Genomic DNA, 57,671 nt, shown 5'->3' on the forward strand with positions numbered 1-57,671 from the left:
GATTTGAGAGAAGCACTGATTCCATCATTTACATCTCCAGAAGAGACTACGATAGGTGTGCTAGCTACACCAAACATGTTAGTGAATGCACCTGCTCCAAAGTTGACAGAAGTAAATCCAGTCAAGTCAGAAGCAACATTTGTGTTGATACCTGTACCAAGTCCGTTTTTAGTAACAACAGTTACGGTTGCGGTGCCATTTGGATTGTTTACATATGTTACATCTTGAGCAGTTGCAGCAGCGGAAAGGCCACCAGCATTAATTTTAAACTGAGTTGCATCAACTGCTTTTACCTGTTGTTTAAGTGTGATTTGGAATTTGTTGTTTGCAACAAAAGTAACATCGGAAATGTCATTATCTGTAATAGAACTGTCAGTGGAAGCACCGATTACTACTGGAGCACTAGCAAATCCACCGACTTTGTTTCCAATCGCATCATGCATTTCACCGTTTACAACAATTTTCTTAGAAACCAGTACAGTACCAATCGGGAAAGTAATATCTACTGCTTTGGAGCCAGAAGCAGCAACTACAGTTCCAGCAGGAAGTGCTTTATCGTCAAAGAGATAGTAAGCTTTGTTAACTAGGTCAGAGCTGTTCATATCTTTTGTAAATGTTACATGAACAGTAGTTCCAGTTGTAACATAGGCACTAGCCAGTTTAGGAGCCTCTGTATCAGCAACAACAAATTGTTTTGTTACAGGATCCATTGTATTTTTAACAACAGCCTGGTCTTTAACGTTTTTCACTTCAAGAGAGTAGTTACCTGCTTTCAAAGATCCAACAGGAAGCTCAACTTTCGAACCATTAACGACTGGAACTCCGATAGTAACAACTTGATTTAAGCTATTACGCAATACGTAGTTAGTAACTGTACCACCGGTTACTGTATCTACTTTTTCCGAGAAGTTTACAACTACTTTACCAGTTGTACTGTCGAAGTTAATAGTTGATACTTCTGGTTTAACAAGGTCTACAGTAGTAGTGATATCAAGTGTTGCAGATTGAAGCACGTTGCCAAATGCATCTTTAATTTTTGCTGTATCAGCAGTATTTGCAGTGTAGCTGATATAAAGCTTAGTCGTTCCAGGAGGGAACGGGTTAGCACCAAAGTCCACTTTATACTCTGAATCGGATACTTTAGTAACACTTGCGCTGCTACCAGCTACTTGATTCAAACCAGGATAAGTATGAGAGAACAGAGTAGTACCGGATTGCAGGTTGACTACGTTGCGGTCGAACTTCAAAGTAACGCTGTTTCCTGTAGCTTCTTTAACAGAAACAACTGGAGCATTTGCTGTTACTTCATATTTCAATACTTTATCTTGTTTGAGTACAGGTAGATCAGCATAATCAGCTCCACCTTCAATCGTTACTTTATTATCACCAACATTTAAAGCTGCAGCATTTACAGTGGCATAAGTGCCATCTTGAGACAACAAAGTAACGTTACTTACAGCACCATCGTTAACTTTTACAGTAGGAGCAGTTTTCAACGGCTCGCTAAATTTAATAACGAATTGGTTAGGTGCAGAAGTTTTCAACTCAGTAACTGTAGGTGTAGTTACATCAATTGCGGTAACAGTTTGTGAGAAGTTCTTAATTTCTTGACCAGCGTCAGTTTTTACACCGTTTACTCCAATTGTCAGAGCAGAATTTTGAACTACACCACCAAGGGTGATAGTTGCCGATTTATTATCATCAGCTAATGCAACAGTATATTTACCAGCACCACTTGGAAGGGCAAGATTTTCACCTGTATAACCAGCAACAACTACAGTCGCAGCGTTTACAGTTGTGGAATCAACTGCTTTGCTAAAGTTTACAGTAACAGTTCTAAGGTTATTAGCACTTACACTATCAACTTTCAAATCGCCTGTTGGTGGTGTTACAACATCACCAGGAACGTCTTTGTCAGTTTGTACATCGTAAGTTCCGTTTGGTTTCAAGTCGGAACCGATTTTAGTGTATGCTTTCGTAGAGAAGTCTGCTTTCTTTTCATCATGCAAAGCAGATCCAAGATCTTTCTTAGCAATCTCATTGAAATTAGCCACTTTACCTTTACCATCAACATAAAGCACTTGAGAGAAGTCTGTAATTTTCAATACTTGTCTTACAGCTTGATCCAAGTATGCTTCGTTAGTGAAGTAATCGAGGCTATACATTTCGTTAACGTTACCGCCGATATAGATACCAGCAGATGGCATAGCAAAAGCAGAAGCTGCCATGCTACTTACCAATGCAGTGGAAAGTACGGAAAGTACTAACTTCTTGTTTTTCACTTACTACCCCTCCAGAACTTAGATAGGATTCTATTTTTTGTATGGTTATAACTATGCTCGGTCTTATTATGTAAGGGAACCAGAGAGACAAGCTCTCTGATCCCTCGATAAGAATCCCAAGCCAATTAATTAAATTACCCAGAAGAGAGTGAATCTAATTATTTTGCAGGTGTAATGTTAACTGTTTTAGCATCCAATTCTTCATCGTTAACAGTTGCAGTTACTTTTGCAGTTTTAAGACCAGCTTTTTCACGGATTGTCACTTCGAAAGCACCAGTGGAATCAACGTCTACATCTTGATCAGTTCCGCCAATTGTAACAACTACAGAAGCTGTAGCGTTCTTAGGCAGGTTTTTCAAAGTACCTTTGATGGTGTAGTCGGAGATGAATCCAGGAACAAGAGCTTTCTCGGAACCACTACCAGATACAGTTACATCAGGTCCTGGATGCTCTCCTGTATCTTTTGTTGTCAAGAATCCGGACATATCCAATTGCATGTCTTTTACGAAGTCTTGATCAGTTACAATGATAGCGTAGTCTACTGCAGTACCGTCGTCATCTGTGTCGATGAGAACTGCATAATCGCCTTCGCTGAGTTCAGATACTTTCTCAGGTGCTTGATCATTGTAGTATACAGTGTTGGAAGTTGTGTAGTAATAGCGTTTTTTGCCATCTGCATCTTTGTAAGTGATCTTGTTACCATCGACTGCATCAACGCGGATTGGATCAGCATAGTTGATGTCTTTGGAATTAATGTTATCGGTGTCAACACGCACTAGATCTACATCGTCAGAGTTACCTTCAGTTTTCACTACACGGTAAGAGTTCTTCACTACCAACTCGTTGTCGGTGTTCAATTCATAACGAATTGCGTCAAAACGACCGAACTCACCATCAACAGTACCATCGAGTTTGTATTTTTGAACAGAACCGTCTTTAGTCAATACGTTGATGAAGTCATCGTTGCTGTTGTGAGAGAAGCTCACTACGATACCATACTCACCAGTAGAAGCGACAGACTTGTCACCATCAAGAACGTACATGTAGTCTGCTTCGCCGTCTTTCTCGTGAACCAATACATGGTAGTCGTCTTTAGCGATGTTTTTGAACTTAGCTGTTTTAACATCTTTCCACTCGTGGCGGCCATTTGTAGAAGGGTTAGAAGTCAAGTCAAATACTACCGCATCATCTTTAACTTTGAGAGATTCGCCGTTGTAGTTGATGAGGTTGTCATCTTCGTCAGCGGCTCTATTCCACTTATCTTTTGCAATATCGGTCAGTTCGTCGTTAATCAATTTAACTTCTTTAACTTTACCAGCAGAGTCTAATTGGTAACGAACGATAACTGGTTGATCTTTATCCACTTTGAATGCAGCTTTGATTTCTTCAGGAGTTGCATCTTTACCGGATTTTGTCAAACCTTTGAAGTATTTAGAATCAGTTACTTCAAGATTAGCTTTAGCGTTTTTCTCGTTGTATACAGTCAAGCTGTATACATCTTTCAACTCATCGTAGTATACGTCTTTAGTAACTACACCTGTAATTGCACGCTCTTTAATTGGAGTTGTAGTTTCGATGTGACGAACGCGTCCAGTTGAATCGAGGTACAATTTAACGTTAAGACCTTCAAGATCTAAGAACTTGTCAGCTTCGTTGTTGCCCCAAGTTTCGATTGTTTTGTTCTTGTCATCGGAGAAGGAAGCGTTACGGATACGGTATTTCTTATCGCCGATTTTCAAGAAGTTGTTGTTAGCTTTGTTGGTAGAACGATATTCAACGTCGTCTACTTTACCTTCTACTACTGTGCTGTTCGCAACGATGATTTTACGGTCTTTGTCGCCGTTAGAGTAGTATACAGAGTAAACATCCATATCTTTCAAGTCAGCCAATTTAGCTGGTTTACCGTTACGGATAACGAGGAAGTCTTTACCTTCATCTTTGTTTTTCAGATCAAGGTCTTTACCATCAAGAGTAGAGATTTTTTTCTTATCAACATCTACTTTTTTGGCAACTTCAGAACCGAATTTGAATTTAGAATCTTTGTCAGCAGTGATATCGTCAACTACGGACATGTATTGGATCTCACCGTTGTTGTTAAGAACTACTTTAGTGGAGTATGCATCAACGTTATCGTAGTCAATTGCGATATCTTTGAAAGCATCGTCCCAATGTTTGTCGTAATTCTTGTAGTTGTAAGTAATTTTGAAGTCGTCAGCGAATCTGTATGTTTTACCATTAGCCATTTTCACTTCGAACTTGTCAAGTTTAGGGTTTTTAGTTTTGTCATCAGACCAGAACTTGTCGTTCTTGATAACTACGTTGTCGTAGTAGAAAGTATCCAATTTGTCATTGATTACTTCTTCATCGTCGGATTGTTCCATCCAAACGATAGTATCATTACGATCGTCTTTTACCCAAACTTGTACGTGTTCACCAGCGAAGTCGTTAGGGTTGATGCCGTCAGCCACTTTAAGAGTTTTTCCGCTAAGAGCTGAACCGGATTGTTTTGCGAAAGCTACTTCGTTCGATTTGATATTTCCAAGAGCAGTAACTGGTACGTTGCTTACAAATGGAAGTACGTTATCTTTAGTTTTGTTGTTAGCCCAATCCATGTCATAAACACTAACATTGAGGTATTCAGTCAAAAGAGTTTTGTCTGTTTGAACTGTATACTTAGTGTCGTTACCGTATTGTTCAGCTTTCAACAAATCAATGGTCAAAGAGTTGTCGAGCATCATGAAGATGTCGCCACGAGTAGCTGGTTTGTTAGGATCAACTTTAACGCCTTTAGAAATTCCAAGCTCAGCAGCTTTGGAGATGTAGTTGTTTGGCCATGTACCTTTAAGAGCTCCATTTACATCATAACCAAGTGCACGAACCAGCATTGCTACTGCTTCAGCATATGTTACATTGTTGCTTGGTCCGAATGTGTTGTTAGGGTAACCTTTGATCAATTCTTGACCAGCAGCTACGTTAACCCAACCAGAGAACCAGTCAGCAGTTTTAACGTCAGCAAAACGCTGTACGTTTTGTGCGAGAGGCACACCAGATGCCAAACCACGAGCACGAACTACCAATGTAGCGAATTGGGAACGAGTGATGTTAGATCCGATCGCCATATCGCCGTTACCCATACCTTCTACCAAACCAAGAGCAGAAAGACGTTTAACTACTTTATCAAGAGCTGGATCGATTTGTGGAGCTGTAGTTGTTGCTGTTTCAGCACCTACTACCATAGGAGCTACTGTCAATGCAAGTGCACTTGCTAATACGCTGTTAACAACCTTTTTCATAACCTTAGGTTCTCCTCCTCTAGTATAACTTAATTGATCTTGGGGAAAATTATTTTTAGATGTATTTTTCTTTTTAAAGCCCGAATCCTGCAAGCGCGTTTCACCTCCCTTCGCAGGCTCACGGTTCTACATGTTTTGAGCAATTATTTCTACTAATACGTTATGTGTGTAAAATGCACAATCACTAGTGTACCATAGATTGCAAACTTCGTGAATGAATTTTTACACCATTCCCCGGTTTTGTTGTGACATTCTATTAAACGCTTCATTCCGTCAAAAGTTGCGGTGCCTAGAAAAAATTTTTTAAAAAATTTTTCCAAGAGTCGCATTCGTTGATATGATGCGCTTTTACGGCTCTTAAATCGTATTATAGAGTTAGGCTACAGATAAGTCATCGACAATCTTTTTCCAGTTGTCTAATTACCTAGAGCATTGTCGAATTTGATAGCCGCTAGATTGTAATTATGAAGGGCTTGCTGGTACTGATTCTCTTGAGTGGAGAGGTCTTCCTCTGCTGTAATTACTTCCAGTGCCGTCGCCAACCCATTCTCGTAGCGAAGATTTGTCAAACGATAGTTTTCGGTTGCCGCTTCTTTCGCCTTGCGGTAAGCCTCTATAGATGTTTTGGCAGCTTGCTGACTGTAGTAGGCTTGCGCTACCTCTACTTCAATCCCCTTTTTTTCGTCTTCCAAAGAGATTTTGGCTTTTTCCACACTGTTCACAGCCATTTCACCTTGATATGTTGCAATCGAGAGATATTTTTTAATCATCTCCACGTTAAGATCTGCGATTTTAATTTCTTCTTCTCTTTGCACAATCTCAGGGCGCTGTTTCAAAGCTGTATCAACCGCCTGATCCAATGATGGTTGGGAAGACTGAGTTTGACGATCATCGGTTTTAAGCGTCCACTTACTATTGATATCCACTCCAATGAACTGGTTCAAGAGCATACGATTGACTTCCACAGTGGATTGGGAAACGGCCAACTGCGCTTGAGCCCTAGCAAGTCCTGCTTCCGCTTGCAACACCTCGGTTTTAGCGCGCGTACCCACTTTAAAAGCGGATTGCGCCACTTTCAATTGTGTTTCGGCGCGTTTCAGGCTTTGCTGTTTGAGTTCCAAATCATTCTGTGCGTTCAATAGATCATAGTAAGCTTTCTCGGCCCCAAGCTTCACTCCGCTTTCAGTGGTTTTCAGGAAGAGCTGATTTACCTTTTTAGCAGAGTCGGCTTTGGCGCTGTTAACATACTTGGTGGTCGCCAGGTCCAGATTATCGATATAATCCGATGAAATATCTTTTACTTTCGCATAAACCAATCGAGAATTAAGATCGGCGGAGTTGATATCAATACGCAGTGAGCGAATACTGGAGTTTGTTTTAAGTGCTTGCTCAACTGCCTGGGACATTGTTAACTCCTGCGCTACAGAATTTGACGCAGTTGAACTTGGTTTTGTTACACTGGAATTTACTGGTTTCGCCGCATCCGCTACTGTTGCAGTTTTTGCTGGTTGAGGTTGAGTGGCAGAAGCCGCCCAGGCAGCGTTGGAAGAAGCTATTACTGCTGTCGCCAAAGCCAGGGATAGCATCGCCTTTTTGGAATATGGAAAATTCATTACATTCACTCCTTTATATAGAAAAAAGGTTTTTTATCAGGAGAATCTTACCATCCTCACTATAGCATAGGTTAAATCCGGGTTAAACACTTGTTTATCCTGTGATTGGAATTTTGAACGTTGGATAGCGATTCGCCTTACAGAAGAATTACGTATATTAGACGTTCCGGATTTCAGATCTGTTGCATCTTCGGAAAAAACTGGCTATGCTTTGACATGAGGTGATGCTCGGATGCTAGCGCAATATAAGACAGTTGCCGGATATGGTGAGCGGGAAATTATTATTGAACGCTCCCGATTCATCGGATACGTAAACCGTGCCACGACAGAAGAAGAAGCTGTCGCTTTCATTAACTCCATCAAAAAGAAGCATTGGGACGCAACCCATAACTGCTCCGCATTCGTAATTGGAGAAAATGATCAAATTCAACGCTCCAGTGACGACGGAGAGCCTAGCGGAACCGCAGGGAAGCCCATTCTCGAGTGTATAAAAAAAAATGGACTAAAGGATACCGTTTGTGTCGTTACGCGCTATTTTGGCGGGATTAAGCTAGGTGCAGGCGGACTGGTCCGCGCTTATACCCAAGGGACTGTAGCGGGTTTAAAAGGAGCAGGAATCGTCGCTCATATTCTCCATCAGGATGTGACGATTACGGTAGACTACCACTGGTGGGGGAAAGTCGAGAATGAGCTTCGCATCGGACATGAGCGTGTCGCTAATACGGTGTATACGGATAAGGTGGCCGTTACCGTGCAAATTTCCAACGGTGAAGAGGACGCCTTTATCGAGCGTATGACCGATTTGACGAACGGACAAGCCGAGATTGTACGCGGGGAGAAGAAGTATGTAGAGGTGCCGTTTGAGGCGGTTGGGGATGACGAGTAGAACAGTTTACTTGCATTATGTGTGCATTATGTGAAAAAGACTTCCGAGGAGTTTGAGCTCCAAGGAAGTCTTTTTTGGGTAAGATTAACGTACTGAATTAATTGGTGGTAAAGTCTTCAAATCTTTCATGATGTTAGCCATTATGATGGATGCATCTCCGCGCAACAAATATGCACTTGGTTCGAAAATGTAGCCTTTTTTCGGATCTTTCTCATCAACCGGCGAACCGTTTACATACTTCTTCTTCGCGATCGAAAGTACTGCTGATCTACTGTACGAAGAAACTAAATTGTAATCCTTAAACAACTTCTGTAAATCTTTAGTAACTTTTGCAGGATCGGTATCTTGTTTCAGTTGTAATGCTCGAGCCAAAATGACTGATGCATCTTCACGGGTAATTGGTTTTTCTGGTTCGAATATGCGTGGTGAAGATCCGCGTAATATACCCATGTTAGCTGCCGTCTCGATATAACGATAATCGTACAGGCTGTCGGATGTATACGCCAATGGTACATCATCGAAGTTCAAATGATCCGGATCGAAGTTCAGAGGAATTTGCAACGCACGTACAATCATGGCAGCAAATTCTCCACGGGTAATGTTTACATCAACCCCGAATTCATTATCTCCTTTTGGCTTTAAGATACCTTTTACATAAATTGCTTCGGTATGGTTACGTGCGTAGCTATGCTGTGAAATATCGTTAAATGAATTAGACAGCTTAGCTACTACATAATATCCAAATCGGTCAAAGTTAGCAATAACTTGTCCTTTCTTCGGATCTACTATACCTCCAATATCGGTCCATGTTTTCTCATCAGGATCGAAACGGAATACGGTAATCCACATAGACGCATCCGCTACAACGTTTTTGTCATAATTCATCTTGATCTTACCTCGTTGAGTCGGAACAACCATCAAATCATCTTGGCGCTTATTGAAGTTCGGCAAGTCTGAAGATGGAAGCTGGTGAGGCAAGAACCCTTCTTTTACGTCATCGTATGCTTCTGTATCTTCATTATCCGCTTGTCCGCCATCAATCCAGTACATTGGACTAATTTGGATGAAATGCTGTCGATCAAAGGAAGCTTGCAACAATTGCTTACCAAGTGCTACATCGGTTCGGAAGCTAGATGGTACTTGTTGATAATCATAACGGTCGACTACACCGTCTTCCGGATTCGCGATACCAAAGAGTAACGAATGGTCTGCGTAAACCTGAGTTTTGTACTTGTTCGGGCTCTTCGGATCCATCCGGCGCAGGTAGGTGTCTTTCGGGAAAGTGAGCTGAACTGCTCCATTAAAGACGTTGTGAGCGTTTTTCATCGGCTCCATCCATTGAGCACCAGGAATCAAATCTTGTGCATACATGATGTCAAACGAACCTGTTGTTTTCTCCGCACCTTTGGTAATCGTGAATTTAATGGTGTTTTTCTTATTCGGCTTCAGGTTCATTACAGTCGCTTTGAAGACGTCTTTGTATTCTTTGTCACCGTCATTATTCTCGTCGAAGTCAATTTGTTTCGCCTGTACCTTGTCAACTAGTACAGAGTCAGCTCCTTTGGCTTCAATTACAACTTCCACGTAGTTACGGTTGATGGAACCGGCCAACTCTTGCTTGGTTGGGCGCAAGATGGTATACGGCATTACCTTGGAAGAAATCTCAAGCGATTTCGCCGCATATGGACCAGATGTTCCGGCATTGTACACTCGGATGGAATATACAAGCTTCGTTCCATCCTTTGGCATTTCCTGATTGCTGATGACAAACTCAAAGTCTTGTGTACTTCTCACATAAGAAACGCTCAATCCAGAAGGTGTGATGTTAGACCCACTATTATAGGTCGTTCCTCCGTCATCCGAAAAACGCTTGGTTAAATCCCAAGTCCACGTAACCCCATCATTACGTTTAATCTCCAAGATGTAGTTAGAGGCTTGCGGAGTAGCTCCAGATTGAAGCGAAGCCAGTTTGCTTTCAATGATAGAACGGTTAGTTCCCAAGTCAATGAAATCGAATGCTCCATATACATTCAATTTCTTCTCTTCTGTTGTGTAAATTCCATCAGCACCTGGGAAGCGCTTCGTATCCTTCTTCGGCTGAGTGAACTCGATTGGGTAAGGATAAATATCTTTACCGTCAGCTGGAAGCTTAGGAATGTTGGTTGAACTTATGCGAATCGTTAATTCCTTCTTATAAATATCCTTATCCTGAGAGTTAGGACCATTAGATTTATACAAGAAGAGAATTTTGTTTTCTCCAGCCTTCAACTGATCATAAATAGTTGATAATGGAGTATCCGTCTCATCCACGATAAATCGATTGGGTTTGGCTGGACTCTCTTGCATAAGAGGTACCTCATAGTTATTTACATACAAGTAAAGCTTTTGTTTGGCGTCACCTTTTTTAAAGAGAGCTGTATCTTTAAGATCAACATTGCGGAGTTCCCCACGCAATTTACCCAAAGCCTTCACCATAATATTATTGACCAAAGTATTACGGTCTTCCGTCGTATCCCGGTTAATGACTTGTCCATCATACATCGTGTCGAAGTTCACATATGGACCGGAGACATAGTTCACTACTCGCTCAATTGTGTACGTACCTGAAGAACCATTGTTATTGTAAGTAAAGGTAAACTTAAGCGTTTGGGTTCCGCTAAAAGGAAGTTCCTTCAGCATAAGAACAATCCGTTTCACATCGTCTTTGCGATTATCACCCGTAACGTCTTTGGTCGAGTCATATTGGTCGTATGCTGCTTTCGCGTCACCATTCGCACCAAACGTTTGGTATGTTTCAAGATATTTATACACGTTTGATGAAGTAGATGCATTTGCATTATACGACGTTAAATCAACCGTATCCCCACTTAAACTTGTCGATGTGATTTGTACATCAAAGTTATTTGGCTTTGCCGGGTCTTGGGTATTGTTTTTAGAGACATCTGTATACAGATCACCTTGACCTGCAACCAAGTCATCCTTATTCGAATCGACAACCTGGAACTCAAGTGCAAACGGAGTATTATATATGGATGTATTATCCGTTAATCTTGAAAACTTACCAGATGCCGCTGCGGAGCCTAGATTCAATAAATCTGCTTGTGTAAGTGTACTGCTTACCTGTGGTTTCGCCAAGAAGTTAATGTCATTCAGGAATGGCTTGTTCGGCAATTCCAAGCTATAACTTAATTCGCCCTCTTGTGTTCCCTGATAGTCAGCAGGTGACAGAGTTGTATTAATGGCGCTTACTTCGACCAAATACTTGGTGTTGAAGTTTCTAGCGCTAGCAGGCAGGAATCCACCCGGTGCAGTGATATCAGGATTGTAAGATTCAAACTGGAACACATAGTAAGGATCCGATTCCTTATAGCTTTCCCCCTTAATTACACGAAGCTTCACATCAGTCATCGTAGTAATAACCGTTCTGGTTGCCGCATCTCGGAAGACGAGCTTCGCTTCATAATTGGGAACAACCCCATTATCATCAATTGCCACGAAATTCGGATCAAGGACTGAACCGATGAGGTTATTTACATCTGGTTTCGGTGAACGCGGATCCCCGTCAAACGTGTTACCCAACAGAACCATCGAGAAACGAGTATCCGTTGCCGCTAAAGATCCTGTTATCGGCAAGTTATTCACTGGCATTGACGCACCACTGGTTGTCATCGGATACGTACCGTTTAAAGAAAGGTAACCATAGTCATCGAAGAAGGAATCACCCTTGGTTTCGATTCGGACACGCATCATCGGGTTGTTACCAGGATTACCTGGCCAGTTAAGGCTTGTTTGTAATCCTAGTTCAGGAAGTGTGGCGCGATTACCATTTCCTGTACCGTATTTACCTTCCACAACGATATTACTGTTCACACTACTTGGTGAACGGCGTAGGTCTCCTTTAGGGTCTTGGAAATAAACCTCAATGGTCTCGCCCTCGTCTACTTTATAGGTTCCAGTAGTGTTCGGTACAATAGTTGCCTTGATAATGGAAGGCTTCGTACTGTCAAATGAACCGGCAACGAAGTATCCCAGGTTACCTGGCATAAAGCTTACATTACCAGTCGGTGTGTTTAAGCTTCCTGGAGCACCTAGACCTAGTTGGCCTTTTACGGTAACATTTTGTCCACTATTGTTTATGTTTGAGGTTGTTTCGGTAGTTATACGTTGAACTATTGCTCCATCAGGCAACAAGGCATTCGGTGGTGAGAGCAAATTCAACATCGTTGTCTTGTTGGTAACATCTTCAGTTGCCAATGCGTAGAACGTCTTACCGCCAGATGTGATTTTGATACGATCGTTTCTTTTTACACTGTTTGTATTCGTAAAGGTACCACCATTAATCTTTAACTTCACTTTACCGTCCATACCGACACGTTGATTGCCGTTAACGGTAATAGCTCCGAGACCAAAAGAATCTGAAGCAGTCGCTGTAACTTGTTGAATTACCGTATCATTGGATAGGACCTTTCCGGACAATCCCAAAACAGGTAACATCGACACAGATGTGTTAGAAGACCCGTCACCAAGTTGAGACTTGGTAACACCGTCAGCAGATGCGTACGGCAGTCCAGAAATTACATATTCGTTACCTATCTTCAAAAGATCTCCAGATGAAATCGTGTTTGGATCAAAACGAACAACATTACCTTCACTACCAACATTTAAAGAGAGTCGAGCATTTGCTTGGGTTACAGTTCCATTAAACGTTGAGTTGATCTTCTGCTGTCCAATGGTACGACCAGTATCATCACCCAGAGATTCAGCGCCAGCTTTGGCAGCATAACTTATCTTAAACAAGTCATCTCCAGGATTAAAGGTGGTACCTAGAGGGGCATAGACCTTTAAAGAACTTCCTGTCGGTGCTGGAGTTTGGGCAACAATCGCATAAATTGATCCAAACTTCACGAGGTCACCAGCAACCAATCCAAGATCCGTTCCGATAGGCGCTCCATCTTGGCGACGCATAACGATTGTATATGAATTATCTGCATTAGGAGCAGTAGGAGGTACAGATATCTCTACCTGACTTGTAGCATCTACAACAGGGGTCGCTGTTTCAGTTGCCCATAATTTCGCATCTACAATGCGTGCATTTTCGTCGATTACCGTATCCGGCATACCAACTACATGAACCTGTTCTCGCTTGGTGCCTGGATTTAACGTTCCGGCTTCTCCATACAATACCCAGCGTTGCTTCGCATTGGCATCGTTGATAGCATTCGTTGCAGTCCCATCGTTTCTGTAACCAACTAGTAGAACGTCACCCTTGGTTAACGGTGATTCATCACTTCGAATAACTAGTTCATCATAGGCTGTCGGGTTCTGATCAATCGTAAGAGCTGCCCCAATTCCTGGCGACCCATCTTTTGCTGTAAGATTCTGCTTGAACAAGATAAACGGCTTCGTAACATCTGAACTACTAGGTGTTGCTGAAGTATTAGACCATGCGCTACGGAATTTCTGGACATCAGCTGAACCTAAAGTAATTGTAAATACGGTGTTGGTCGCATTCCAATCCCCAATTGTCTGGTTACTGTTAGAAGGGTCTCTGGTATCAAGTGCGGGAACCTCCAATACTTTCCCTGGAGTACCTGCTTTCTCACCTTTAACATAGTAGAAACGCATCAACTTGTTAATATCATCAGCCGTATACGTTCCACCATTGTTATCTACTGCTTTATTGAATTCAATAACAATTTGTTCTTTTTCATCAACGTCATTGGTAATTGTACCAGTAGGCAAGAAGTCCTTTGCTTTCATGTAAACGGCATTTACACGAAGAGGAACTTGGTCTGGAGTATAGCTGTTCGGAACGATTACTCGGCCTTGGAGCTTTACGTTGTCTCGGTTGTCTGTTGAGACACCTCCGATAAGTCCTTGGAAAACTGAGAATGGGGAGTAATTACGCAAGCTCTGGGATTTGGTTTCACCAGGATCAACTGATTTATCATCAATAATCCCATCTCCGTCTTTATCGTACATTAACGTCAACTCTTCATTATAGAACGTGACGTCCCCATTATAGTAAACCAAATCACGATACGTTTCTGCATACTGATCATCGTTTTGCAAAATAAACTGCAAGCGATTCTTCCCTTTAACTAAGTTTAATCCAGAAGTAATAAAGCTCGAATCAGTGGAAGAAACAGATACTGTAACACCCTTCTTCTGACCGGTTGTTACATCAATTACGTTAACAGTAACTTGCTTTACGTTAGGTGCGTTCCCTTTGATAAAGATCGTACCATTCGAAAGGTTGCTCACATACTCAGGTGTTACTACGGTGTCGGATTTGTCTTTGATACGAAGTTCTTTACCGCCAGAACCACCGAAAATAGATAAGTTCGTAATGTTAGGAGCATCGATATAGCTAATGTACACGGTTTGTGTAATAGTAGCCCCACCGCTATTCCCCGAAAATGTAACGCGGTTTAGTCCCGGAAAAAGCTTAAGTCCAACCACATTCATCTTGGACCCGTTGATCAGGATACCTGCCTTGGTACTTGTTGTCTTCTGATCAACACGTGGTGGATTCGTATTCGGATCAACGATTTGTTCAATCACGTAAGATACGCTTCCACCATCTACATTATTGAGGGTTGCGCTCAAATCGATTTTGGAGCTGTTGTTTTCGTAAGGATTTTTAATCCCAGTACTATTTAACTGAGAAATATCAAAGTCAATATAGTTCTCGGCATACGCTTTTCCCATTGGAAAAGATGTGACGAGAGTGCCTAGTACCATCACAAAGGATAGCAGCACCATAAACGCTTTCCTAACCATGTTTCCCCTCCTAAAATTTTTCTACGATTCATCTCACAATTCTATAGCTACTCTTTTCTGTATCGGCAAAAAGTAGGCTTCCTGTTAGCTTGTCTCGACTAGATGTGACAATTTTTTTGACGATGTTACTTCCGGCCTAAAAAAATAAAAAGCCACTCAACGGAGTGACTCATACACTAAAGGTTTAGATTATTGATTTGCGATCGCCTTTTTGATTAGTTTCACATCTGTTTCGAGTTGATCGACTCGACTAACGGTTTCGTGGGTGAGTACTTCTTGTTCCGTGTTATGTGCGACTTGAGCATAAATGATGTCCAGTTTCTTGTGAATGGAACTAATATCATCTTTGGTAGCCATTGTCTCTTTGATCACGGAGACATCCTGTTTCAGTTCGATAAGGTCGTGTTTAAGCCCGCCTACTTCACCTTGCAAATCACCGAGTTCCAGCTTAAGTCCACTTACTTCTTCTTTCAATCCACTAACGTCTTCCTTGAGCTTACCTACATCTTCTTTTAACCCACTGACGTCTTCCTTGAGCTTACCTACGTCTTCTTTTAACCCGCTGACGTCTTCCTTAAGCTTACCTACGTCTTCTTTTAACCCGCTGACGTCTTCCTTAAGCTTACCTACGTCTTCTTTTAACCCGCTGACGTCTTCCCTTATGTCCGTTACTTCTTCTTTTACAATCTGCCGTACGTCCGTTAATAATTCACTTTTAAAATTGTTCAGTAGTTCTTGGAGCAATTTTTCCATAATCCTTCGCTCCTTTACCATTGCATTTAGATAATCTTATCATCCCACAAGATAGTAGGGGAGTTCCAATTTTTCTTAATGTCCTAATAAAAAAGCCACTATCAGGTGAAACGACCTGATCAGTGGCTGTGTGTTTAGTAATCCAGTTCTTCAATTACTTCTTCTCGTCTCCGAACCCTTTGATACGTCGATAGGTGTTGATCACCGGACGATATTTACGTCCAATCAAGCCTATTACCTCGCTTACCATATGAATGGCGAAGATCATTACACCAAGGATAATCATCGAGTACCAGAAGGCTGGTTTGGCCTGCGTGAAGACGGTCGAAACCTTGGTCAGCAGGATTGCTGTACCCCCGAAGAAAATACTGATTCCGTAAATCACCATCACAGAAGCTCGGTGGGACAAGCCCATTTTGAGCATACAATGGTGGAGATGTCCTTTATCTGGTGCCGAAATCGGCTGTCTATTCACAATGCGGCGAATAATAGCAAAGAACGTATCCCAAAGCGGTACGCCAAGCACAACAATCGGAATGATAAAGGAAACAAACAACGCTTCTTTAAAGCCCATAATCGAAAGTGCCGCTAAATTAAAGCCTAAGAACAACGCTCCGGTATCGCCCATGAAGATGCGAGCCGGATGGAAGTTAAAGTACAAGAAGCCAAGAATAGCTCCCAAGAGCACAAAACAGTAAATGGCCACATTCGTATCTTCCATAATCAAGGCCATTACAGCCATAGTCGCTGTCGCAATTGCGGATACACCTGCCGATAAACCATCCAATCCATCGATCAGGTTGACCGCATTGGTTACACCTACAATCCAAAACATCGTGATTGGAATAGCCAATAAAGCCAGCCAGCCATCAGAGAAGTCAATACTATTATCTCCGAACGGCAAATGGACTACTCCTATTTTCAATCCGAATGGAATAACTACCACAGCCGTTCCAATTAACTGACCAAGCAGCTTCCACTTCGGAGACAATTGAAATTTATCATCTAACATTCCTGTTATCAAAACAATGGTTCCACCAAGAAAAATACCTAACATCTCAGTCTTGGTTTGATATGGCACGAACAAGAAAAACGACACAACATAACCCAAGTAGATCGCTAAACCACCCATACGCGGCATAATTCTCGTATGCACCTTACGATGGTCCGGGGAATCCACTGCTCCAACTTTTTCCGCCAGGCGCTTTACATAAGGTGTAGCAATAAAAGCGATTACTAACGAGGTTAAGAACCCCAGGATATTATCGACAACCATTTTGGTTCTCCTCTCTTATCACATCAATCGCTATCGTTTTTTGTCTTGTAACACTGCTAGTATAAAGCGAGGTATCGCTAACTGTCTTTTCCAACGGGACGGTTGCTTCATCAAACGATACAACCACTCGAGGTGAAGTTTTTGCCAAATCGATGGAGCGCGCTTCACTGTACCGGCCAGTACATCAAAACTGCCTCCAACTCCCATGGCCAGGGAGACTTGCAGTCGATCCCAATATTTCGAGATCCACACATCTTGTTTCGGTGCTCCGAGTGCCGTAAATAAGATATCTGCCTGACTCGCCGCTACTTCCGAAGCGATCTTCGCTTCTTCTTCCGGTGTAAAGTAGCCGTCTATCGCACCTACAATTCTTGCATTTGGATATTTATGAGCTAATTCTGTGGATGCGCGTTTGTTTACTTCAGGTGAAGCTCCAAGTAAAAATACCTTCCACTCATGTTTGTTGGCTTGTTCCATTAATCCTTCTAGTAGCTCAATCCCCGTGACCCGTTCTGTAATGGGGTAATCAAGGATCTTGGCCGCATAGACAATTCCTATACCATCAGGAACGACATAGGCTTGTTCTACGATCTGCCGGAACTGTTGATCTTCATTGGCAATCATCACAACTTCAGGGTTGGCCGTCACTACATGTGTGCGCTCCCTTGATTGGATTCGGGCGGTTAGATCTGCCACCGTCTCATTAAAGCCGTTTGTTTGAAACGGTACACCGAGAATTCTAACAACTTTCACGTTACCGATGCCTCCACCCTTCACTACGTATATGACGTTGTCACGAAATAAAAATGTTTCACCGTAGACATTCTACTCCAAAAGAAAAACACATTCAAGACAAATTCCTCATGTCGGCTCGAATCACCAACATTTTTCAGCTTGTCTGAATGTGTTTGATCTTATTGCAAAGCAAACATTAATTCGCCTTCTGCTACAATTTTACCCGCTACACGAGCTATACCGTGGCCTTTTCCAATGGAACCCCGCAATCGGGTAAGCTCTACCTCAAGCTCCAATGTATCGCCTGGTTTTACTTGTTCCTTGAAACGGAAACCGTCTACTCCCGCAAGCAGGCCGATTTTACCCTTATTTTCTTCAATACTTAGGACAGCAACCGCACCAACTTGAGCCAACGCTTCAACGATTAAAACACCCGGCATTACTGGATAGCTAGGAAAATGCCCTTGGAAAAACGGCTCATTAATCGTTACGTTCTTCAACCCAACAGCTCGTTTGCCCACTTCCAGTTCTATAATGCGGTCTACAAGCAGGAAAGGATAACGATGGGGAAGGATCTCCTGAATTTGCATGACGTCATAAACAGGGGTAAGGTTCAATTGTAACATCTCCTTTTATCTAAATAATGGCGTGTATGAGTTTATCCACTTCAACTTATGCTATGTGTAGTCCCCTCTCCAATTCCTTGGAGAACGGGGTTGAGATATAGGAGCACTTCTTCTCGGAAGTGCTCTTCTCTATATTTTCCATAAAAGTCTTACGAAACCATAATGCTTATAAAACGCGATTTAGCAACCTGAATTTTACCAGATAAATAGCGCTGGTCACAAATGATAACGCAATGACAATCCATAATACCAGTTCACCATCGTTCGAACGGAACATAAGCAGAGTAAAAGCAAGGTAAAACAAGACCGTCGTCAGCTTTCCAAACGCATTGGCGGGAACTGTTTTCTTACCGCGAAAGTGAAAGATCGCGGCGGTTATAATCATGCTAACGTCACGAACGAAAAAGAACAACGCTGCCCATAAGCTTATCCGATCGGTTAAAAAGAACGAGATAATGACAGTAAGCATCATCAGCTTATCCGCTAATGGATCCATCATCTTGCCAAAATCCGTAATCAACTTATAGGTACGAGCAATATAACCATCAACAATATCCGTGATGCCCGCAAAAATTAAGATGAAATAGGAGATCTCCAAATGATACGGTCGGTCAGAAAAGAAAATATATAAGTAGATAGGGATTAACATGATGCGGAAAACGGTAAGCGCATTCGGTACATTCACCATTTTATCCCTCCACAGTTCTGCCAATCAGGTTAGAAGTGATTTTTTTCCAGCAAAAAAACCGCTTTATGTATTATACTCTGTTATTTCAATAAGCATCAATAAAAGAATTCAACCTCAAACTATGGTGCCTATATAAAATAAGAAAGAGCTCTATGGAGCTTGTCTCCGCAAGAGCTCTTCAAACTACTTATTTCCCAGCAAAAATCAAATCATACATGTGCTTATACGTCTGCAGGCTCAAAACTTCAGAAACAGGTTGTTTCCCAATGACGCTATAACCTATCGCCAATCCTACGACCAACGAAAAAAGCAGGAGAAAGGGAACCAACATTAGCTTTGCTAGGACGCCAGCCCATGGTTTACGTCTTCTGTTAGCAGAATGCTTGTCGTCTCCCTGCTCTTCCGCAGAAAAGCGACGACCTTCACTTTGGACCATTCCAAATTTCCTCCGTATTGAGCTTCAAATTATCGACTGCGAATCGAATTCGCTATGCCCATCATCTGATCCGCAATATTGACCGCACGCGAGTTCATTTGATAGGCTCTCTGCGCGATGATCAATTGGGACATTTCTTGACTCATGTCGACGTTGGACATCTCCAATGCCCCTTGACGAATTTGTGGTTGAGTCTTGTTCGAATTGAATTCAGGTCGATTCGGGTCATTCAAGACACTCATGACATTCCCTGGGTTGGTTTCCCCATTCGGCAGCTTAATCGCGTATTCATTATTGCCAACTGAAACATACTGATCCGGATTCGGAACTTCCCACAAAGGAATGCGAAGTCCACTCGCGCGATCACCATTTAGCGAAATAACACCGTTAGGTTCCACCTTATACTGCTTGCTCTTAGGAATCTCAATGGCAATACCACGGTCATCCACCAGAACATCCCCAGATGAGGTTACAAGGTTGTACGAACCTGTGGGATCCGCTTCAGAATTCACCTCATGAAACGCACCATCACGCGTTAAACGATATTCTTCCCGCTGCAGAACGCCATTGCCATCTAAAATGCGATGACTAACGAGAAAATATCCGTCTCCCTGGATCATTAAATCGGATGGAATATCCGTAATTTTAGCAGACCCTTGCGTAGTGTCCAGTTTCGTAAGCCCTACTTTTATTCCGCTTCCTATACGAAGGCCCGCTGGAGAAGTACGATTTTTATCCGTATAGGGTTGTTCTTTCAAGTTATCGACCAACAACTCCGAAAAAGTAACTCCTCTACGCTTATAGCCAATCGTGTCAACATTCGCAAGGTTATTCGAGCTATTGTCAATCGCTTGCTGAACACTGCGAAGTGCCGCAGTAGAAATGTTAAGGGATTGCATCGTCGTTTACCTCTCCTCTCTACCCACTAACACGGCCGATTTCATTTGCCGCCTTTTCCAGAGTCCCATCAATTGTTGTAAGTACACGCTGATTGGCTTCATAGGCGCGAAGCACTGTCATCATATCGGTCATCGTCCGGTTAGGGTCAACATTCGCCCGCTCAACCCAGCCTTGGCGAACCGCATAATAACCGTCGTAAGCAGGGTTGTCGTCAGCATTGGTCGGCTGCCCGTCCCCCGCCCAACGAAAGACGTTGTTTCCTTCTTTTACAAGCTGATAAGGATTGTTCACCACTTTGAGTCCAATGCGGGCTGGAGTTCCATCCAGTTCCTTTAGTTGCATTAAAGGCTCGCCAGGAGAGTTTGGATCAGGTGCATAGATCGCGCCAGTTTCCGTAATCTTTAGGGTGCTGCCAAAATTGACCTTTGTCCCGTTACCCTGAAAATCAATATTGTTGACGGCAATAGGCACACCGTGTCGGTCCAATACGTTGTATCCATCCGGCGTTACCAAATATCCTTGTGGATTGACAGAAAAGCTTCCATTCCGCGTATAGCGAATATTGGCCGGATCTACTGGTTGAAGCGGGTTATCCGTTTTGGCCACAGCAAAAAAGAGACGAGGCTGAACTTCCTTGCCATTCACCACGAGTTTATTATTCGGATCAACCGGTAAATTATCGGTTAACGCCAAATCGTAAGGCTGTTTAGTTTCTTCAATATCCCCTTGCGTAAAAATCGGCAGCGCTTCAGGCATAAAAGCTCCCGTATGCAATTTGCCAATTGGCACAGGTTGTCCTGGAAGTGTAGGCCATCCTTGTACATCCGGCCCTTCTTTGTCCCGGATACGAGAGAGCAGTTGTTCAGGAAACGCACGAATGACTCCCTCTTCTTCCTTGTAGCCGGGAGTATTAATATTCGCGAGATTATTAGATAGTGCTTCCTGACGACGCTGCAAAGCAAGCATACCAGATGCCGCTGTGTACAACCCTCTAATCATTCGTTTCCCCCCTGCTCATTCTCAAAAAAAGCCTTATCTTTTATTATCGGGAAAAGAACTTGCTTTTTTTATAGGAAGGTACGCGATCAAGGTATTCCAGCATCATGCCTGTACCCTTCGCCACACACATCATTGGATCTTCCGCTACTAAAACAGGGACTTTAAGCTCGTCCGCCAACAGGTTGTCCAGACCATGCAAAAGAGCACCTCCACCTGTAATAAACACGCCTTTATCAATGATATCGGCAGATAATTCAGGAGGTGTGCGTTCCAAAACAGATTTGGCAGCTTGTACAATCGCACTCGCAGACTCAGCCAGGGCTTCCTGGATTTCTGCGGAATGAACCGTAATGGTTAGTGGCAATCCTGTCACCATATCTCTACCGCGAATATCCATTTCATCCTGGCGTCCACTAGAAACTGTTCCAATGTTCATCTTAATATCTTCTGCAGTACGTTCACCAATTAATAGTTTGTACTTGCTTTTTATGTACCGCATGATGGCGAGGTCAAATTTGTCGCCGGCGATTTTAATGGAAGAGGAGGTGACGATATCTCCCATCGATAGTACAGCCACGTCTGTTGTACCCCCACCAATATCAACGACCATGTTGCCAGATGGTTGGAAAATGTCCAGGCCCGCTCCAACTGCCGCCACTTTAGGCTCTTCTTCAATATATACTTCACGCGCTCCTCCGCTTCGCTCTGCTGCTTCACGAATGGCTTTTTGCTCTACTGATGTAATGTTCGTCGGGCAGCAAATCAAGATGCGTGGGCGAGCAAACATGCTTTTCGCGCCAATTTTGATAAGAAAATGCTTAAGCATTGCTTCCGTAATCTCGAAATCAGCGATGACTCCATCACGCAATGGTCGAATCGCGACAATGTTCCCCGGCGTACGACCGACCATGCGGTGTGCCTCATGTCCTACAGCCAGAACCTTTTTTGTTTGATTATCTATAGCCACTACAGACGGTTCGTCAAGAACGATTCCTTTCCCTTTGACGTAGACTAATACGTTCGCTGTTCCTAAATCGATACCGATATCTTTACTAAACATAAGGGCCTCCCTGTACCATTAACATTGCTACATCTAATAATAGGATGATTTTCGTGGCAGGACAAGGAAATCCTTTAGAAAGATAAGACAATTTGACTATACACTTTCTTCTTGCTCCACCCTCACTTTTTTGCTTTTCCGCTTGTACTTGATTTTGGTCGCTTCTCCTCCCCGTAAATGTCGAATGGCTTTGTGGTATTCAAGAATCTCTTTTACCTGGTTCGCTAGTTCAGGGTTAATCTCTGGCAACCGCTCGGTCAAATCCTTGTGCACTGTGCTTTTGGAAACACCGAACTCTTTGGCGATCATGCGAACCGTATTGCGTGTCTCTACAATGTATCTCCCTATCTTGATGGTTCGCTCTTTGATGTAATCGTGCACACCCCTCGCCTCCCTTATCGGAATTGTCTGTTACAATATATGGGTAGGGGCGGACACATATTCTACGTTTCCAAGCCTGACAAGCTGACAACTCCAATTCTTTTTTAAAAAGGCGTGTACAACTCGCTTTAGCATTGAAAAAATTGAACGAAAAGGTGCGCACTGATCGAATAAAAGAAAGATACCTGCCGTTACGACAGGTATCTTTGCATGTATTATCGAGTTTGGGTAGGTTCTTGCGAAAGGAATTGAGTTGGGTTCACCGGATTGTTGTCTACACGAACTTCAAAATGCAGATGGTATCCAAGTGATTTCTCAAATACGTTACGGCCTGCTGTACCGATTTTCTGATCGGCAGTTACTTGATCGCCCACTTTGACAGAGACTTTCTCCAGGCTTTGGTAAACCGTAACCATTTTGTTCGCGTGTTCAATTTCCACAATATTTCCGACGAGTGGATCTGGATCGACTTTTGTCACTTTTCCGGCTAATGAGGCTGTAACATCAAAGGACTTGCCATCTGTGGACTTGATATCGATCCCTGTGTGCGGAATATAGGAGTCATCGTACTTCACGAGTGCGGAAGCTTGTTTCTCCTTGCTTTCCTGATCATCAAAGAAACTCATGCCTAATTCATACTTCACGTTCTTGGCAACTGGCCAAGAAATTGGTTGAGTTGTACCGCTTACAGGTACTGCCTCTGGATTCTTGTCGGTTAGAGCTTCATGGTCAGTTGTCTGTGGAGTGGTTTGCGACACACCGTTAAACAATTGAGACTTCTCGAGAATTTGGTTCGTCGCATTTCCTTGATACCACATCACAATAGCGAGAATGATTGCTGCAGAACCGATGTAGATTGCTGGAAAAGCCCACTTCTTACCCAGGAATGTCTTCCATGCTGATGCTTTCTTAAAAGGAATTGGTTGATTTGGATTTTTTTGATCTTCCATTTATTATCACCTCATCCCTCAGTATCGCCAGAATTGTGACGTATAAACCTGAGAAACAAGGGAAAATTAAAAAAATGTATTTTTGGGGTTATCCTTTTAAGACATTCTGATAGTTTTGCAGAGAGATTCCCTGGTAGAAGTACTTGACGATCTGCTCCGCTTTTTTCCCTAATTTGGCCATGCCATTCGCTCCCCACTGGCTCATCCCCACACCGTGTCCATAGCCGTGAGTCGTCACCCAAATCTGATTGCCGTCCCGCTCCAAAGTAAACGAGGCGGAATTCAGTCCCAATCGTTCCCTCGTCTCCTTGCCGGTAAACTCCTTATTTCCAATTCGTATCTTCGCAATTCGGTTGCCTGTTGTTCTCTCCAGAACCGTATACCAGCTTTGCCCAGTGCTTGCTGCTTGGTCCAGACGAACTCCCATTTTCTGTTCAAAGTCTTGGATCGATAAACTTATTTTTTCCTGATATCTAGGCGATTCACGATCCCACGGGCTTGCTACACTCCGCAGATACGGAATGGCTTGATTCCAGTACTCCTCCGCATTCTCGGTAAAACCATTACTGGTGGAAAAAAAGGTCGCGTCAATAGGTTCCCCCTTGTAAGTCAGAACCACTCCGGAGGTTTCCTTCACCGCTTCGGCAACTCGTTCTTTTTTCCATTGATACAGATTGCCCCATCTCTCCTTCAGCTGTTGATCATCGAGATAGGCCTGATGCTTGATCGTATCTACGACTTGGGCCCCTTGTGGAGCGTCGTCGATTTTTCCTTCCTTCAATCGGCGGATGATATAGGTTCTTGCTGCCAGAGCTTGGGCTTTCAGCGCTTCAAGTTCGAACTCGGCTGGCATCTCCGCTGAAACAACGCCTTCAATATACCTTTCTAAAGGGAGCGACTCAATCTGTTTTTTCTCGGTTCGGTAGACGGCCACCTTAATGGGATGATTGTCTAGTGTATGCGTCGGAGGGTTCTTCTTAACTCCCGGAGTTGGGCTCTCATTGGGAGAAAAATAGAAAACGAGGGAGGCAGGCATGATCACAAGGAGAATCGGAAGTATGATGACAAGAAATAGAATGCTTCGTTTCATAAAAAAATCATCCTCCTAAACGTTACTGGACAAACTGACCATTACAGTCTATGTAACCGTTTAGGAGGATAGAACGTAACAAGAGTTAGGAGAGTCGAGAAACGAAGCGGCCGATTCGTTCCATGGCTTTATCCAGCTGTTCTAGTGAAGTCGCGTAAGAACAACGAATATGTCCAACGCCGCTCTCGCCAAAAACATCTCCAGGCACAACTGCCACTTTTTCCTCTAGCAGCAATTTTTCCGCAAAATCATTGGCGGATAAACCCGTTGATTGAATAGATGGAAAAGCGTAGAAGGCTCCTTCAGGCTCATGGCAGGCGAGACCGATCTGGCGGAATGAATCTACCACGAAGTTGCGTCTCTGTTTATAGCTCTCAACCATTCTCTCTACGTCATGCTGACCATGGCGAAGGGCTTCGAGTGCCCCCATCTGTGCCATCACAGGAGCACACAGCATGGTGTATTGATGGATTTTTAACATTCCAGCCAAAAGGTCAGGAGGCGAACATATATAGCCGAGTCTCCAGCCAGTCATAGCGAAAGCTTTGGAGAAACCGGAGATTAAGATCGTTCTCTCTTTCATTCCTGGCAAGGAAGCGATGCTCTGATGCGATTGATCGTACGATAACTCGGCATAGATCTCATCGGAGAGAACGAGTAAATCATACTTCTCGATAATCGACAACAGAGGCTTCCACTCTTCATGACTCATCGTGCTGCCTGTTGGATTATTAGGGTAACAGAAGATAATCGCTTTGGTCCGGCTCGTGATCTTGGCTTCCAGCTCTTCCGCTGTTAACTTAAAGTTATGTTTAGCTGAAGTACGCAGAAAAACAGGTACACCGCCAGCCAAGCGGATTACAGGCTCATAGGAAACATAGCATGGCTCAACAATGAGAACTTCATCACCGGGATCGATAATCGTGCGAAGCGCAATATCAATCGCCTCACTTGCCCCTACCGTCACAATCACTTCTGTCTCCGGGTGATAAGAAGTGCCAAATCGTTCTTCCTGATAACGACAGATTTCTCTGCGCAGCTCAATCATCCCAGCATTAGAGGTATAGGCTGTATATCCGCGCTCAAGTGATGAGATACATGCTTCTCTCACTCTCCAAGGTGTCACAAAATCGGGCTCACCCACTCCCAATGAAATGACACCTTCCATCGAAGCGGCAAGGTCAAAAAATCTGCGAATTCCCGAAGGCTTCAATTCCGATACTGTCTGAGACAATCGGCTTTTGATAGACTGTTGCTTACTCATGGAGAAACCACCATTCTTCTGTCATCATCCCGATCTTCCAGAATAATGCCATCATGTTTGTATCGTTTCAAGATAAACGAAGTAGCTGTAGATACTACAGATTCCAATGTGGCCAGCTTCTGTGAGACGAAGTTCGCCACTTCAATCATCGTTTTGCCTTCAATAATGACCGACAAATCATAGCTCGCGCCTGACATGAGATAAACCGCTTTTACTTCAGGAAAACGACTAATTCTTTGGGCTACCTCATCAAAACCAACGTCACGCTTAGGGGTCACTTTTACATCAATCATCGCTGTAACGAACGGATTATCGTCAACCTTCTCCCAGTTAACAATCGCCGGATATTTGACAATGACTTTCTCTTCCGTCAACGCTTGGATTGTACGTTCTATCTCCTCAGGAGTAGTGGCTAACAATCGAGACATTTGCTCAACTGAGAGTCGACTGTCCTCTTCCAATAGACGAAGCAATTCTCTTTGTTTCTGTTTGTCCATTCTCTCACTCCATCCTGATCAATATCTAATAGACATCGTACAAATTTTACTGCTGAACGTCAGAAGATTCTAGTAAAAAACATTTTACAGGGAAAAGAGCTTCGTCCCCTGTTTCGCTCTGTGGAAGCTCGCAGGGGACGAAGCTCTTTTCTTGTGGGCTGGCGCGAATAGAAGAAAAAAGTAAACTCCTTTACCTAAAGTAAAGAAGTTTACTTTTTCCTAAATCCAATAGACAAATAAAATAGAAAAGGACTTCCACCATGGGAAGTCCTCACCTTATCGTTTTACGCAAAATTAGGAGATAAATTCACTTTCACTGCTTGTGTTTTGGTTTCACGTACTTCGGCGGCAGGTTGCTCTACGATTTTGACACGCTCAATGTTGGCGCCCAGCGCTTGGAACTTGCCGGTAATGTCCACATATCCACGGTCAACATGATGCAAGCCGCCTACTTCTGTTTCTCCGTCTGCAATCAAGGCAGCCAGAATCAAGGAAGCTCCTGCCCTCAAATCAGTCGCGCATACCTTGCTGCCTGTCAGCTTGATGCCACCCTCAATAATAGCACTTCTGCCTTCGATCTTGATATTCGCGCTCATACGGCGGAATTCTTCCACATGCATGAAGCGATTCTCAAACACGGTTTCAGTGACGATGCTTGTGCCTTCAGATGCCAAGAGCAAGGCCATCATCTGTGACTGCATATCAGTCGGGAATCCAGGATACGGTAAAGTTTTGACGTCCACTGCTTTCAGTGGGCCGTTGCGATATACGCGAACCCCGTTTTCTTGTTCCTCTACAGTTACGCCCATCTCTCGCAATTTGGCCGTGATTGGCTTAAGGTGATCACAGATTGCGCCTTCAACAAAAATGTCTCCACCTGTAATTGCGGCAGCTACCATGAAGGTTCCTGCCTCAATTCGGTCAGGGATCACGCAATGTGTGCAGCCTTTCAGACGTTCTACCCCTTCAATTCGGATAGAACCTGTTCCAGCGCCACGAATCTTCGCACCCATACTATTTAAGAAATTTGCCAAATCAACAATCTCTGGCTCTTCTGCAGCATTCTCAATCACTGTGATGCCTTCCGCAAGAGATGCGGCCATCATGATATTCTCAGTTGCCCCCACACTGGCAATATCCAAATAGATTTTGACCCCTTTTAGGCGGCCATCTACTTGAGCTTCAATAAAGCCTTGACCAATTTCAATCTTAGCCCCCATGGCTTCAAAACCTTTAAGATGCTGGTCAATAGGCCTTGTACCAATTGCGCAACCACCTGGCAACGCGATGCGAGCTTTTCCTTTCCGGGCAAGAAGCGGGCCCATTACGAGGAAGGAGGCTCTCATTTTTCTGACTAGATCATAGGAAGCTTCAATACTGTTAAGCTTCGTAGCATCAATTGTCAACGTTTCGTTCTCGTATGTAACGTCAACCTGCAATGTCCGTAGCAGCTCGCAAATCGTATAAACATCATCCAGCGCTGGTACTTCATGAATTACACTAATTCCGTCTTCCGCTAAAATGGATGCTGCAATAATCGGAAGTACGGCGTTTTTCGCGCCTGAAATTTTTACATTTCCCGCTAATGCCTTACCGCCGCGGACAACGATTTTTTCCAAAGTAGATCCCTCCGCGTAGCTTTAGTATTCCGCTGTGATGATCGGTGTCCCTACCGTGATCCGTGTAATGGAATCAAGTGAATCCAGATGAGTTGCCACCTGAAGATTCATCTTGTGTTGGCCTGTTGTGATCGCGGGGTTCCATAGCTCAGTATATGCAGAGATACTAAGTACTGTCTCATCTTGAAGACGCTCAATTTCATTCGCTTGCAAAGCAGCAAGGACCTCATGAATCTTGTCCTCCTGCTGATCAACACTCAGTTTATCACTGTATATTCCGCGAATACAAGTGCTAAATTGCGGAATCCTTGAAGCCTTTTTGAAGAGTGCAGTAATCTGGTCACGGAATTTTTCCATATCTTGTGCATGAATCCGTTTTCCTTTTAACCCTACTACTACATATGTATGAAATTTGTCGTTTTGTGGTACCCCAATCAAGCGCAAAACGCAAGTAATTCCGCCCATATTTTCCTCTGTTACATAAATATAGCGACTATCTTCCATCATGAGCTTGGGTTTCTCCGAAAAATTCAATCGTTTACTCCAACTGATCTCGGCCTCCGTTAGGTCTTTGGTCGTGTCAACCATCCCTAAATCTACTGTCGTTCTCATTTCAATGACAGTCGGTTCGGCCCCAGTTTGTTCTATAGCTTGGATCATTTGGGTAATGGTTTGATTTTCTGTAGCATGGGCAAATACAGGCATGCTTGCGAGCAAATAAATCATCACAAGGATGACAGGTGGTACCCAATACGAATACTTTTTCAACATCTTAACTCCCCCACTTTTCCCTACTATCTCTACAACTAGTTTGTACGGAAAAATGGTGGCTTATACCAATTAATCAAGAGAACAAAGATTTAAGCATCATCGACCAGCCCAAATACTCCATAAAAAAGCTAGCTACCCCATGACCGATAAAAATGGACAGAATGATGTGAAGCAGCTTGGATTGGCCACTCTCAGGATGTTTCACAAATAAATCAAACCGGAAAGCCTGTAAAGCCCACCAGCTGAACCCAATACAAAGAATGGAGACAATAATGTTGGTTACAGCAGAAACCGCAAAAGAATTCATGGAATTCACTCCTCGCTTTAGTCGTAATGACGATTATCATAAAAGCTATCTCCTAATTGGGCAAAAAGAAAAGGGGGCGGCGACTATGCCGTTCCCCCTTTGATTATACACGATTATTTACTTGGAACTACCATGTTTCCAAAGTCAAAATGCGCATTAAATGTGGTATGCAAGTAATTAGTCGCTACTTCCGGAACAATACCGAAAGCCAGCGTTGCGATTAAAGTAATCCCCACCACGAACACAACGCCCATCGGAGCCTTGAGTGGAGCTTCCGTTTGTCCTGGACGCATGTACATCTGACGAATAATCCCGAAATAGTAGTAGTAAGAGACTACGCTCGTTGCAATCATAACAGCTGATAGCCAGTAATGCTTCAAAGCCACTGAACTCAAGAAGATGTAGAACTTCCCGAAGAAACCAGCCGAAATTGGAATACCAGCCAACGAGAGCAAGAAGATCGTCATTGCAATCGCCAAGAATGGAGCTCGGTGATAGAGCCCAGAAAAAGACTTCAATTCTTCTGACCCTTGATCACGCGTAACGACCATAATAATCGCAAACGCACCAAAGCTCATCAGCAAGTAAGCGAACAGATAGAAAGTTACTTGTTCAAAGAAGAAATACGTAACCGATATAAATGGAACAAGCAAGTAACCAGCTTGTGCGATACCGGAATAAGCCATCATCCGTTTCACGTTTGTCTGACGAATCGCCATCGTGTTACCGATGATCATTGACAATCCTGCAACGAAGGAAAGACAAAGCGTCACGTTTTCGTTTTGTGCAATGACACCATAGAAGGCGATGAGCAACAAACGGAATACCAATGCAAATCCAGCCGCCTTAGAGACAACGGCCAAGAATGCAGTAACTGGAGTTGGTGCTCCTTGGTACACATCTGGAGCCCACATGTGATTAGGAACTGTCGCAATTTTGAAGCCCAATCCAACCAACATCATCGCAAACGACAAGATCACTAGGAAGCTGAAGCCGTTCATATAGGCCGCCGCAATTCGCTCTGTCATTTCATAGAGGTTGGTGGTTCCGGTCATTCCGTAAAGATAGGACATCCCGAACAATGTGACAGCTGTAGCAATTCCTCCAGAGACCACATACTTAAATGATGCCTCATTGGAACGCAAGTTGGTTTTACGCAAACCTACCAGCACGTAAGAAGAGATAGACAACAACTCAAGTCCCACGAACAGTGTAATTAGATCTGCGGAGGAGGCCATCACCATCGCACCAAGTAAGCCTGTCAACAGCAGGTAGTAGTACTCGCCTTGATGTGTGATATCTCCTTTTTTCAAATAAGACTGTGACAGAATCAAGGTAAACGCCACGCCGCTCAAGAAAAGCAGCTTGAAGACATTCCCATAATCATCGATGCGCAGCATATCCGCCATAAAGGTATATGGCTTATCAAGTGCATTGACATTGGAGATAACGAAGAATCCCGCTAATACCACTCCAACCACTGCGAGCCAACCAAGAACTGCACGGCTTGTTCTCTTTCCCATAAATAAATCGATCAAGGAAAGAAGTGTCGCAAATGCAAGAATCGTAATTTCCGGCAGAAGGTAGCTCCAATGGTACTGTCCCATAATATTTGTCGTCATGGTTGCTTACCCCCCTATCCCCGGAACAATTGGTACTATATTTTTTAACGTTTCTTGCAATGGATCACTGAGTACAGCCGGATAGATACCGATCAAGATGATAAAGCCTAACAAGATAACCATCGGGATAACCTCAATTGGTTGTGCATCCGCCAATTGCATGTATCTATCTGGTGTAGGACCGAATGTTGTACGCAGAATTGCGCGAAGCAGGTAGGCCGCTGTGAAAATCAATCCAAGCGCACCTACTGCCGCAATAGCTGGCATTACGCCGAACAGACCAAGGTATGACAAGAATTCACTGATGAAGCCGGACATACCTGGCAAACCAAGAGAAGCCATTGCCGCTGTTAAAAGAATTCCGCTCACGAACGGCATAGATTTCGCTAAACCGCCCAATTCCGTAATATCGGAAGTTCCGACTCTCTCCCAAATCACTCCGATCAGGAAGAACATGAGCGCGGAGATGAAACCGTGAGATACAACCTGGAAGATCGCACCTTGGAAACCAACTGTATTCATCGCTGCAAATCCGAAGAGGACTACCCCCATATGGCTGATACTGGAGTACGCCATAACCATCTTGAGGTCCTTTTGTACAAAAGCGAGAATCGCACCGTACAAGATGTTAATCAGACCGAGAATCGCCATCCATTTGGCAAAGCCATACGCTTGCTCTGGGAAGAATCCAATTCCCATGCGAAGCAAACCATACGCACCCATCTTGAGCAAGATACCAGAGTGGATCATAACGATCGAAGGAGGCGCTTGTACGTGAACTTTGAGCATCCATGTATGGAACGGGAAAATCGGCAGTTTGATACCGAAAGCAATAAACAGAGCCAAAAACAATCCATATCGAAGCGTTTCACTTACATGACCTAGCATTGGATTGTTGGCTTGCGTCAAAGCAGTCGTGAGTTCACGGATATTCATGGTGAATTCACCGTTCGCGTTCGGCACGTTAATGAAGATCGTAATAAAAGCGATCAACATAATCGCGGAGCCGACACCGTTGTAAATCAAAAACTTATTCGCTGCTCGTTCTTTGTCCGAGTAACCCCAAATTCCAATTAGGAAGTACATTGGAACCAGCGTCATCTCAAAGAAGATGAAGAACAAGAACAGGTTCTGAGTAGCGAACACCCCTAACATCCCCATCAACAGGATATGAAAGAGAATGAAGTACTCTTTTAGACGTTTTTTCAATTGGGTCGAAGCGATCGCGGCCAATGTGCCGATAATGGCAGTCAAGACAATCAATGGCATTGACACACCATCTACACCCATATCGTAATTGATTTTCATAGAGACTAACTGTCCAGCTTGATCAAGAGTTACCGGGATAGTAATCCAATGAGCGCTCTCGACAAATTGCATGCCAGCATTGTGATAATCAAAATGAGAAAACATCATTAAGGACAACACAAGCGGTAGGAGGGTTCCAAGAATCCCAATTTGCTTAATCACGCGACCCTGATGTTTCGGAACAAATGCCAACACAAGAATAGCAAGAAGTGGTGAGAACGTGATTAGCGTAAGCAACATGCTATTTAACACCAGGGACACCTCCAAACGCTGTAAGTCCAATGATTAAGAGAACAAGACCAACGAATACCACAAAACCATATGTTTGTATTTGACCGTTCTGAATGCGAGCGTGGGCAGCACCGATTGCGTTGGTAATAACAGCAACCAAGGTAACCAAACCATCTATTACATAACGATCGAACAGATCCAATACCTTGCCAATCCCTTTTAACGATTGAACAAAGACAACATGGTAGATTTCATCGATGTAGTATTTATTAAACGAAAGCTTATACAACCAAGGCATCGGACGAGCAATCCAGTCCCTAGAAATCGACTGTTTCGCATACATGAGATAAGCGAGCAGGATACCAGCGACAGAAACAATGATCGCCATTGCTGTTACCCAAACGGCCGTATGCCCTTCTTCATGAGCAGCAGCCGCAATGAATTCACCAGTAGTACCTGAAGTCATCCAGTGATGGAAGATAGGGTTGAACGGTGTATTGATGAAACCGGCTACCACTGCCAAAACAGAGAGAATCAGTAATGGCAAAGTCATAACCTTTGGAGATTCATGTGCTTTGTCATGACCAGTTCCTCTTGGCTTCCCAACAAACGTGAGGAAAAACAGACGGAACATATAGAACGCTGTGAAGAAGGCGGCAATAATCGCCATCCACAACAAATCCATTCGACCAGAGAGATAAACAGAGCCCAAAATTTCTTCTTTGGACCAGAAGCCCGCAAACGGAGGAACCCCGGAAATCGCTAAGCAACCGATCAAGAAGGTCCAAGCTGTAATCGGCATCTTTTTCCAAAGACCGCCCATCTCATGAATATCTTGTGTGTGCACAGCATGGATCACACTACCTGCGCCCAAGAACAACAACGCTTTGAAAAACGCATGAGTCATCAGGTGGAACGTACTTGCTACGTATCCAGCTGCTCCAGCGGCACCCAATGCAAGCATCATGTAACCAAGCTGAGAAACTGTTGAGTAAGCGAGTACTCGTTTAATATCGCGTTGTGTCAAACCGATCGATGCCGCAAAGATCGCGGTAAATCCACCGATGTACGCTACAACATTAAGTGCAGTTGGTGAAGCGATAAACAGCGGATATGTTGCTGCTACCAAGTAAACACCGGCTGCTACCATCGTTGCTGCGTGGATTAATGCGGATACCGGCGTTGGACCTTCCATCGCATCCGGCAACCATGTGTGCAACGGGAACTGACCGGATTTACCGATCGCACCGATAAAGATGAGAATTGCAGACAACGTAATCATCCACGGTTCCAGACGACCTGCGGAGATTGCATTAAAGATCTCAGAGTAGTCGAAGCTTCCTGTCCACCAGAACAAGAGCGCGATCCCGATAAACAAGCCCACGTCCCCGATACGGGTAACGATGAAGGCCTTCTTCGCCGCTGCTTTCGCTTCTGGTTTGAAGAAGTAGAAACCAACGAGCAAGAAGGAACAAACCCCTACAAGCTCCCAGAAGATATACACTTGCAACAAGTTAGGAGAGATAACAAGTCCTAACATCGAGAAAGTAAAGAGCGACAAGTACTGATAGAAGACTGGGAAACGCTCGTCTCCATGCATGTAGCCCTTCGAGTAAATTTGTACCAACAAGCTGACGAACGTAACAATTACCAGCATGAGTGCATTCAATTGATTGACTTCATACCCCATGCGAACAACTGTATCGCCGATTTGCAACCAATCGACTGCAAATTTGAAATCTGTTGCCCCTTCTTTAAAACGCTCCAAGAAGGTCATCAATGCCATAACAAAGGAGATTCCGACTGCCAGACCTCCTACATAAACCGATCCCTCTTTCAACTGACGACCAAACGAGACAATCAGGATGAAAGCAAAGAGTGGAAAAAGAGGGATAAGCCAGGCGTATTGCATTATCGTATCCATATGTTCACCTATCCTTTTCCTTTTCTAGCGTTTCATCGTGTCCATATCGTCGACGTCAACCGTATCACGGTTACGATATAACGAAAGGAGAATCGCGATTCCAACGGCTACCTCTGCCGCAGCCACTGTCATTGTAAACAAAGTGAAGATCTGACCAGTGATCGAAGCGGCAATTCCGTATTTTGCAAAAGCGACGAGATTGATATTCACCGCATTCAACATTAACTCAATCGAGAGTAAGACGATAATGGCGCTTTTTTTCGTTAAAGCTCCATACAATCCTACGCAAAACAGAATCAGGGCGACCAATAAGTAAGAGGATAATGGTACACTCATTCTTTGTCCCCCTCCTTCTTCGCCATGATAATCGCACCGACTAAAGAGACCAGCAACAAAACAGAAACCAATTCAAATGGAATCACATATTTCGTGAAAACTTCCAGACCGATTTGTTTCACGTTACTTACAGCTGGATTCGCGATTGGTTGTACATCCCCCGGCCATACAGTGTTTTGAATTCCCATGAAAACGATGACGAAGAACGCAGCTACACCGATGAAGGTAAGAAATTTGTTTTGAGCGCGATTTTTTTCTACTTCTGCTGCGTCATGTTTGGTCAACATGATTCCGAAAAGCATCAAGATCGAGATCGCCCCTGAATAAACAAGGACTTGAGAAATCGCAACAAATTCTGCTCCCAACAGAACAAACAGGCCTGCGATGCTAATAAACGTCACCCCGATGGCAACCACCATATGTACAACGCGTGTGAAGCTGATCATGAAAACAGCTCCACCGATTGTCAACAGGGAAAGAATAAAGAACGCTACAAATGAAGCACTCATTGTTAGTTTTCCTCCCTGACATTTTGGTTGTTATCATCAAGCCACTTCAAGTTCTTGAACAGTTCATCTCTACTGTAGGTAGCTAACTCGAAGTTGTTGGACATGACAATTGCATTCGTTGGACAAACCTCTGTGCACAAATCACAGAGAATACAAATCTCAAAGTTAATATCATAGGTATCGATGATTTTACCCTTTTTCGTTGGATCTGGATGAGCTTTACCAGTTAAGGAGATACACTCCGTTGGGCAAATCCTTGCACATTGGTTACAAACAATGCATTTCTCAGGTGAGAAGTGCTGAATCCCACGAAAACGTGGCGGCATAGGATATGGCACGTCAGGATAAAAGTGCGTCACTTTTTTCTCCGTCAGCTGCTTTAAGATAAATCCCAGCCCTTTTGCAAAGCCTAGCATGGTGTTTCCCCCCTTACGATTTGAATGGCTTTAGCGGCTTACTGCCCCAACGAGCCGTTCTGAATAGAGATAACAACGGCAGTTAGCAGTATGTTGAACAGCGCGAGCGGCAGAAGCCCCTTCCATGCAAATGACATCAGTTGGTCAGCACGCAAGCGAGGCATCGTAGCGCGAATCCAGAATTGGAAGAAGACATACAGCGAAAACTTCAAAATAAACCATACGATCCCTGGAATAAAGTTAAGCGCTTGGCATGGTGGAAGCCATCCACCAAGGAACAAGATCGTGATCAATGAACCCATTCCGAACATATACACATACTCGGAAAGGAAGAACATCGCCATACGGAAGCCAGTGTACTCCGTATGATAACCAGATACCAACTCTGATTCAGCTTCTGGCAAGTCGAACGGCGTTCTGTTCAACTCAGCCTGTGCGGCGATAAGGAATACGATAAACCCAAGGAATTGAGGTACGATATTCCAAACATCGCGTTGGCCCTCAACGATATCAATCAAGTTCATGCTACCTGTCATCAAGAGAATCCCAACGACGGACATGACAAGCGGAACCTCATAACTGATCATTTGGGCAGCTGAACGCAGACCACCGATCAAGGAATACTTGTTGTTGGATGCCCATCCACCCATGATGATCCCGATAACAGTAATACCGGATACCGCCATGTAATAGAGCACACCGATTCCTAAATCTGCGAAATGTATTTTATCCGTAAAAGGAAGGACAGCAAGAACGGCAAAGGCAGGTGCATATGCCATTACAGGAGCCAATGTGAACAATACCTTATCCGCATTTTTAGGGCGAATGTCTTCTTTTAATAAAAGCTTGGATACGTCTGCTACGGTTTGAAGCAATCCAAGTGGTCCTACACGGTTTGGTCCAATACGAAGCTGCATCCAACCGATTACTTTACGCTCAAAATAAATTGCGTACGTAACAAAACCAAGAAGTACAGCAAGCATGACTACTCCAGCTAACAGAAAGAGCACGACATTCAAAAAGGAAGGAGCCTGATGCAAGAGTTCATTCATTATCCGTCAACCTCCCCTAATACAATGTCAATACTTCCTAAGATCGCAATCATATTGGCCATGTTCTCGCCTACTAGTAAGCTCGGCAGAATTTGAAGGTTATTAAAGGAAGGACGACGCAGCTTCAAGCGCCACGGCTTATCCTTACCTTGGCTGGAAATGTAGACCCCGATCTCTCCACGAGGTGCTTCAATCCGGACGTAAGTTTCACCAGCAGGTGGACGAAGAACTTTTGGTGCCTTGCCCATGATCTCTCCCTCTTCTGGGAATTGATCAAGCGCCTGCTCCAGGATGCGAAGCGATTGTTCCATCTCAGCCAAACGCAGTTGATAGCGAGACATACAGTCGCCTTCAGTCGCAGTTGGCACATCAAATTCAAAACGATTATAAATGCTATATGGCTCGTCTTTGCGAAGATCCCACTTCTCTCCTGTGCAGCGAAGCATGACGCCTGACAAAGAATGATTGAGAGCAGTCTCTCGATCGTACTTGCCAATGCCTGTAATACGATGAATAAAGATTTCGTTGCCACTTACAAGCTGATGATAGTTAGGCAATTCCTTTTTAAAATATTGTACGAATTCTTTCGCTTTCTCAATCCATCCTGCAGGAGCATCCCATTTCACTCCACCTACACGCATGTAGTTGTACGTCAAACGAGCACCGCACAATTCATTGAATAGACCAAGAATCATTTCACGGTCACGGAAAGCGAACAAGAAAGGGCTCATTGCACCAATATCAAGCAGATAAGTTCCCCACCAAACCATGTGGCTGGCAATCCGGTTCAATTCCATAACAATGACGCGAAGGAATTCCGCTTTCTCAGGTATCTCCAATCCCATCATCGTTTCTACCGCATGACAAAGCACATAGTTGTTCGTCATGGAAGAAAGGTAGTCAAGACGATCCGTATATGGAATGATTTGCGTATAGTTAAGGTTCTCGGCTAACTTCTCGGTTCCACGATGCAAGTAACCGATCACCGGGGTCGCCTCTTTAATCGTTTCACCGTCAATTTTTACAACCAGACGAAAAACACCGTGTGTACTTGGATGCTGAGGACCAACGTTCAACAGCATTTCCTCGGTACGGAGACCAGTATTAGGATTAGAATTATTTCCTAGTGTTGTGATATCAAGACTCATCTCCTACACCCCCTCATCAAACGGTACATAGTCTTTACGTAGCGGATGGCCTACCCAGTCATCAGACAGCATAATTCGACGCAAATCGTTATGTCCTGGGAAATTAATTCCTAACAAGTCATACGTTTCGCGCTCATTGTAATTGGCGCCTGCCCAGATATCCATTACGGATGCTACAGATGGTTTTTCGCGATTTGTTTTCACTTTCACCGCAATACTTTGACGATTTTTGTAAGAATAGAGATGGTAGTAGACCTCCATATGATTCTCATAATCTACCCCATGCAGGTTTGAAAGATATTCAAAATGAAGTTCGCTATCTTCTTTTAAAAGTTTTGCTACATCATGCAACTTCTCATTTTTAACGATGATCGTCGGAACTTCTTTCGCCAATTGATTGATATAGGAGTCTTCTAATACATCTGCACCAAACTTGGCGGTGATTACTTTCACATACTTATCTAAGTACGGCTGATATTTAGAAGGAGCTTTCGGAGTTTCTTCGGCAGCACCTGTGTCTGCGGCGCCTGTAGCTTTAGCCTTTGCTGCAGCTGCTGCGGCCGCTTTTGCTTTGGCGGCGGCTGCGGCCTTGGCCTTGGCGTCATCATCTCCGCCTGCTTCTCCTGTTGCTCCACCCTCAGCTTCACGCGCTGCCTTGGCTTTCGCTGCTGCTGCTGCGGCCGCTTTTGCTTTAGCGGCGGCTGCTGCTTTCGCCTTGGCGTCTGCATCATCTCCGCCTGCTTCTCCTGTTGCTCCACCTTCAGCTTCACGCGCTGCCTTGGCTTTCGCTGCTGCTGCAGCTGCTGCGGCCGCTTTTGCTTTGGCGGCGGCTGCGGCCTTTGCTTTTGCAATTTCGTCAGAGTTTGCAGAGGATTCTTCTGCCTGTTGTGGGGAAGCTTTTGTTTCTGGAGCAGCTGTTTGGGTACCAGCTTCAGTTGACTGTTCCTTCAAACGACGCATTTCTTCAGCTTTCGCCTTGGCTGCAGCTGCGGCGGCTGCTTTTTCTTCTGGAGTTGGCTTGCGTTTTTCTTCACTCATTGACTGGTCACCTTCTTCCCAGTCTTCGCTTCATAGCGGATCTTCTCTTGTAATTTATTGATACCATAAATAAGAGCAACGGGACTTGGAGGGCACCCAGGTATGTACACATCTACCGGAACAATCTGGTCTACTCCTTTTACAACGCTATAGGACTTGATGTAAGGTCCACCTGCAGTAGCACAGGAACCCATGGCGATTACCCATTTAGGTTCTGGCATTTGATCGTACAGTCTGCGCAAAAGTGGAGCCATTTTCTTCGTTACAGTACCAGCAACAATCATAACGTCAGAGTGACGAGGCGACGCGCGGAAGATAACACCAAAACGGTCAAGGTCAAAATTAGAACCACCTGATGCCATCATCTCGATCGCGCAACAAGCCAAACCGAAAGACAACGGCCAAAGCGAGTTGCTTCGAACCCAACCTTTGAGTGTCTCCATTGACGTCAACATGACGTTGCGTTTTATTTCTTCCTGAAGTTCAGGGGCGACATTCGTAAGATCTAGCTCCATTCAAGCACCTTCTTTCTCCAGGCATACACTAATCCAACGACTAAAAGGAGGATAAATATAACCATTTCAATTAACGCAAAAAGGCCTAGCTGATTATATGCTACTGCCCATGGATAGAGAAACAATGTTTCAACGTCAAAAATAACAAACAGCAGGGCGAAAATGTAATACTTAACATTAAAACGTACCCAACTGTCACCTACTGGAATGTTCCCGCTTTCATAAGTGGTCTGCTTTTCTGGGTTTGGTTTATGAGGTCGAACTAACCGTCCGACAATACTAACCGAACCAACTGGAAGCAGTACACCTAGGAAAATAAAGACAGCAACAATCAAATAATTATTTGCATAGATTGCACTCATCGCAATTCCCCTCCGTTGTACTGAGTACAAGAAAATACCTACATTATTATAGCAAATGCCCATTCTTGTGTCTAACAAAAGCCTTACTATTGTTAAAAGTTGTTAGCAAAAACCACTTGACATAAAATAGAAGAGGCTTAGAGATATTGTCCCTAAGCCTTTACACCATTAACCCTATTTTAATACTCATACCCAATATTTAAGGTTGGAATACGTTATGACTACTCCTTAGCAGGCAGAGTAACATCGAATTTAATAATCTTATTGATGCTTGAATCGTAAGCAGAAGCAATTTTCACTTTAAGAGTTACTTTTGTTTCTTTCGTTGGCAATTCAAGCAAGATACCATCTTTGCTAATGTAGTTCTTTTTAGAGCTGGATATCACTTCGTATGTGAGATTGTGAACGTGTGTAGGCAAAGACAGCACTGCGTCGCCAACTACTTTGGTATTGACACTGTTTGGCACGAAGTTCGCGGCAGCTTTCGCAACATCTTTCTTTAACTGATCCTTGTCTATCTTTACCGAACTATCCTTAATTGAAAATGTTTTGTAAGCAGTATAATAGTTTTCAGTTGTTTTCTTTTCTGGATCGTATACATATCCGGCAATCACCATTTGATACTCTCCATTTGCCAGATGCTTCACAATCTCTCTTCCGCGACTATCTTTTGAACCATCAACATAGGAACCATCAATACCTTCAAATTTGATATTGCCCGGCTTGATATTTTTCCAAGTTGGTTCGCCGGCTTCATCAAGATCCATGTATTCAGCGAGCGTTCCAATAAACTTGTCGTCGTATCCATACACTTCCAAGGTAACCAAGTTGATATCATCAGCCTGCAATACAGCAGTCACGTCGATCGAATCGTCTTTACCATCACCGTTCGGAGTAATGAATCCATTAGACAATTCGTACTCGTCAAAGCCCGTAGAATTATCTTCGCGCTTGTCGCCAACATGAACGACAAATGGCAGGTGCAAATCAGGATTGCCATCTTTGCTCTTCAACAGAACTTCACCTTCATAAATGCCATCTTTTGTATTTTTGGAAGGTGACAACTCCAGATGGAAAGAAGTTGCCTTGCCTCTGGAAGCTTTAACAATATCCTGATCTACATTAACCTTGATATCTTCCGCATCATCACCGTGCATGACCACTTCGGCTTCATATGTCACCTGGTCGTCAGAGGTGTTTTTGATCTGAAGCTCTTTGGTGACTGGCTTGCTTCCAGCGGCCATCAATCCAAAGGAGATATTATCACCATTGTAGATAATTTCTTTGGTAGTATGGTCGGTATTCATTACTTTTACCTTTTCAACGGTCTCAAGCAGAGCAGGGGTTTTGATAGCGTTGGCCATGTTGACACGACCTGCGCCTTGCGTATAAACATCGTACAATTTATTGGACGGATCTTTAATTTCTTCCGCTGTATTGGCAAGAGCAGCTTTTACGTCGTATGGCGTCCACTCAGGATGCTCTTGTTTCAAGAGCGCGGCCAATCCTGCTATATGCGGAGCAGCCATGCTTGTTCCTTGGAGACGCGCATAAGCATCGCTGTAACTAGCATCCTTATTTTCTTTTCCATACGCAGGAACACTAGAGAGAATCGCCGTTCCAGGAGCGAGCAGGTCAGGTTTGATCGCATAGTTTCCATCCATAGCAGGACCACGGGAACTGAACTCCGCTACTTCGTCACCAGGTTTGGTAACCGCATCAAACGCCGCACCAAATGTAAAATTAACTGGCTTGTCTGGGTTTGCAAGCATTTCTTTCGCTAGCTTACGTCCTTCTGCCCCTTTCATGTTAAAGGCAGGTACAAAGCCTGGATCGTCTCCAAGGAATGTCTGAATATAATCGGTTCTTCCGGGGAAATCCAAATTTCCATTTCCATTAAACATTACAACTGCAACAGCTCCTGCTTTTTTCGCGTTGGTGATTTTGACACCCATGTCAATGGTTCCGCGTCCTACGAGTGCTACCTTGCCTTTTACATCTACTTTCTTGAAGTCGTCTTCGGTGCCAATGTTAGCATAAACCCCTGTCAACGGCTTCGCGCCTAATAATGAAGCAAAATTGTTGTTTCCTTTTTCCCAGCCCATGGCATATAGTTCAAAGTCTTGAGCTTTGCCACCGCCAAGGTTGACGCTCAGACTCGCTTTATACGTGTCAACAGGCGTGGTTGCAGCACCTACGGAAATCGGCAAAAGCGCATCCGCCGGTGTGCCAGCAGTATAGTATCTAGGGCCTGCGTTCCCATTCGCTACGCAAGCAACGACACCCGCCAATGTGGCATTCGTTAATGCGATTGAATCAGGCGAGAACGGATCATGATTGTCATCAGAACCAAGGGAAAGGTTAATGACATCCATTCCGTCTTTTACCGCATGTTCGATCCCGTCAATTACTTGTGCCGAACTGCCCGTACCTCCAGTAGGGCTTGGACCTAGAACACGATACACATACAGGTCAGCCTCATAGGCAATCCCTTTCACCGTCTTGTCAGAATCCTTGTTTGCATTGCGCCCTACAATCGTACCAGATACGTGCGAACCGTGTTCAGTCGGATATTCTTGCACTGGCATCGTTTCATATGGATCGTCATCATCATCAATGGAGTCATATCCACCCTTGAAAGCATCCTTCAAATCCGGATGGAGATAATCCACTCCCGTATCGATAACCCCTACTTTGACTCCCTTACCCGTCAATTTTTTAGCCCACGCTTCTGGTACTCCGATTTGTTTCAATGGATTCATGTCATATCTTGTCTTCGAATCTTGTGTGGTGACCGAACCTTCTTTTTCGATAGGCAACGCATAGTATGTGCTATTTTCATAGACGGAAACAACATTTGGGAGCTTGGCCAGCTCTGGAACTTGATTTGCTGGAACCTCGATTTCCATCGCGTTGATCAAATAGCTGAACTTCCGTTGGACATCCAGATCAATTCCAGATTTTTCAGCGGCTTTCTTAAACGATTTTTGTTCTTGATTTACAGCAGAATCAACAGATTTTTCCGAAAAACTACGTAGTTCTTTTTTAGAAGCCAAGGATTTGGCAACAACTACAGGATTGGTTTTAAATTGGACAATGACACTGATCTTCTTTTTTGATTTGGTGTCAATATTTTCTGATATTTTTGCACCTTTAACTTCCTGCTTTATATCAAGCAAACTTCCATTTGTTACGTGAGAGGACTGGATTTGGCTGAGCCCAGCAGCCGAAACGGTATTAAAAGGGATTCCACTTAAAACAACAGATGCTGCGAGAGAAAATGACGCAAATTTGGTTAGTGTTTTTTTCAAAGTTGTTTCCTCACTTTCTTTTTAAGAGAAAAATTATGAATTAAATGCCAATTCAGAATGATTCTACATAAAACACAAAAAACCTTTAGGTTACTTAAAAAAATTTTATAATTAAATATATTTTCTTTACAATTCTATCTAAATTAGCTGTAGAAACAAAAAAAGCGAAGAGTAATCTCCTCGCTTTGCCTTTGTTTTGAATTAGTTATGCAGTTAGGTGCTACGACAGCTATTGTACGGCTTGTGGGTTTGAATTTCCGAGGAAGTCTTCGTAAATGCGTTCCCATACAATGTTGATTTCCATTTTCTCGTCTTCTGGAATGTCTTGAATATTATCAATTGGTTCACTTAAGTATGGAACCAATTTGATTAATACTTCAATCAACAACATATCGTTTACATTCAGCATTTCTTTCAAGTCTGCTTTGGATAAGTGGAAAACCTCATCATCTTTCTCATGCAAGGTCAAGATCAGTTTGCTGAACACAGGATGAACCAGTGCTTCAAGTTTGATGGAGTTTAAAGCCAATTTCTCCACATCTGTCAATGTAAACTTCTCTTGAACGTCCGGGAATGGGGTAATCGGAATATCCCATGTATCTTCTTTATCCAAGACAAGCCCCCACTTCAGAAGAAGTTCAATTGCTTCCTCACGTGAAGTTGGATACACATACCCTGAACGCTCCAGGAACTCTTTACTTTTTTGAAGGTGATCAACATATCCTTCATAGGACTCTTCAGACTTAAAGAGCGATTTATCAAGTGGAGCGAATGTACTCTTCAATCCTCGGATATCATCAAGAGCCTTACTCATCTCATCTTTCGTCTCATATTTGGAAACGACATGACACAAGCTTTGAAATAAAACTTGCATCTCATGCGAGAGAACACTGACCCAACCGTTGGTAGTAAAACCATTCGGAATGACTGTATCTTCACTCACCGTATTGCGGATATCACGAATCGTTTGCATGTGGACACTCTCCTTGCTCAAATAGTAACACCATTGCTTGTAAGATTCCCCAAGGGGATTAGACTCACAACAAGATGCGTTGTGTTGGTTCATATGTATTAGTTTCTAAGGGTATCAGGTCTATTATATACATAATCGAGCCCAATTACTAGGAATCGTACAGGATGCATAAATGAAACAAACCCTGCATGCATAACTGCAGCAGGGTTTGTAACTTATAATTGTTTGGTGACATCCAGACGATTAATCGCACGTTGCAAAGCATACTCAGCACGACGCTGGTCAAGGTCCGCGTGTTTCTCACTCAGACGTTGCTCTGCACGAGCTTTCGCCGCTTTCGCTCGAGCTACATCGATATCTTCTGGAAGCTCAGCACTTTCAGCAAGAATCGTTAATTTCTCGCCGTGCACTTCCAAGAAGCCACCGCTAACAGCGATTTGCGTCTCTTTGTCGCCTTCAGAGATAATCCGAACTGGCGCAATTTTTAGCGGGGTAACCAGCGGCATATGGTTTGGTAAAATACCAACATCTCCATCTACACCGCGTGCAATTACCATTTTAGCTTGACCGCTATAGACAACCCGTTCGGGAGTTACGACTTCAACTGTTAACTTGCTCACTTACCGTCTCCCCTTTCCAGGGTTGTCTTACTTCATTTTGTTTGCTTTTTCTACGGCTTCTTCAATTGTGCCTACATAGAGGAAAGCAGACTCTGGAAGATCATCGTGTTTACCTTCCAGGATTTCTTTAAAGCTGCGAACTGTTTCTTTAACTGGAACGTATTTACCAGGGAATCCAGTAAATTGTTCAGCTACGTGGAATGGTTGGGACAAGAAACGTTGAATGCGGCGTGCGCGAGCAACAGTTTGCTTGTCTTCATCGCTCAACTCGTCCATTCCCAAGATCGCGATGATATCTTGCAATTCTTTATAGCGTTGCAAGATTTTTTGTACGCCACGAGCTACCTCGTAGTGTTCTTGACCTACTACATCCGGGCTCAACGCACGGGAAGTAGAAGCAAGTGGGTCTACCGCTGGGTAGATACCCAATTCGGAGATACCACGGTCAAGGTTGGTTGTTGCGTCCAAGTGAGCGAATGTTGTAGCCGGAGCCGGGTCAGTATAGTCGTCCGCCGGTACGTAGATCGCTTGAATGGAAGTAACGGAACCTTTTTTCGTAGAAGTGATACGCTCTTGCAAGCCACCCATCTCAGTTGCGAGAGTTGGTTGGTAACCTACCGCAGATGGCATACGTCCGAGAAGAGCTGATACCTCAGAACCTGCTTGTGTAAAGCGGAAAATGTTATCGACGAACAGAAGTACGTCGCGGCCTTCTTCATCGCGGAAGAATTCAGCCATTGTCAAACCAGTCAAGGCTACGCGAAGACGAGCACCTGGTGGTTCGTTCATTTGACCAAATACCATCGCTGTTTTGCTGATAACGCCGGAATCTTTCATTTCATGGTACAAGTCGTTACCTTCACGGGTACGCTCACCTACACCAGCGAATACGGAGATACCGCCGTGCTCTTGCGCGATGTTGTTGATCAATTCTTGGATCAATACGGTTTTACCTACACCCGCACCACCGAAAAGACCGATCTTACCACCTTTTACGTATGGAGCAAGCAAGTCTACTACCTTGATACCTGTTTCCAGGATCTCAGTCGATGTAGCTTGTTCAGAGAATGGTGGAGCTTGACGGTGAATTGGGTCACGACGAGGAACGTCGCTCATTTCTTGAAGGTCGATTGGTTCACCCAATACGTTGAATACACGACCCAAGGTAACTTCACCGACAGGAACAGAGATAGGTGCTCCTGTATCTACAGCATCCATACCACGCACAAGACCATCAGTGGAAGACATCGCAACGGTACGAACGATGTTATCCCCAAGGTGAACAGCGGCTTCTACTGTTAAATCGATGTCGCGCTCACCAGAGTTTTGGGCTTTGTACTGAATTTTGATCGCATTATAGATGGCAGGTAATTGGCCACGTTCGAACTCAACGTCTACTACTGGACCCATTACCGATACCACGCGTCCTTTCGCCATTTTGCTTCTTCCCTCCTAAAAGCGTACTTGTAAAGCTGATTTGACGAGATATTACTTATTTATGGAGCAAACTTGTGCTCATTTCCGTTCAACAATTACAGCGCGTTTGCACCGGCAACGATCTCAGAGATCTCCTGGGTAATTGCCGCTTGACGAGCACGGTTGAAGAACAAAGTATAACGGTCAATCATATCCGAAGCGTTATCTGTTGCACTACCCATCGCTGTCATCTGAGCACCATAGAATGCTGCTTTGGAATCAAGCAATGCGCTGTAAATCAAAGTCTCAGCATACTTAGGCAAGAGAACAGAAAGTACTTCTTCCGCAGAAGGCTCATACTCATAGTTGATCTTGCTGTCAGTGCTGTCCACAGATTGCAATGGGAGCAAACGTGTAACTTGAGGTACTTGAGAAATCGCACTTTGGAACTCATTGTAGCAGAGGAATAACTCGTCGATTTTTTCATCGGCGAACAGTTTCACTGCTTTGCTCGCAATATTTTTGATATCCGCGAAGGATGGGTTCTCAGGCAATCCCACTACCTCTTCCATCACTGGGAAGTTACGCTTGGTGAAAAAGTCACGACCTTTACGACCAATGACGAACAAAGCGTATTCATCTTGTGATTTATGGTTTTCACGCACGGTTTGAACTACTTTACGGATCATGTTTCCGTTATATCCACCAGCGAGACCACGGTCAGAAGTAATCACGATATAGCCAGTCTTCTTCACTGGTCTGGTTTGCAACATCGGATGCTTCGAAGCAGCAGATCCAGAAGCAATACTTGCGACTACCTCTTGGATCTTCTGTGCAAAAGGACGAGCCGCACCCGCTTTCTCCTGTGCACGGCGAAGTTTCGCTGCTGCAACCATCTTCATCGCTTTCGTAATTTGACGGGTGTTTTTGATACTTTTAATCCGACGCTTTATCTCACGTGTTCCTTGAGCCACTCATTTCACCACCTTGGGGATGCGTACCGAATAAAAGGGTCCGGTACGCAAAAGATGTCAATTATGCGGGAAGATTAGCGGCTTACAGCGAAGCCTTTTTTGAATTCTTCAATTGCCGCACCCAATTCTTTTTCATCCGGCAAGTCTTTGGTTGTACGAATATGTTCGAACAGTTGTGGCTTGTTGGAGTCAATGAAAGCGAGCAGTTCTTTTTCGAAACGGCGTACATCTTCCACTGGAATTTCATCGATGAAGCCTTTAGTCGCTGCAAAGATGGAGATAACTTGTTTCTCAACAGCCATTGGTTCGTATTGACCTTGTTTCAGGATTTCAACTACGCGCTCACCACGAGTCAATCGAGCTTGTGTCGCTTTATCCAAGTCAGAACCGAACTGAGCAAATGCAGCCAATTCACGATATTGTGCAAGGTCAAGACGGAGTGGACCGGCAACCTTTTTCATCGCTTTGATTTGAGCAGAACCACCTACGCGGGATACGGAGATACCTGCGTTGATCGCTGGACGTTGACCTGCGTTGAAGAGGTCTGTCTCAAGGAAGATCTGACCATCTGTGATGGAGATAACGTTGGTTGGGATGTAAGCAGATACGTCAGAACCTTGTGTTTCGATGAAAGGAAGAGCAGTCAAGGAACCGCCGCCCAAATCATCGGAAAGCTTCGCCGCACGCTCCAACAAACGGGAGTGCAAGTAGAATACGTCACCAGGATATGCCTCACGACCTGGAGGACGACGGAGCAAAAGAGAAAGCTCACGGTAAGCAGCCGCTTGTTTGGACAAGTCATCATATACGCAAAGAACGTGTCCGCCTTTGAACATGAAGTACTCACCCATCGCAACACCAGCATATGGTGCCAAGAAGAGAAGTGGAGCTGGATCAGATGCTGTCGCAGAGACGATAATGGTGTAATCCAATGCACCGTGTTTGCGAAGAGTTTCTACTACTCCTGCTACAGTGGATTGTTTTTGACCAATTGCTACGTAGATACAAACCATGTTTTTACCTTTTTGGTTGATGATTGCATCCAGCGCAACAGCTGTTTTACCTGTTTGACGGTCACCGATGATTAACTCACGTTGACCACGACCGATTGGAACCATGGAGTCGATTGCTTTGATACCTGTTTGAAGCGGCTCATGAACGGATTTACGAGCCATAACGCCTGGAGCGTTGTTTTCAACAGGGCGGAATTCAGTTGTGTTAATTGGGCCTAAGCCGTCAATTGGTTGTCCAAGAGGGTTTACAACACGACCAAGTAGTGCTTCCCCTACTGGAACTTCCATGATGCGACCTGTACGTTTAACAGTGTCGCCTTCTTTGATCTCGCGGAACGGTCCAAGGATAACCACACCCACGTTATCTTCTTCCAAGTTAAGTACCATACCCATTACGCCGTTTTGGAACTCAAGAAGCTCCCCAGCCATGGCATTTTCTAAGCCGTGTACACGTGCGATACCGTCACCGACCGTGATAACTGTACCTACGTCTACTACTTCGATTTCAGCTTTATAATTAGCGATCCGCTCTTTCAAGAGGGAGCTAATTTCTTCAGGTCTAATTGCACTCACTTAAAAATTCACCCCATTCATCCAAACGTCGTTATAGTTGATGCGCGAAGTGTTCCAATTTACTTTTGATGCTACCATCGTACAGACGGTCTCCGATTTTCACCACAACCCCGCCCATAATGGCAGGATCAACTACTGCTTGGATTCGGATCGTCTTATTCAACAACTTCCCGAATCTATCCGCCAATTCTGTTGCTTCTTCTTGTGTAAGTGGCTTCGCAGTGGTTACCGTTGCGTCGGCAATTCCACGTTCTTCATTCGCGACCGCTACATAGGAAGCAAGAATTTCAGTCAGGTTAGACTCGCGTCCGTTATCAATCAATACACCGATAAAGTTCATTGTCTCTACAGCAAATTGGCTTCCGAAAACATCTTTCAATAGCCCTTTCTTCGCTTCTGAGTCAATATGTGGGTGCATGAGAATTTTGGTAAGCTCAGCGTTTTGGTTAACAGCTTCAACGAAAGTTTTCAGTTCCGTCTCAATTTGATCGATTAGCCCACGCTCTTTAGCAACTTCAAACAGCGCGCGAGCATAGCGCTTGGCTACCCCGCTCATAGGCGATCTCCCACTTGTTTCAGGAATTGGTCAACACTTGCTTTTTGAGCAGTTTCATCCAATTCTTTCTCGATAATTTTGGAAGCGAGCATTACAGAAAGGCCAGCCATTTGGTCGCGCAATTCTGCTTTTGCTTTTTCTACTTCACGAGCTAATTCAGCAGAGGCATCTGCTTTTAAACGTTCGTTCGTAGCTTTCGCTTCTTCAATAATACGAGCGGATTCATCATTAGCTTGTTTGCTTACACGATCAAGGATCGATTTAGCTTCTACACGAGCTTCATCGAGGATTCGGCGTTGCTCAGCGAGAAGTGCTTCCGCTTCTTGACGATTGCGTTCAGCGGTACTGATTTCATTTTCAATATGCTGACGACGTTTTTCCATAACCGCCATCGCAGGCTTCATAGCAAATTTGCTCACCAAAGCCAGCAAGATTAGGAACATCAATAATTGGATAAGCATTGTGCCGTACTCGAGGCTAACAGCTCCTAAGTCAAACATTCTATTCACTCCTTCCTGGCTCTCAGGAAATTCCTAAGTTAAACGTTCACATAAGAGAGGCGAAGGTCTGACCCTCGCCACTTCCCGTTCAAACTGTTATTGATTCATGAATTATTTGTTCATGAACACGAAGCCCATCGCAACCGCGATGATTGGAACCGCCTCTACAAGACCAAGACCCAAGAACATAAGACCCATCAAAGATCCACGAGCTTCAGGTTGACGAGCTGTGCCTTCGATTGTGCGGCTAACTACAAGACCGTTACCAATACCTGCTCCAACAGCAGCGAGACCAAACATGATACCTGCAGCAACTAAACCATTCATTACAAAATACCTCCCAGATTAAATGTTTTTTGTCGAACAGAGTGTTATACGATTATTAGTGTTCGTCGTTCACTTTTTGTGAGATGTACACCATCGTTAATGTTGTAAAGATATACGCTTGTACGGCACCAACGAATACGGAATATCCGAGCCAGATTGGCAAAGCGATCACAGCAGCACCAGCAGAAAGAAGCACTCCGATCAAAACCTCACCAGCAAAGATGTTACCGAATAGACGCAAAGGCATCGTGAGCGGTTTAATGATGAACTCTTCCATCGCATGTAACAAGAACATGAGCGGATTCGGTTCAAAGTAATGCTTGATGTACTTGCCCACACCATTCTTCTTGATGCTTAGGAAATGAGCATATAACAGTACCATCAGGGCAAGAGAGAAGGTTACGCTCGGTGCTGCAGTTGGAGATTTCCAATAGGCAACAGGCAAGCCATGTTCACTCTTCAACTCTTCTACCACCAACTCATGCTTTTGTTGAGTCAATTGATCATTGCCTGAAAGCGTCAACATTTGCATGAAACGTGGACTAATTTCATCTTTGTACACAACGTTCACATTAAACAACAGACCAAGTTGGTTACCGATGAAAATGTAGAGGAACAGCGTTAATCCGAGTGTTACGAACTTGGCAGATATCTTCTTCTCCATGAATCCGCCTGCAATACCTGCAATGAATTCGACTACCCATTCAAGAAAGTTCTGCGCACCCCCTGGAACTCCCGCGGTCAACTTCCGGGTCAAACCAAGAATCAGCAAAAACACGATGATGGATGTTACCACAATCATGAGCATGGTTGGAATGTCGAATACCATCCCTAGCCACTCAAAACGCGGCGATAAATGCATGTATTTTCACCCCTTTCTTTTGTCGAAGATGTTTGTACCAAAAACAATAAAGAAGGACATTACTTCATCTATTTTAAGGAGCGATAAACAAAGGGAAGGCTAATAATTTGAACGAGGAAAAAACCAATTAGTTCACCAGAGATAATAAACAGATCAGGATAGCGAATGGTTAGATAGACCGCAAACGCAACCGTTATCAGACGCTGGAGCATAGCGGTGCCTTTCGGACGTAACGAGGGATTCTCTGCTACTTGCCCTACTCGCCATGTCTTCGAAACTAAGACGGCTCCGTTGATCAAACTAACTCCCATGCCTACAAGCAAGCTCTGCAAAAACAGTCGTTCACTAGGCAACAGTGCCCAGAGTATCGCAACAATACTCACACAATAAAAAGCATAAGCAAACGTCTTACGCATGGCTGTGATAAAGTTCTGCATGTCAAATCTCCCTATAAATAGGAACGTACCAAGCGATATACACTGTATACTCCTATTCCTAATCCAGTAAACAACCCAAGCATCATGAGCCATGGATCACTATGTAACAAACCGTCAAGATATCTCCCTAACCACACACCTGCAATACAGCATACCGCAAGATCAACACCGATTAAACTGACAAAAATAATCGCTTGCCAGGGATTATCCAGTTTAGCCATTCTGACACCCTCCTTATTCGATGACAAAACTTCGTTCATCAGCGGTATTCAACTCTGGTGAAACTAGCCGTTTAACAGTGGCTACCAAGCGAATGACACAAAAGGAGAGGGCGTGAACTTGCCTCATGCCCTCATCCATATTAACGAAAATTTATTAGATTTGTCAACTTTTCTGATCGTTCAGCCACAATCGTTCACAAACTTATCACATTTTTTCAATGATGGTCGCAACCCCTTGACCTCCGCCAATACAAAGTGTTGCTAAACCATATCTTACCCCTTCTCGCTTCTGTAATTCATGAACAAGTGTGACCAATATCCTTGCGCCGCTCGCTCCAATCGGATGACCAAGGGCAATAGCGCCTCCGTTGACGTTCAATTTTTCCGGATGAAAGCCCAATTCTTTTCCGACTGCCAAGGATTGAGCCGCAAACGCTTCATTCCCTTCAATCAGATCGATGTCATCAATCGTAATGGCCGCTTTCTCCAAAGCCTTCCGTGTTGCCGGCACTGGACCGATTCCCATGATTTTGGGGTCTACGCCAGCACTTGCATTCGCGACGATACGCGCTAAAGGCTTCAGCCCCAATTCATTGGCTTTCTCAAGTGACATAATCAATAGAGCGGCAGCTCCGTCATTAATACCCGATGCATTGCCTGCTGTGACACTTCCGTCTTTCTTGAATGCTGGACGAAGTTTACCCAGTGCTTCGGTGGTTACCCCGGCACGAGGAAATTCATCTACTGCGAATTGAAGGGATTCACCTTTTTTCTGCGGGATCGTTACTGGAACAATCTCATCGTTAAATCGGCCTTCTTGAATAGCCTTAACTGCTTTGGCTTGACTCCAAGCAGAGAATTCATCCTGCTCTTCCCGTGTCAATTCATAATGTTCACACAAATTTTCGGCTGTAATTCCCATGTGGTAGTCATTGAAAGCGCACCATAACCCATCGCGGATCATGGAATCAACCACTTTGTGATCTCCCATTCGATAGCCGTTGCGCGCTCCTTCCAGAAGATAAGGAGCTTGACTCATATTCTCCATCCCGCCAGCGAGAATGATTTCCGCATCTCCTGCCACAATCGCTTGGGTAGCTAAATGAACAGCTTTCAAACCAGAGCCACAAACCTTGTTAATCGTCATCGCTGGAACTTCCTGACCAATTCCTGCTTCGATGGCCGCCTGTCTTGCCGGATTCTGTCCGAGTCCCGCCTGCAGTACATTTCCCAGAATCACTTCATTCACCAGCGATTTATCTACTCCAGCCTTGCTCAAAGCCGCGTCACACACAACCGCACCCAGTTTGGGAGCACTGATTCCTGCTAAGCTTCCTTGGAAAGATCCAATTGCAGTACGAACAGCGCTGACGATGACCACTTCTTTGTGACTCATTGATTTCACTCCTCGGATAATTTTGAATAGATACAACATTCAATTCTCTTTACACTTAAATTATTCCTCCTTAATTTGTACACATAAGAAATGATTCGATGAGCGTTTGAAGCTCACACAAAAAAGCATCTTCCCTTTGCGCTCGGGAAGATGCTCTCTTCATTTCACTTATTATTTTCCGATTGTCATGCGGTACAGCGCCACGACAAAGACTGCCCTCGTGGTCGGCTTATTGGGTTCAAACTTATTGCTTATCGGGTCGATCAATCCAAGTCCCACAATATGATTGATTGGACCAACTGCCCAACTCGGCCATGATTTCTTGTCCGCAAGCAGTTTGTTGGGGGTTGCCTGTTTCTTCAGAACCCGATCCAGAATGACGGCAGCCTCGGCACGGGAAATGGTTTGGTCCGGTTTGAAGGTCTTGTCATCGTATCCTTTGACAATCCCCTTGGACAACGCTACCTGAACAGGTCCTTGCGCATACGCTGGAATTTGGTCTTTAAACATAAGCTTCGGTTTAGCCGGAAGCTCCCAGTTGTATACACGCGCCAACATGGTCACAAATTGTGCGCGAGTAAGGGGGTCCTCAGGACTGAACATATCCGGCGAAGTACCTTTTACGTATCCTTTGGCGGCCATGGCGGTAATCTCTGTTCTCGCCGGGTGGTTCAAAATATCGAAAAATGGTGTATCGGCTGGCGCATCCAAATAATAAGGAATGTAAGTGCCATAGGAATTCACCTGGTATACCCAATTGCGATTCGCATCCATCTGACCATTAAGCACATCATAGGTTTGGTTGGCCTGATTAACGTACAGGAGGCCAATTCCTTTTCCTTGAACCCATTGCTTCGGTGTAAAGGTTAGGGTTACTGGCGATGTGCTGATTTGATCTTGTTTTCCCGCTTTTACCGCAGTCGGTTTGATGCTAAAAGAATAATCGGCTGGCACATAGCCTGGTACCTGCTGATCCACGATGGATTGAACATCAATTCTCGCCTTATCCAGGAAGCTGGCAGCCTGCTGGAAGTTATAATTCATGTCCAGTTCGGAGCCTAGGGAGAGTTTACCTGGTTGAGTTGGAATGACATCTGTGCCTGTAACCGTATTGACGGCATTATGTGGATACAAGAGTGAAAGCTCGTCAAAATAAAGGGTTCCTTTTTCAGGTCGTTGATCCGTATTTTCTGGCGTGTTCACCACGTAAATGCTGCGCAAGGACAATGGATAGACGGCTTCTCCCGGGAATGAGCCCTTCACTTGCTTCCATCCCGTCCAATCAATTTGCTTGGCCAAGTCAACATAGTACGTTTTTCCTTTGGCATCCAATACTTCAGCTCGCAACCAATGATTGCTGTTATCTCCATATACCCAGACACCCAATCCAAATGGTTTGCCTGGAATCGCTACTGGGTTCGCGCCCAGTCGACCGTAGGCAATTCTCACATCATTCTTGTCTGCTCCGGCAAAGTTATACGTGAGCTTAGCGGATTTCTTGGAACGGTATACCGGAACATTGTCACCAGATACAGCGGCGAAAGAGCCTTGCGAGCTTAACGTATCTGGAATTGCGGTATGATACATGCCCACTTGATTATCAAAAGTCAACCAAGGTTGCTCTACCTCACCTACGACAATCGGTACAGATGTGCTTACTCCATCATAAGACAGTGTCAGCTTGGCGTTGCCCTCTTTATTAGAAGCAACAATTTGTAATTGATCGTTAAGACTGGCTACGTCGGAATCGATCGAGCCCTTCACACTTCTTGGATTAGCCGTGATGGTTTTTCCTGATTTGGTTTTCACTTTTACGTCAAGATCCATCGTTTGTCCGAGACCTATGTAAATCGGGTTAGGAGAAACGGCGATTTGTTGGACATCAGCACCACTATATACATGAATGTCTTGTTGCTTTGTAACTCCTCCGACTTGTGCAACGAGTCCGACTGTTCCGGATTTTGTAGCTGTAAATCGGTTGCGATCCACGGTTCCCGCATCCGTCTGGGCTGCTGTCCAAACCACATCAGATGGATTGATTTTATACGGCTGATAGTGGCTATCGTAGGCTTTACCAACTGAATACTCCGCTTCCTGACCAATCAATAACTCCGTCGGCCCGGTGATTTGGAAACTGGCTAGTGAACCTTGTGGAGCTGTGTTATAAACAGCAAGCCCGGTCGGCACTCTTCGCTCCGAGCCTTCTGATGGAGTCATCGCTACCTTGGCGGATGTCTCTCCGAGATTTCGGGCAGCCAGTGTTGTCGAACCGCCTCCGTCAAAATTCATTGCACGATAAGCGCCCAATTCAACCATGATCTGTCCTAATTCCGCGAGGCTGACTCCTCGGCTGTTGGCGCTTTTCTCTGCTGTGACAATCCACATGGTTTTCCCGTCTTGGGATACGCCAACTGCGGTATGGGCATTGATTCCCTTAATATAGTTCTCCGTCGGAAAATATGTAAGCGGTACTCCCCCATCTGCCAGCAATATGTGTCCGCCAACTGCTTGTGCCCAATCTTGGCTAGTTGGAGTCGTTTGATAATCTAGTTGAACGCGGGAGCCTATCGGAACATGTTGTTCAAGAAACTGTGCTGCCTGCCCATTCCCCCAAAGAACGAACCCATTAGGAGGGATGGGAGCCCCTGGCTTATCGACACGAATCTCTGTGGCTACTCCATCTACAAAGACTTCCTCTACCACATGAACGTAATTCGGGATAATTCCCAAACTTGTTTTACCAAACTTCGGTGTGTAAAGGTTCAACTGGTTAACGTGACTTTTTAAACCGTCGCCAGGATTGTATTCTTCCTTGTTTACACCACGCAGACTAAATACAGTTCCATCTGCCGCCGTTACTTTTCCCTGAAAACCAAAATTCGTAATGGCAGCCGTATGGTCACTGGTTACACCAAAGCTGTACCAATAAGGAATTTGACCCATGGAAGAGACAATCTCTTTGTCCTTCATTACGATCCCAAAAGGCGCCCCACGCTTGGTTGTATTGAAAAAGTCAGCGTTAACAGCAGCGATCGCTCCTGTTTCATTGGCCATCTGAGAAACAGATTGTCTGCTGGTCAATTGTTGATTACTTCCGTACACGGGTTTAACCTCGACGTATGGATTGTTCAAATCCACCTTGGTCACATACAGCAAAGCTGTCTTATCGCCAAACTGCTTGGAATATTTATAAAGGCTCGTCCCTTCCCCAATTGGTGTTTGCCATCCCAAAACAAGTTTGCTTGCGGAACTTTCTGCATGAGCTACGTTGGGAGCAACAGGAACAATTGCTCCCCATGCAAGAACTGCTGCTGCCACAAGCGACACCAGCTTCTGTGATCTTTTCTTCATTGTGAAGCTCCTCTCCAACTATCTCTCTATTCATCTAAATCCATCGCCAAGTTTTCTTTGTCGGATGGATAAATGGTTATATTCACTCTTAGTATGACGTAAGAAAATCATGGGAAGTTTCATTAGATCATGAATTTATCGTTTTACAAACCTTTTGACTTGTTTGCTTAGAAAAGACTTCGTCCCTTCACGCTCTGTGGAAGTTCGCGAGAAGAAATAAAGTCCGCTCTTTCACTACGAAAGGGAGTCGCCAAACGCTTCGCGCCCTACGGGTTGGGTGGCGACTCTTATCCCTTTCTCCGTTCTTCCCCCTCTCACCGGGGGGCTGGAACGTCGCTGAGTGTCACTTCCAAGGAGACTACAAGCGGACGAAATCTTTTCTTAGTGGGCTTACGCGAATGGATAAGTTTAATTACTTTACCACTGTAAAGCAATTAAACTTTCCTATATTATAAAAAAAGAAGGAGACGCCGTTAAGACGCCTCAAATTGGGACGAACTCTATTTCGTTTTGCCAGGACGGAATGGTTCCGGGCGCTCTTTGGAAACCCCAAAATGATACAAGATGGCTTCCACGATTCTATGGGAAGCTTCTCCATCGCCATACGGGTTGGCTGCTTGCGCCATTTGACGATACGCTTCGGAATTCGTAAGCAGTTCATCGGCCAAACCAAAGACTTGCTCCTCATCGGTACCCGCCAGTTTCAACGTACCAGCTTCAATCCCTTCAGGACGCTCTGTTGTATCGCGAAGCACCAGAACTGGAACACCGAGTGAAGGCGCTTCTTCCTGAACGCCGCCGGAATCTGTCAAAATAAGATGAGCGTTGCGCGCAAAGTTATGGAAATCAAACGCATCAAGCGGTTGAATCAGATGGATGCGGTCATGGCCTGCCAAAATCTCTTGAGCCACTTCCTGAACCGCAGGATTTAAGTGTACAGGATAGACAACCGCAATCTCTTCAAGCTTTTCTACCAGACGGCGAACAGCTCGGAAAATTCTACGCATCGGTTCACCCAGATTTTCTCTTCGGTGAGCTGTCATTAATACCATCTTCTTGCCTTTTACCTGATCCAGCACAGGATGTTGGTAATCTTCCCGAACCGTTGTATGTAGCGCATCAATCGCCGTATTCCCCGTGATGTAGATCGCGGACTCCGACTTATTCTCACGTCGCAAGTTGTCAGCAGACCCTTCAGTAGGAGCAAAATGCAAATCTGCCATAACTCCTGTTAACTGACGGTTCATCTCTTCCGGGAATGGCGAATACTTGTCCCATGTCCGTAAACCAGCTTCCACGTGACCTACAGCGATTTGGTTGTAGAAGGCTGCAAGACTTGCCACAAAGGTCGTGGTGGTATCTCCATGAACCAGTACAATATCCGGTTTGGCTGTGTTCATGGCTTCGTTCAAACTTTCCAAAGCTCGGACAGTTACATCAATCAGAGTCTGGCGATCCTTCATGATGTTCA

General features: G+C 44.3%; 48 protein-coding genes (2 of these 48 running past the window's edge). 1 reads left to right on the plus strand and 47 read right to left on the minus strand.

Translation table 11 applies throughout. The annotated features are described in order from the left end of the window. The 3 genes from ACQCN2_RS10045 to ACQCN2_RS10055 all read right to left on the minus strand — a co-directional run. Nucleotides 1–2,282, minus strand: the 5' portion of a protein-coding gene (locus tag ACQCN2_RS10045) for a hypothetical protein (RefSeq protein WP_426928774.1). The gene continues 649 nt to the left of window position 1, outside the view; 2,282 of the gene's 2,931 nt are visible here — the first part of the coding sequence; its start codon is at nucleotides 2,280–2,282; its stop codon lies off the left edge, out of view. A 158-nt stretch (nucleotides 2,283–2,440) separates the two neighbouring features. Then, nucleotides 2,441–5,668, minus strand: coding sequence for an S-layer homology domain-containing protein (locus ACQCN2_RS10050; RefSeq protein WP_426928775.1), 3,228 nt, complete (start codon nucleotides 5,666–5,668; stop codon nucleotides 2,441–2,443). A 323-nt stretch (nucleotides 5,669–5,991) separates the two neighbouring features. Continuing rightward, nucleotides 5,992–7,188, minus strand: coding sequence for a TolC family protein (locus tag ACQCN2_RS10055; RefSeq protein WP_426928776.1), 1,197 nt, complete (start codon nucleotides 7,186–7,188; stop codon nucleotides 5,992–5,994). A 232-nt stretch (nucleotides 7,189–7,420) separates the two neighbouring features. Between ACQCN2_RS10055 and ACQCN2_RS10060 the strand changes: the two genes are divergently transcribed. After that, nucleotides 7,421–8,074 carry a YigZ family protein gene (locus ACQCN2_RS10060; protein ID WP_426928777.1) on the plus strand — a complete coding sequence of 218 codons (654 nt, stop codon included), beginning with the start codon at nucleotides 7,421–7,423 and terminating at the stop codon, nucleotides 8,072–8,074. 84 nt (nucleotides 8,075–8,158) lie between these two features. Here ACQCN2_RS10060 and ACQCN2_RS10065 read toward each other — a convergent pair whose 3' ends face one another. From ACQCN2_RS10065 to wecB, 44 genes are all read right to left on the minus strand, one after another. Beyond that, on the minus strand, nucleotides 8,159–14,857 hold the full coding sequence (locus ACQCN2_RS10065; protein ID WP_426928778.1) for an S-layer homology domain-containing protein: 6,699 nt from the start codon (nucleotides 14,855–14,857) through the stop codon (nucleotides 8,159–8,161). A 189-nt stretch (nucleotides 14,858–15,046) separates the two neighbouring features. After that, nucleotides 15,047–15,610 (minus strand): hypothetical protein, encoded by a 564-nt coding sequence (locus tag ACQCN2_RS10070; RefSeq protein ID WP_426928779.1) that lies wholly within the window; start codon nucleotides 15,608–15,610, stop codon nucleotides 15,047–15,049. 154 nt (nucleotides 15,611–15,764) lie between these two features. After that, a complete protein-coding gene (locus tag ACQCN2_RS10075) occupies nucleotides 15,765–16,886 on the minus strand; it encodes a glycosyltransferase family 4 protein (protein WP_426928780.1) in 1,122 nt (373 codons plus the stop codon). A 30-nt stretch (nucleotides 16,887–16,916) separates the two neighbouring features. Next, nucleotides 16,917–17,639 (minus strand): WecB/TagA/CpsF family glycosyltransferase, encoded by a 723-nt coding sequence (locus ACQCN2_RS10080; protein ID WP_426928781.1) that lies wholly within the window; start codon nucleotides 17,637–17,639, stop codon nucleotides 16,917–16,919. A 161-nt stretch (nucleotides 17,640–17,800) separates the two neighbouring features. Continuing rightward, the gene (gene fabZ / locus ACQCN2_RS10085) at nucleotides 17,801–18,211 is read right to left on the minus strand and encodes a 3-hydroxyacyl-ACP dehydratase FabZ (RefSeq protein ID WP_426929042.1); all 411 of its coding nucleotides are present in this window, start codon (nucleotides 18,209–18,211) and stop codon (nucleotides 17,801–17,803) included. Between the two features lie 202 nt (nucleotides 18,212–18,413). After that, on the minus strand, nucleotides 18,414–18,932 hold the full coding sequence (gene pgsA / locus ACQCN2_RS10090; RefSeq protein WP_426929043.1) for a CDP-diacylglycerol--glycerol-3-phosphate 3-phosphatidyltransferase: 519 nt from the start codon (nucleotides 18,930–18,932) through the stop codon (nucleotides 18,414–18,416). Nucleotides 18,933–19,122: 190 nt separating this feature from the next. After that, nucleotides 19,123–19,371: a DNA-directed RNA polymerase subunit beta gene (locus tag ACQCN2_RS10095; protein WP_426928782.1), complete on the minus strand. Its 249-nt coding sequence runs from the start codon at nucleotides 19,369–19,371 to the stop codon at nucleotides 19,123–19,125. Nucleotides 19,372–19,400: 29 nt separating this feature from the next. Beyond that, a complete protein-coding gene (locus ACQCN2_RS10100) occupies nucleotides 19,401–20,270 on the minus strand; it encodes a flagellar hook-basal body protein (protein ID WP_426928783.1) in 870 nt (289 codons plus the stop codon). A 19-nt stretch (nucleotides 20,271–20,289) separates the two neighbouring features. Continuing rightward, a complete protein-coding gene (locus tag ACQCN2_RS10105; protein WP_426928784.1) occupies nucleotides 20,290–21,270 on the minus strand; it encodes a flagellar hook-basal body protein in 981 nt (326 codons plus the stop codon). 43 nt (nucleotides 21,271–21,313) lie between these two features. Beyond that, nucleotides 21,314–22,330 (minus strand): rod shape-determining protein, encoded by a 1,017-nt coding sequence (gene mreB, locus ACQCN2_RS10110; protein ID WP_426928785.1) that lies wholly within the window; start codon nucleotides 22,328–22,330, stop codon nucleotides 21,314–21,316. A 96-nt stretch (nucleotides 22,331–22,426) separates the two neighbouring features. Then, nucleotides 22,427–22,711 (minus strand): sporulation transcriptional regulator SpoIIID, encoded by a 285-nt coding sequence (gene spoIIID, locus ACQCN2_RS10115; RefSeq protein ID WP_426928786.1) that lies wholly within the window; start codon nucleotides 22,709–22,711, stop codon nucleotides 22,427–22,429. A gap of 215 nt (nucleotides 22,712–22,926) precedes the next feature. Continuing rightward, nucleotides 22,927–23,661, minus strand: coding sequence for a peptidoglycan DD-metalloendopeptidase family protein (locus tag ACQCN2_RS10120; RefSeq protein ID WP_426928787.1), 735 nt, complete (start codon nucleotides 23,659–23,661; stop codon nucleotides 22,927–22,929). Nucleotides 23,662–23,749: 88 nt separating this feature from the next. Next, nucleotides 23,750–24,751, minus strand: coding sequence for a stage II sporulation protein D (gene spoIID / locus ACQCN2_RS10125; RefSeq protein ID WP_426928788.1), 1,002 nt, complete (start codon nucleotides 24,749–24,751; stop codon nucleotides 23,750–23,752). A gap of 85 nt (nucleotides 24,752–24,836) precedes the next feature. After that, nucleotides 24,837–26,015 (minus strand): aminotransferase, encoded by a 1,179-nt coding sequence (locus ACQCN2_RS10130; RefSeq protein WP_426928789.1) that lies wholly within the window; start codon nucleotides 26,013–26,015, stop codon nucleotides 24,837–24,839. Continuing rightward, complete coding sequence (locus ACQCN2_RS10135; RefSeq protein WP_426928790.1) at nucleotides 26,012–26,512, minus strand: Lrp/AsnC family transcriptional regulator; 501 nt, start codon at nucleotides 26,510–26,512, stop codon at nucleotides 26,012–26,014. Before ACQCN2_RS10135 ends, ACQCN2_RS10130 begins: the two co-directional genes overlap by 4 nt. Nucleotides 26,513–26,796: 284 nt before the next feature. Then, nucleotides 26,797–28,131, minus strand: a complete 1,335-nt coding sequence (gene murA / locus ACQCN2_RS10140) for a UDP-N-acetylglucosamine 1-carboxyvinyltransferase (RefSeq protein WP_426928791.1) — start codon at nucleotides 28,129–28,131, stop codon at nucleotides 26,797–26,799. Nucleotides 28,132–28,152: 21 nt separating this feature from the next. Next, nucleotides 28,153–28,902, minus strand: a complete 750-nt coding sequence (locus tag ACQCN2_RS10145) for a YwmB family TATA-box binding protein (RefSeq protein WP_426928792.1) — start codon at nucleotides 28,900–28,902, stop codon at nucleotides 28,153–28,155. A 73-nt stretch (nucleotides 28,903–28,975) separates the two neighbouring features. Further along, on the minus strand, nucleotides 28,976–29,209 hold the full coding sequence (locus tag ACQCN2_RS10150) for a DUF1146 family protein (protein ID WP_426928793.1): 234 nt from the start codon (nucleotides 29,207–29,209) through the stop codon (nucleotides 28,976–28,978). Nucleotides 29,210–29,322: 113 nt separating this feature from the next. Further along, nucleotides 29,323–30,831 (minus strand): NADH-quinone oxidoreductase subunit NuoN, encoded by a 1,509-nt coding sequence (nuoN, locus tag ACQCN2_RS10155; protein ID WP_426928794.1) that lies wholly within the window; start codon nucleotides 30,829–30,831, stop codon nucleotides 29,323–29,325. 6 nt (nucleotides 30,832–30,837) lie between these two features. Continuing rightward, the gene (locus tag ACQCN2_RS10160; protein ID WP_426929044.1) at nucleotides 30,838–32,379 is read right to left on the minus strand and encodes a complex I subunit 4 family protein; all 1,542 of its coding nucleotides are present in this window, start codon (nucleotides 32,377–32,379) and stop codon (nucleotides 30,838–30,840) included. Nucleotide 32,380: 1 nt separating this feature from the next. Next, nucleotides 32,381–34,294, minus strand: a complete 1,914-nt coding sequence (gene nuoL, locus ACQCN2_RS10165) for an NADH-quinone oxidoreductase subunit L (RefSeq protein ID WP_426928795.1) — start codon at nucleotides 34,292–34,294, stop codon at nucleotides 32,381–32,383. A 24-nt stretch (nucleotides 34,295–34,318) separates the two neighbouring features. Beyond that, entirely contained in the window at nucleotides 34,319–34,630 is a 312-nt protein-coding gene (gene nuoK / locus ACQCN2_RS10170; RefSeq protein WP_426928796.1) for an NADH-quinone oxidoreductase subunit NuoK, read from the minus strand. Further along, nucleotides 34,627–35,139, minus strand: coding sequence for an NADH-quinone oxidoreductase subunit J (locus ACQCN2_RS10175; protein ID WP_426928797.1), 513 nt, complete (start codon nucleotides 35,137–35,139; stop codon nucleotides 34,627–34,629). The genes nuoK and ACQCN2_RS10175 overlap by 4 nt, the downstream gene beginning before the upstream one ends. 2 nt (nucleotides 35,140–35,141) lie before the next feature. Continuing rightward, nucleotides 35,142–35,555 (minus strand): NADH-quinone oxidoreductase subunit NuoI, encoded by a 414-nt coding sequence (gene nuoI, locus ACQCN2_RS10180; protein WP_426928798.1) that lies wholly within the window; start codon nucleotides 35,553–35,555, stop codon nucleotides 35,142–35,144. 38 nt (nucleotides 35,556–35,593) lie between these two features. Next, on the minus strand, nucleotides 35,594–36,610 hold the full coding sequence (gene nuoH / locus ACQCN2_RS10185; protein WP_426929045.1) for an NADH-quinone oxidoreductase subunit NuoH: 1,017 nt from the start codon (nucleotides 36,608–36,610) through the stop codon (nucleotides 35,594–35,596). Continuing rightward, nucleotides 36,607–37,755, minus strand: a complete 1,149-nt coding sequence (locus ACQCN2_RS10190; protein ID WP_426928799.1) for an NADH-quinone oxidoreductase subunit D — start codon at nucleotides 37,753–37,755, stop codon at nucleotides 36,607–36,609. Before ACQCN2_RS10190 ends, nuoH begins: the two co-directional genes overlap by 4 nt. A 3-nt stretch (nucleotides 37,756–37,758) precedes the next feature. After that, on the minus strand, nucleotides 37,759–38,793 hold the full coding sequence (locus ACQCN2_RS10195; RefSeq protein WP_426928800.1) for an NADH-quinone oxidoreductase subunit C: 1,035 nt from the start codon (nucleotides 38,791–38,793) through the stop codon (nucleotides 37,759–37,761). After that, the gene (locus ACQCN2_RS10200) at nucleotides 38,790–39,308 is read right to left on the minus strand and encodes a NuoB/complex I 20 kDa subunit family protein (protein ID WP_426928801.1); all 519 of its coding nucleotides are present in this window, start codon (nucleotides 39,306–39,308) and stop codon (nucleotides 38,790–38,792) included. The genes ACQCN2_RS10195 and ACQCN2_RS10200 overlap by 4 nt, the downstream gene beginning before the upstream one ends. Next, on the minus strand, nucleotides 39,299–39,670 hold the full coding sequence (locus tag ACQCN2_RS10205) for an NADH-quinone oxidoreductase subunit A (RefSeq protein WP_426928802.1): 372 nt from the start codon (nucleotides 39,668–39,670) through the stop codon (nucleotides 39,299–39,301). The genes ACQCN2_RS10200 and ACQCN2_RS10205 overlap by 10 nt, the downstream gene beginning before the upstream one ends. Nucleotides 39,671–39,891: 221 nt before the next feature. Next, the gene (locus ACQCN2_RS10210; RefSeq protein ID WP_426928803.1) at nucleotides 39,892–42,981 is read right to left on the minus strand and encodes a S8 family serine peptidase; all 3,090 of its coding nucleotides are present in this window, start codon (nucleotides 42,979–42,981) and stop codon (nucleotides 39,892–39,894) included. Nucleotides 42,982–43,210: 229 nt separating this feature from the next. Further along, nucleotides 43,211–43,954 (minus strand): DUF6042 family protein, encoded by a 744-nt coding sequence (locus tag ACQCN2_RS10215; protein WP_426928804.1) that lies wholly within the window; start codon nucleotides 43,952–43,954, stop codon nucleotides 43,211–43,213. A 215-nt stretch (nucleotides 43,955–44,169) separates the two neighbouring features. After that, complete coding sequence (locus tag ACQCN2_RS10220) at nucleotides 44,170–44,574, minus strand: F0F1 ATP synthase subunit epsilon (protein WP_426928805.1); 405 nt, start codon at nucleotides 44,572–44,574, stop codon at nucleotides 44,170–44,172. Between the two features lie 27 nt (nucleotides 44,575–44,601). After that, complete coding sequence (gene atpD / locus ACQCN2_RS10225) at nucleotides 44,602–46,011, minus strand: F0F1 ATP synthase subunit beta (protein WP_426928806.1); 1,410 nt, start codon at nucleotides 46,009–46,011, stop codon at nucleotides 44,602–44,604. A 95-nt stretch (nucleotides 46,012–46,106) separates the two neighbouring features. Further along, complete coding sequence (gene atpG, locus ACQCN2_RS10230; protein WP_426928807.1) at nucleotides 46,107–46,964, minus strand: ATP synthase F1 subunit gamma; 858 nt, start codon at nucleotides 46,962–46,964, stop codon at nucleotides 46,107–46,109. Nucleotides 46,965–47,038: 74 nt separating this feature from the next. Further along, on the minus strand, nucleotides 47,039–48,550 hold the full coding sequence (gene atpA, locus ACQCN2_RS10235) for a F0F1 ATP synthase subunit alpha (protein ID WP_426928808.1): 1,512 nt from the start codon (nucleotides 48,548–48,550) through the stop codon (nucleotides 47,039–47,041). A 31-nt stretch (nucleotides 48,551–48,581) separates the two neighbouring features. Further along, entirely contained in the window at nucleotides 48,582–49,106 is a 525-nt protein-coding gene (locus ACQCN2_RS10240) for a F0F1 ATP synthase subunit delta (RefSeq protein ID WP_426928809.1), read from the minus strand. Further along, nucleotides 49,103–49,606, minus strand: a complete 504-nt coding sequence (gene atpF / locus ACQCN2_RS10245) for a F0F1 ATP synthase subunit B (RefSeq protein WP_426928810.1) — start codon at nucleotides 49,604–49,606, stop codon at nucleotides 49,103–49,105. The genes ACQCN2_RS10240 and atpF overlap by 4 nt, the downstream gene beginning before the upstream one ends. A gap of 111 nt (nucleotides 49,607–49,717) precedes the next feature. After that, nucleotides 49,718–49,933 carry a F0F1 ATP synthase subunit C gene (atpE, locus tag ACQCN2_RS10250; protein ID WP_426928811.1) on the minus strand — a complete coding sequence of 72 codons (216 nt, stop codon included), beginning with the start codon at nucleotides 49,931–49,933 and terminating at the stop codon, nucleotides 49,718–49,720. A 55-nt stretch (nucleotides 49,934–49,988) separates the two neighbouring features. Next, complete coding sequence (gene atpB / locus ACQCN2_RS10255; protein WP_426928812.1) at nucleotides 49,989–50,795, minus strand: F0F1 ATP synthase subunit A; 807 nt, start codon at nucleotides 50,793–50,795, stop codon at nucleotides 49,989–49,991. Between the two features lie 68 nt (nucleotides 50,796–50,863). Continuing rightward, on the minus strand, nucleotides 50,864–51,232 hold the full coding sequence (locus ACQCN2_RS10260) for an ATP synthase subunit I (protein ID WP_426928813.1): 369 nt from the start codon (nucleotides 51,230–51,232) through the stop codon (nucleotides 50,864–50,866). 11 nt (nucleotides 51,233–51,243) lie between these two features. Further along, nucleotides 51,244–51,453: an AtpZ/AtpI family protein gene (locus ACQCN2_RS10265; protein WP_426928814.1), complete on the minus strand. Its 210-nt coding sequence runs from the start codon at nucleotides 51,451–51,453 to the stop codon at nucleotides 51,244–51,246. A 205-nt stretch (nucleotides 51,454–51,658) separates the two neighbouring features. Further along, nucleotides 51,659–52,849: an acetyl-CoA C-acetyltransferase gene (locus ACQCN2_RS10270; protein ID WP_426928815.1), complete on the minus strand. Its 1,191-nt coding sequence runs from the start codon at nucleotides 52,847–52,849 to the stop codon at nucleotides 51,659–51,661. Nucleotides 52,850–53,020: 171 nt separating this feature from the next. Next, complete coding sequence (locus ACQCN2_RS10275; RefSeq protein WP_426928816.1) at nucleotides 53,021–56,200, minus strand: phosphodiester glycosidase family protein; 3,180 nt, start codon at nucleotides 56,198–56,200, stop codon at nucleotides 53,021–53,023. A gap of 500 nt (nucleotides 56,201–56,700) precedes the next feature. After that, a protein-coding gene (gene wecB, locus ACQCN2_RS10280) for a non-hydrolyzing UDP-N-acetylglucosamine 2-epimerase (RefSeq protein WP_426928817.1) crosses the window boundary here: on the minus strand, nucleotides 56,701–57,671 show its 3' portion. The gene runs 184 nt beyond the window's last position; 971 of the gene's 1,155 nt are visible here — the last part of the coding sequence; its start codon lies beyond the right edge, outside the window; it ends in the stop codon at nucleotides 56,701–56,703.

Source organism: Brevibacillus ginsengisoli (assembly GCF_050113715.1).
Lineage (GTDB): Bacteria > Bacillota > Bacilli > Brevibacillales > Brevibacillaceae > Brevibacillus_H > Brevibacillus_H ginsengisoli.

What these genes read in the sequence shown, in the direction of transcription:
- nuoK (WP_426928796.1), bottom strand. Translation starts at nt 34,630, where the DNA reads ATGAGTGTACCATTATCCTCTTACTTATTGGTCGCCCTGATTCTGTTT.
- ACQCN2_RS10260 (WP_426928813.1), bottom strand. Translation starts at nt 51,232, where the DNA reads ATGCAGAACTTTATCACAGCCATGCGTAAGACGTTTGCTTATGCTTTT.
- ACQCN2_RS10240 (WP_426928809.1), bottom strand. Translation starts at nt 49,106, where the DNA reads ATGAGCGGGGTAGCCAAGCGCTATGCTCGCGCGCTGTTTGAAGTTGCT.
- ACQCN2_RS10145 (WP_426928792.1), bottom strand. Translation starts at nt 28,902, where the DNA reads ATGTTGAAAAAGTATTCGTATTGGGTACCACCTGTCATCCTTGTGATG.
- ACQCN2_RS10150 (WP_426928793.1), bottom strand. Translation starts at nt 29,209, where the DNA reads ATGAATTCTTTTGCGGTTTCTGCTGTAACCAACATTATTGTCTCCATT.
- ACQCN2_RS10190 (WP_426928799.1), bottom strand. Translation starts at nt 37,755, where the DNA reads ATGAGTCTTGATATCACAACACTAGGAAATAATTCTAATCCTAATACT.
- ACQCN2_RS10275 (WP_426928816.1), bottom strand. Translation starts at nt 56,200, where the DNA reads ATGAAGAAAAGATCACAGAAGCTGGTGTCGCTTGTGGCAGCAGCAGTT.
- ACQCN2_RS10265 (WP_426928814.1), bottom strand. Translation starts at nt 51,453, where the DNA reads ATGGCTAAACTGGATAATCCCTGGCAAGCGATTATTTTTGTCAGTTTA.
- mreB (WP_426928785.1), bottom strand. Translation starts at nt 22,330, where the DNA reads ATGTTTAGTAAAGATATCGGTATCGATTTAGGAACAGCGAACGTATTA.
- atpF (WP_426928810.1), bottom strand. Translation starts at nt 49,606, where the DNA reads ATGTTTGACTTAGGAGCTGTTAGCCTCGAGTACGGCACAATGCTTATC.
- spoIID (WP_426928788.1), bottom strand. Translation starts at nt 24,751, where the DNA reads ATGAAACGAAGCATTCTATTTCTTGTCATCATACTTCCGATTCTCCTT.
- nuoL (WP_426928795.1), bottom strand. Translation starts at nt 34,294, where the DNA reads ATGGATACGATAATGCAATACGCCTGGCTTATCCCTCTTTTTCCACTC.
- ACQCN2_RS10120 (WP_426928787.1), bottom strand. Translation starts at nt 23,661, where the DNA reads ATGGAAGATCAAAAAAATCCAAATCAACCAATTCCTTTTAAGAAAGCA.
- atpB (WP_426928812.1), bottom strand. Translation starts at nt 50,795, where the DNA reads ATGCATTTATCGCCGCGTTTTGAGTGGCTAGGGATGGTATTCGACATT.
- ACQCN2_RS10065 (WP_426928778.1), bottom strand. Translation starts at nt 14,857, where the DNA reads ATGGTTAGGAAAGCGTTTATGGTGCTGCTATCCTTTGTGATGGTACTA.
- ACQCN2_RS10075 (WP_426928780.1), bottom strand. Translation starts at nt 16,886, where the DNA reads ATGGTTGTCGATAATATCCTGGGGTTCTTAACCTCGTTAGTAATCGCT.
- ACQCN2_RS10205 (WP_426928802.1), bottom strand. Translation starts at nt 39,670, where the DNA reads ATGAGTGCAATCTATGCAAATAATTATTTGATTGTTGCTGTCTTTATT.
- ACQCN2_RS10175 (WP_426928797.1), bottom strand. Translation starts at nt 35,139, where the DNA reads ATGAGTGCTTCATTTGTAGCGTTCTTTATTCTTTCCCTGTTGACAATC.
- ACQCN2_RS10270 (WP_426928815.1), bottom strand. Translation starts at nt 52,849, where the DNA reads ATGAGTCACAAAGAAGTGGTCATCGTCAGCGCTGTTCGTACTGCAATT.
- nuoN (WP_426928794.1), bottom strand. Translation starts at nt 30,831, where the DNA reads ATGACGACAAATATTATGGGACAGTACCATTGGAGCTACCTTCTGCCG.
- ACQCN2_RS10060 (WP_426928777.1), top strand. Translation starts at nt 7,421, where the DNA reads ATGCTAGCGCAATATAAGACAGTTGCCGGATATGGTGAGCGGGAAATT.
- ACQCN2_RS10070 (WP_426928779.1), bottom strand. Translation starts at nt 15,610, where the DNA reads ATGGAAAAATTGCTCCAAGAACTACTGAACAATTTTAAAAGTGAATTA.
- ACQCN2_RS10105 (WP_426928784.1), bottom strand. Translation starts at nt 21,270, where the DNA reads ATGATTAGAGGGTTGTACACAGCGGCATCTGGTATGCTTGCTTTGCAG.
- ACQCN2_RS10215 (WP_426928804.1), bottom strand. Translation starts at nt 43,954, where the DNA reads ATGCAAACGATTCGTGATATCCGCAATACGGTGAGTGAAGATACAGTC.
- ACQCN2_RS10100 (WP_426928783.1), bottom strand. Translation starts at nt 20,270, where the DNA reads ATGCAATCCCTTAACATTTCTACTGCGGCACTTCGCAGTGTTCAGCAA.
- atpD (WP_426928806.1), bottom strand. Translation starts at nt 46,011, where the DNA reads ATGGCGAAAGGACGCGTGGTATCGGTAATGGGTCCAGTAGTAGACGTT.
- ACQCN2_RS10135 (WP_426928790.1), bottom strand. Translation starts at nt 26,512, where the DNA reads ATGGACAAACAGAAACAAAGAGAATTGCTTCGTCTATTGGAAGAGGAC.
- fabZ (WP_426929042.1), bottom strand. Translation starts at nt 18,211, where the DNA reads ATGCAAATTCAGGAGATCCTTCCCCATCGTTATCCTTTCCTGCTTGTA.
- ACQCN2_RS10055 (WP_426928776.1), bottom strand. Translation starts at nt 7,188, where the DNA reads ATGAATTTTCCATATTCCAAAAAGGCGATGCTATCCCTGGCTTTGGCG.
- ACQCN2_RS10095 (WP_426928782.1), bottom strand. Translation starts at nt 19,371, where the DNA reads ATGGTCCAAAGTGAAGGTCGTCGCTTTTCTGCGGAAGAGCAGGGAGAC.
- ACQCN2_RS10195 (WP_426928800.1), bottom strand. Translation starts at nt 38,793, where the DNA reads ATGAGTGAAGAAAAACGCAAGCCAACTCCAGAAGAAAAAGCAGCCGCC.
- ACQCN2_RS10130 (WP_426928789.1), bottom strand. Translation starts at nt 26,015, where the DNA reads ATGAGTAAGCAACAGTCTATCAAAAGCCGATTGTCTCAGACAGTATCG.
- atpE (WP_426928811.1), bottom strand. Translation starts at nt 49,933, where the DNA reads ATGAATGGTTTAGTTGCTGCAGGTATCATGTTTGGTCTCGCTGCTGTT.
- ACQCN2_RS10200 (WP_426928801.1), bottom strand. Translation starts at nt 39,308, where the DNA reads ATGGAGCTAGATCTTACGAATGTCGCCCCTGAACTTCAGGAAGAAATA.
- nuoI (WP_426928798.1), bottom strand. Translation starts at nt 35,555, where the DNA reads ATGCTAGGCTTTGCAAAAGGGCTGGGATTTATCTTAAAGCAGCTGACG.
- ACQCN2_RS10160 (WP_426929044.1), bottom strand. Translation starts at nt 32,379, where the DNA reads ATGTTGCTTACGCTAATCACGTTCTCACCACTTCTTGCTATTCTTGTG.